Annotated in this window: 38 protein-coding genes and 3 pseudogenes (1 of these 41 running past the window's edge); 23 read left to right on the forward strand and 18 right to left on the reverse strand. The window is 71.3% G+C overall.

Annotated features, from left to right (window positions below; translation table 11 throughout):
* From LCH29_RS31730 to LCH29_RS31740, 3 genes and pseudogenes are all read right to left on the reverse strand, one after another.
* Positions 1-178, reverse strand: a pseudogene (locus tag LCH29_RS31730) (B/F/G family RNA polymerase sigma-70 factor); the annotation flags it as partial.
* 201 nt (positions 179-379) lie between these two features.
* A pseudogene (locus LCH29_RS31735) lies at positions 380-1206 on the reverse strand (cytochrome c oxidase assembly protein).
* Entirely contained in the window at positions 1206-1769 is a 564-nt protein-coding gene (locus LCH29_RS31740; RefSeq protein WP_446465138.1) for a DUF2243 domain-containing protein, read from the reverse strand. Before LCH29_RS31740 ends, LCH29_RS31735 begins: the two are co-directional and overlap by 1 nt.
* 772 nt (positions 1770-2541) lie before the next feature.
* On the opposite strand from LCH29_RS31740, the gene LCH29_RS31745 reads away from it, so the two are divergent.
* Together LCH29_RS31745 and LCH29_RS31750 are read left to right on the forward strand one after the other, a co-directional pair.
* Positions 2542-3420, forward strand: a complete 879-nt coding sequence (locus tag LCH29_RS31745; protein WP_446465139.1) for a SigB/SigF/SigG family RNA polymerase sigma factor — start codon at positions 2542-2544, stop codon at positions 3418-3420.
* Between the two features lie 43 nt (positions 3421-3463).
* A complete protein-coding gene (locus tag LCH29_RS31750; protein WP_446465140.1) occupies positions 3464-3697 on the forward strand; it encodes a DUF5133 domain-containing protein in 234 nt (77 codons plus the stop codon).
* A gap of 58 nt (positions 3698-3755) precedes the next feature.
* On the opposite strand, the pseudogene LCH29_RS31755 reads toward LCH29_RS31750, so the two are convergent.
* Positions 3756-3902, reverse strand: a pseudogene (locus tag LCH29_RS31755) (plasmid stabilization protein); the annotation flags it as partial.
* 88 nt (positions 3903-3990) lie between these two features.
* On the opposite strand from LCH29_RS31755, the gene LCH29_RS31760 reads away from it, so the two are divergent.
* Positions 3991-4113: a hypothetical protein gene (locus tag LCH29_RS31760; protein WP_446465141.1), complete on the forward strand. Its 123-nt coding sequence runs from the start codon at positions 3991-3993 to the stop codon at positions 4111-4113.
* Positions 4114-4125: 12 nt separating this feature from the next.
* Here the strand turns inward: LCH29_RS31760 and LCH29_RS31765 are convergent, their stop codons facing one another.
* Complete coding sequence (locus LCH29_RS31765; protein WP_446465142.1) at positions 4126-4299, reverse strand: hypothetical protein; 174 nt, start codon at positions 4297-4299, stop codon at positions 4126-4128.
* 329 nt (positions 4300-4628) lie between these two features.
* On the opposite strand from LCH29_RS31765, the gene LCH29_RS31770 reads away from it, so the two are divergent.
* Together LCH29_RS31770 and LCH29_RS31775 are read left to right on the forward strand one after the other, a co-directional pair.
* Positions 4629-4931: a hypothetical protein gene (locus tag LCH29_RS31770; RefSeq protein ID WP_446465143.1), complete on the forward strand. Its 303-nt coding sequence runs from the start codon at positions 4629-4631 to the stop codon at positions 4929-4931.
* A gap of 223 nt (positions 4932-5154) precedes the next feature.
* Positions 5155-5952 carry a tectonin domain-containing protein gene (locus LCH29_RS31775; protein ID WP_446465185.1) on the forward strand — a complete coding sequence of 266 codons (798 nt, stop codon included), beginning with the start codon at positions 5155-5157 and terminating at the stop codon, positions 5950-5952.
* A 701-nt stretch (positions 5953-6653) separates the two neighbouring features.
* Here LCH29_RS31775 and LCH29_RS31780 read toward each other — a convergent pair.
* Positions 6654-6824 carry a hypothetical protein gene (locus tag LCH29_RS31780; RefSeq protein WP_446465144.1) on the reverse strand — a complete coding sequence of 57 codons (171 nt, stop codon included), beginning with the start codon at positions 6822-6824 and terminating at the stop codon, positions 6654-6656.
* Positions 6821-7270 (reverse strand): hypothetical protein, encoded by a 450-nt coding sequence (locus LCH29_RS31785; RefSeq protein ID WP_446465145.1) that lies wholly within the window; start codon positions 7268-7270, stop codon positions 6821-6823. Before LCH29_RS31785 ends, LCH29_RS31780 begins: the two co-directional genes overlap by 4 nt.
* Before the next feature lie 845 nt (positions 7271-8115).
* Between LCH29_RS31785 and LCH29_RS31790 the strand changes: the two genes are divergently transcribed.
* The 3 genes from LCH29_RS31790 to LCH29_RS31800 all read left to right on the forward strand — a co-directional run bounded on the left by LCH29_RS31790 (position 8116) and on the right by LCH29_RS31800 (position 12350).
* On the forward strand, positions 8116-9774 hold the full coding sequence (locus LCH29_RS31790) for a ricin-type beta-trefoil lectin domain protein (protein WP_446465146.1): 1659 nt from the start codon (positions 8116-8118) through the stop codon (positions 9772-9774).
* A gap of 87 nt (positions 9775-9861) precedes the next feature.
* Positions 9862-11259, forward strand: a complete 1398-nt coding sequence (locus LCH29_RS31795; protein WP_446465147.1) for an FMN-binding glutamate synthase family protein — start codon at positions 9862-9864, stop codon at positions 11257-11259.
* 218 nt (positions 11260-11477) lie between these two features.
* Positions 11478-12350: a poly(ethylene terephthalate) hydrolase family protein gene (locus LCH29_RS31800; RefSeq protein WP_446465186.1), complete on the forward strand. Its 873-nt coding sequence runs from the start codon at positions 11478-11480 to the stop codon at positions 12348-12350.
* A gap of 647 nt (positions 12351-12997) precedes the next feature.
* On the opposite strand, the gene vioC is transcribed toward LCH29_RS31800, so the two are convergent.
* The 4 genes from vioC to LCH29_RS31820 form a co-directional block, all read right to left on the reverse strand.
* Positions 12998-14035 (reverse strand): arginine beta-hydroxylase, Fe(II)/alpha-ketoglutarate-dependent, encoded by a 1038-nt coding sequence (vioC, locus tag LCH29_RS31805; RefSeq protein ID WP_446465148.1) that lies wholly within the window; start codon positions 14033-14035, stop codon positions 12998-13000.
* Complete coding sequence (locus tag LCH29_RS31810) at positions 14032-14790, reverse strand: thioesterase II family protein (protein ID WP_446465149.1); 759 nt, start codon at positions 14788-14790, stop codon at positions 14032-14034. The genes vioC and LCH29_RS31810 overlap by 4 nt, the downstream gene beginning before the upstream one ends.
* Positions 14787-16388, reverse strand: a complete 1602-nt coding sequence (locus LCH29_RS31815) for an MBL fold metallo-hydrolase (RefSeq protein ID WP_446465150.1) — start codon at positions 16386-16388, stop codon at positions 14787-14789. The genes LCH29_RS31810 and LCH29_RS31815 overlap by 4 nt, the downstream gene beginning before the upstream one ends.
* Before the next feature lie 73 nt (positions 16389-16461).
* Positions 16462-17784: an MFS transporter gene (locus tag LCH29_RS31820; protein WP_446465151.1), complete on the reverse strand. Its 1323-nt coding sequence runs from the start codon at positions 17782-17784 to the stop codon at positions 16462-16464.
* A gap of 805 nt (positions 17785-18589) precedes the next feature.
* Between LCH29_RS31820 and LCH29_RS31825 the strand changes: the two genes are divergently transcribed.
* The 8 genes from LCH29_RS31825 to gndA all read left to right on the forward strand — a co-directional run bounded on the left by LCH29_RS31825 (position 18590) and on the right by gndA (position 37133).
* Complete coding sequence (locus LCH29_RS31825; protein WP_446465152.1) at positions 18590-24280, forward strand: amino acid adenylation domain-containing protein; 5691 nt, start codon at positions 18590-18592, stop codon at positions 24278-24280.
* On the forward strand, positions 24270-26798 hold the full coding sequence (locus LCH29_RS31830; protein WP_446465153.1) for a non-ribosomal peptide synthetase: 2529 nt from the start codon (positions 24270-24272) through the stop codon (positions 26796-26798). Before LCH29_RS31825 ends, LCH29_RS31830 begins: the two co-directional genes overlap by 11 nt.
* Entirely contained in the window at positions 26795-30451 is a 3657-nt protein-coding gene (locus LCH29_RS31835) for an amino acid adenylation domain-containing protein (protein WP_446465154.1), read from the forward strand. Before LCH29_RS31830 ends, LCH29_RS31835 begins: the two co-directional genes overlap by 4 nt.
* Positions 30452-30489: 38 nt before the next feature.
* Entirely contained in the window at positions 30490-31728 is a 1239-nt protein-coding gene (locus tag LCH29_RS31840; protein WP_446465155.1) for a hypothetical protein, read from the forward strand.
* Positions 31729-31823: 95 nt separating this feature from the next.
* Complete coding sequence (locus LCH29_RS31845; protein WP_446465156.1) at positions 31824-32597, forward strand: SDR family NAD(P)-dependent oxidoreductase; 774 nt, start codon at positions 31824-31826, stop codon at positions 32595-32597.
* A complete protein-coding gene (locus tag LCH29_RS31850) occupies positions 32594-34300 on the forward strand; it encodes a carbamoyltransferase N-terminal domain-containing protein (protein ID WP_446465157.1) in 1707 nt (568 codons plus the stop codon). Before LCH29_RS31845 ends, LCH29_RS31850 begins: the two co-directional genes overlap by 4 nt.
* A 24-nt stretch (positions 34301-34324) precedes the next feature.
* The gene (gene argB / locus LCH29_RS31855; protein ID WP_446465187.1) at positions 34325-35284 is read left to right on the forward strand and encodes an acetylglutamate kinase; all 960 of its coding nucleotides are present in this window, start codon (positions 34325-34327) and stop codon (positions 35282-35284) included.
* Between the two features lie 394 nt (positions 35285-35678).
* Entirely contained in the window at positions 35679-37133 is a 1455-nt protein-coding gene (gndA, locus tag LCH29_RS31860) for an NADP-dependent phosphogluconate dehydrogenase (RefSeq protein ID WP_446465158.1), read from the forward strand.
* Between the two features lie 52 nt (positions 37134-37185).
* Here gndA and LCH29_RS31865 read toward each other — a convergent pair whose 3' ends face one another.
* Both LCH29_RS31865 and LCH29_RS31870 read right to left on the reverse strand, forming a co-directional pair.
* Positions 37186-38535: an MFS transporter gene (locus tag LCH29_RS31865; RefSeq protein ID WP_446465159.1), complete on the reverse strand. Its 1350-nt coding sequence runs from the start codon at positions 38533-38535 to the stop codon at positions 37186-37188.
* A gap of 79 nt (positions 38536-38614) precedes the next feature.
* Positions 38615-39766, reverse strand: coding sequence for an XdhC family protein (locus tag LCH29_RS31870; RefSeq protein ID WP_446465160.1), 1152 nt, complete (start codon positions 39764-39766; stop codon positions 38615-38617).
* Positions 39767-39827: 61 nt separating this feature from the next.
* Here LCH29_RS31870 and LCH29_RS31875 point away from each other — a divergent pair, with 61 nt between their 5' ends.
* From LCH29_RS31875 to LCH29_RS31895, 5 genes are all read left to right on the forward strand, one after another.
* Entirely contained in the window at positions 39828-40424 is a 597-nt protein-coding gene (locus LCH29_RS31875; RefSeq protein ID WP_123099522.1) for a (2Fe-2S)-binding protein, read from the forward strand.
* The gene (locus tag LCH29_RS31880) at positions 40421-41422 is read left to right on the forward strand and encodes an FAD binding domain-containing protein (protein ID WP_446465161.1); all 1002 of its coding nucleotides are present in this window, start codon (positions 40421-40423) and stop codon (positions 41420-41422) included. The genes LCH29_RS31875 and LCH29_RS31880 overlap by 4 nt, the downstream gene beginning before the upstream one ends.
* The gene (locus tag LCH29_RS31885; protein WP_446465162.1) at positions 41419-43593 is read left to right on the forward strand and encodes a xanthine dehydrogenase family protein molybdopterin-binding subunit; all 2175 of its coding nucleotides are present in this window, start codon (positions 41419-41421) and stop codon (positions 43591-43593) included. The genes LCH29_RS31880 and LCH29_RS31885 overlap by 4 nt, the downstream gene beginning before the upstream one ends.
* 10 nt (positions 43594-43603) lie before the next feature.
* Complete coding sequence (locus LCH29_RS31890) at positions 43604-44224, forward strand: TetR/AcrR family transcriptional regulator (protein WP_446465163.1); 621 nt, start codon at positions 43604-43606, stop codon at positions 44222-44224.
* A 195-nt stretch (positions 44225-44419) separates the two neighbouring features.
* Entirely contained in the window at positions 44420-45319 is a 900-nt protein-coding gene (locus tag LCH29_RS31895) for a lysozyme (RefSeq protein WP_446465164.1), read from the forward strand.
* A 44-nt stretch (positions 45320-45363) separates the two neighbouring features.
* On the opposite strand, the gene LCH29_RS31900 is transcribed toward LCH29_RS31895, so the two are convergent.
* The 3 genes from LCH29_RS31900 to LCH29_RS31910 form a co-directional block, all read right to left on the reverse strand.
* Positions 45364-45975, reverse strand: coding sequence for an extensin (locus LCH29_RS31900; RefSeq protein WP_446465165.1), 612 nt, complete (start codon positions 45973-45975; stop codon positions 45364-45366).
* A 124-nt stretch (positions 45976-46099) separates the two neighbouring features.
* Positions 46100-47350: an acyltransferase family protein gene (locus LCH29_RS31905; protein ID WP_446465166.1), complete on the reverse strand. Its 1251-nt coding sequence runs from the start codon at positions 47348-47350 to the stop codon at positions 46100-46102.
* Positions 47347-49341 (reverse strand): glycosyltransferase, encoded by a 1995-nt coding sequence (locus LCH29_RS31910; protein WP_446465188.1) that lies wholly within the window; start codon positions 49339-49341, stop codon positions 47347-47349. Before LCH29_RS31910 ends, LCH29_RS31905 begins: the two co-directional genes overlap by 4 nt.
* A 1011-nt stretch (positions 49342-50352) precedes the next feature.
* On the opposite strand from LCH29_RS31910, the gene LCH29_RS31915 reads away from it, so the two are divergent.
* Complete coding sequence (locus tag LCH29_RS31915; protein ID WP_446465167.1) at positions 50353-51519, forward strand: FAD-dependent monooxygenase; 1167 nt, start codon at positions 50353-50355, stop codon at positions 51517-51519.
* Positions 51520-51530: 11 nt separating this feature from the next.
* Here LCH29_RS31915 and LCH29_RS31920 read toward each other — a convergent pair whose 3' ends face one another.
* Positions 51531-52406, reverse strand: a complete 876-nt coding sequence (locus LCH29_RS31920) for an ABC transporter permease (protein WP_446465168.1) — start codon at positions 52404-52406, stop codon at positions 51531-51533.
* Positions 52403-55195: an alpha/beta fold hydrolase gene (locus tag LCH29_RS31925; protein ID WP_446465169.1), complete on the reverse strand. Its 2793-nt coding sequence runs from the start codon at positions 55193-55195 to the stop codon at positions 52403-52405. Before LCH29_RS31925 ends, LCH29_RS31920 begins: the two co-directional genes overlap by 4 nt.
* Positions 55196-55359: 164 nt before the next feature.
* Here LCH29_RS31925 and LCH29_RS31930 point away from each other — a divergent pair, with 164 nt between their 5' ends.
* On the forward strand, positions 55360-57671 hold the 5' portion of the coding sequence (locus LCH29_RS31930; RefSeq protein ID WP_446465170.1) for a CHAT domain-containing protein. The gene runs 772 nt beyond the window's last position; the window shows 2312 of its 3084 coding nt (coding positions 1-2312); the start codon lies at positions 55360-55362; its stop codon lies beyond the right edge, outside the window.

The raw sequence follows: 57671 nt of genomic DNA on the forward strand, positions 1-57671 counted from the left end.
CGCGGTTGCGGAACTGCCGGGCCAGCCGCTCCGCCATCGGCATCCAGGCCCGCACGACATCCTGCCGCAGCGCCTCCTTCTCGGGACCCTCGGGCAAAGCGGCCATACGCCGGAACTCGGCGGAGGTGTCGGGAGCGTCGTCATGCGAGTGCTTGCTTCGTGTGCGTACGACAGTCATGCGCAGATCTCTCCCTCTGAACGCAGGAATGAGCATCCGGGAGAAATCTGCCTGCCGGGGGCGCTGAACAGAGCACACCCCGAGCAGCCGAACCGCTCCCGTGGGCGTGCCTCTGTTCCGAAGCACATTGATGCGCCTGCCCGGCGCGAGCACCCGCAAACAATCCCGTCGTGTGGCCCGCGGGTTGACCGGGCGGTCCGATCACACGCTGACGCGGTGGCGGATCGCTGTCGTGCAGCGACCTGTTCGGCGCTCGGGGCGCCACCCGGCGACGAGCGCGCCGGCGAGCAGGAGCTCGGCGAAGTCACCGCCGTAGTACATGATTTCCGCCGCTCCCCGGACTTCGACGGCAGGGGCCGGGATGTCGATCCAGAACCCGCCGTACATCAGCTGCGACAGCCCTGCGTGGAGGGCGATGGCGCAGCCGAGCCACACCAGGCGGGCCGGTACGCCGGGGCGCCCGGCGGCAGGGTCGGGGCCCGGATGACATGGGCGAAGAGGCAGCCGGACAGTAGGAAGTGAACGTGCATCAGCCAGTGCCCGGGCGGCCAGTGCGTGGCGGCGCGGTAGAGCGGGGTGAAGTAGAGCACCAGCAGGCTGCCGGAGGCCAGCAGCAGCCCGGTGGCCGGGTGTGTCAGGAGCCGGGCGGGTCGGCTGTGCAGGGCCGTGGCCAGCCGTCGGCCGTGGGCGGCGGGCAGGTTCCGCAGGAGCAGGGTGACGGGGGCGCCGAGAACGAGGGCGAGCGGGGCGTACATGCCGATGAGAAGGTGCTGGGCCATGTGGCCCCGGAAGTCGGTGTGCGCGAGAGTAGCCAACGGCGGCAGCAGCGCCACGGCCAGCAGGAGGGACCCGGTCGCGAAGGAGGTCGACCGCCACCGGCTCCAGCCCCGCCCCGGGTTGCGGAGCCTGGCCCGATGGGCCAGCCGAAGATAGCCGCAGACGCACAGGAGCATGACGATGGCGGGCAGCGCGGCCTCCAGGACGCCGCCGCCCGCACCGTGACCGGTGTGCGGGTGGCCGCCGCCCATCAGGCGGGCCGCCCGGGCCGCCGGACGTCCGGGGCCTCGGGATCGAAGGGGCGCCCGCCCCGCTGGAGCCCGTAGCCACCGGCGAACAGCAGGGCTCCCAGCACGAGGAAGCCGATGTCCCACCACATCTGGTGCGGCCCGCCGTGCACATGATGGATTCCGAGAAGCTGGTGGTCCAGCACGCCTTCGACGAGGTTGAACAGGCCCCACCCGGCCAGGATCCATCCCCACAACACCCGGGAGGACCACACGCGGCGGCGGTGAAGGGTGACGCGGGAGTAGAGGATCGCCAGGCCCGTCAGGACGGCGAGCCAGCACACGGTGTGGAAGATGCCGTCCCAGACCGTGTTCATCTCCAGGCCGGACACGGAGTGCGGGCTGTAGTACTTCACCCCGATGCGGTCGTGGTTCGTACTGGTGAGCATGTGGTGCCACTGGAGCAGCTGGTGCAGCAGGATGCCGTCGACGAACCCTCCGAGCCCGACCCCCAGGATGATTCCCGGCAGTTGAAGACCGCGGGCCGCCTTCCTCTCCGGCAAGGCCCCGTCAGCAGTGGTCGCCATCAGCTGTCTCCATCCCTCCAGGGGTGAGCGGATCGTCCGTCACCGTGCGTTTCCCCCCGTGGTGGCTGGTGTCACGCCGGGGGCGGAAGTTCCCCCTTCCGTGTACGTGCGGAATCGCGAGGGCGCCCGCTCCCGGCATGACTCGTGTGCCCGTCTTCGAATCGGGCAATCGCCGGGGCGAAACCCACCTGAGCGACGCGGACAAGGAGCGCGATGAAGGCCCTGACGTGGCACGGCACGGCGGACGTGCGGATCGACACCGTCCCCGATCCAGTGTCCTGGACCCTCGTGGCGGCCGCGCACAGCTCTTCGGCCTGGCGCGGCAACACAGGGCCTGGAGCATCGATCGGTAGACGGTCACCTGCGTGATCAGCACGGCCGAGAACGGCGCGAACGCGGGGGTCTGCGCGGCCACCAGGTCATGTGCCACGTACCACGACGCGCCTGCCGCCAAGGGGCTCTTGCCGATCAACTCCAGGGCTTGCGGCCCACGTCCCACCACGGACTTGGCCCGCCCCAGCCACTGCCACGCCCGCGCCCACCCACCGTGCGGCACCGTCGTCCCCTCCCGCGTTGCCCTCCGCCGTGCTCGCCGACCGGTGGACGCCGAAATGCGCGGGCCCTCCCGGTCCCCGTGCCCCAGTGCCCCTTTTCGCGGTGGTTGCACCGAACGAGGACCGGTGGTTTGACGTGAGTGCGCTGGGCCAGGAGAGTCAGAGACCGAGGTGCTTCGGAAAGCAGGCACACCTGGCGGGAGCCGCGCGCACGCGCTGTGTGGCCTCCCGCCCTGCTGAACAGCAACGAGCGCAGGAGCAGAGCGGATGACACCGATCAGCACCACACCAGCGCACGCCCGCGACCGTCACGACGACGCCCCGACACCACGGCCGACTTCGAACGGCTGGCTGCGGCCTCCGAGGGGCCCGAGCGCGAGCTGCTCGCCGAGCAACTGGTCGCCGCCTGGCTCCCGATGGCCCACCGCCTCGCCGGCCGCTACCGCAACCGCGGAGAGAGCCTGGATGACCTGAAACAGGTCGCGGCAGTGGGCCTGGTCAAGGCCGTCGACCGCTACGACCCCCAGCGCGGCGGCCCGTTCGAGCCGTACGCGATCCCCACGATCGTGGGGGAGATCAGGCGCTACTTCCGCGACTACAGCTGGGACCTGCACGTACCCCGGCGCGTACAGGAGCTGCGCAACAAGGTCCGCGCCACCCTCCAGGAGCTGGCCGCCGCGCAAGGCGCCGACAGCTCCCCCACCGTGGCCCGGATCGCCGAAGCCGCCGGTATGGACGAGGAGGACGTGCGCACCGGAATGGAAGCCATCGACAGCTACCGCTCCCTGTCCCTGGACGCCGAGCTGACCGGCGCGGACGACGGCTACTCGCTAGCCGACACCCTCGGCCGACCCGAGGCCCGCTACGAGACGGTCATCGCCCGGGAAGCGGTCAAGCCCTGCCTGCACCGGCTTCCCGAGCGGGAGCAGCACATCCTGTACCTGCGGTTCTTCCGCGACATGACCCAAGCCCACATCGGCGAGGAACTGGGGATCTCCCAGATGCACGTGTCCCGCCTCATCTCCCGCAGCTGCCGCACCATCCGCGAAGAGGTCGAGGCCGACCCACAGCACCAAAGGATCCCGGCTGCCGCCTGACGTCCCGCGCCACCCGTCAACGACGACAGAGAAGGAACCCGCCATGCTCATGGCCCACCCCGCGGTTCTCGCCGACCTCGTCCAGCAGTACGAAACCCTCTACGCCCTGCATGCCGAGAACGGCGGTCCGGAGGCCCAGCAGCGCCTCGATGACATCGTCTACACGCTGTGCACCGCCACCGGCACCCGCGATGTCGACGCTGCCCTGATCGCCGCCCGCCACCAACTCCCCGGCGCCCGGACCGAAGACGACTCCGTCCTTGCTCCGGACGCCTGAGCACCCCTTCAGGCTGACGACTGCATCGCACCGCCCCCGAAGGGCGGTGCGATGCCGGTCAGCGGCCGAGCGCCCGGGCCAGCTGTTGTTTGGTCATGTTCGAGCGGCCCTCGATGCCACGCTGCTTGGCCTCGTTGTACAACTGGTCGCGAGTGGGGCCCTCGGGGCCACGGTGGGAACGCTCGCCGCCTCGCTGCGGCGCGGACAGCCCGCCGAGCGCGCCGCGCTCGACCAGGGGGCGGCCGTACGGTGCGGCCAGGGCCACACCCTGCGCGTGACCGCCGCCCCCCGCCGTGCACCGCCAGCTCCTCGCCCGCTGCCAGCCGCTCGACGGCACCCAGGACCTCCCCGCCGTCCCGGCCCAGCGCAAGGCCCGCCGCGAGTACGAGAACCGGCTCCGCGCCCTCACGCCCTGATCAAGATCGTTCTCAGCACCAACCGCTGTACCGATGTTCCCCGAGGCCGTAGCCGATGCGGATGTCCGCGCTCGGCAGATCCAGGTCGATCGGTGCCGGCGGCGAGGTGCCCGGCCGCCACGGCCGGCCCGGCCAGCGGTCGGCTGGGGTGGGCACCCGCAGCGCCTTCTTCAGCCGGGGCACCATGGTGAAGTGGCGGGTGCGGTAGGCGGAGGCGACCGCACCGCCGCGCGAGCGGCACGGCGAGCCGGGCTGGGCGTCACCCTTCGGACAGGTGTGCTGTTCGACATCCGGCGGGGGTTTTGCCGGGCCTGAGCGGTTGAGACTCAGGGCAGGTGCTGTTGTGTGGTCCGCACTCTTGAGGCATCCGGCCGGGGTGATTGACCGGATCCCGCCCACTCCGTGATCTTCAGCCCTCGAAAGAGGGCGTCCCTGACAGACTCGCTCTCATGCCAGCAGGCATCCGGCCCTGCGTGCCCCTGTGGCCCGCGCCCTGGTGCGAGTGAAGGAGCGACATGGAGATCCGTGATGTCACGCCCGCCGAGCCCAGCTCGGCAGGCGTGATCAAAGTGCGGGAGGTTCCCGCCGCCGGCGAGGCACGTGAGGCGCTGCTCACCGCCATCGCGCAGGAAGCAAAGACAGTCGTGGACAAGTACCCGGGTGGGGCCGCTGCTGCTCTTGTTCAGCTCGCCCAGGCGTACGCCGCCCTGTCCACCACCAGCGTGCCGGTCGCCTCTGACGGAAGCAGCGTCCTGACGCCTGTGCAGGGCCGAGCCGGCGGTCACCAGGTCGGGCTCTGCCTGGAATTGGAACCCTGAGTCTGACTACTGCTCCTCTACCGGATCCGCGCGTCGGTCCCGTCCGCCTCCCTTGGGCAGGGCCGACCCGGCGGGAGGCATAAACCGGCCCTCGTGTCGATCCCCCCTGGGTGGGACAAGGCTTCGCGTCAAGATGCTGCCGGCCGAGGCGCTTCTGGCCTCCGCTCCCGTAAGGAGGCCGGGGGTTGAAACGCCTATTTCGCGGCTTATTCGATACAAGACCATGTGTTCACCCACTTCATCAGCCCATACCGTCGCCGAGCACGGCGGTTGCTACCGGTTCGAGAAGGGGTGTGCTCGCATGGCGGATTGGGTGAAGGTCGGAGGCGCTCTCAGTGCGATCTCGGCGGGGTCCAGGACGACGGTGTGGGGCGTGAACAGCGGGAGCGCGATCTACCACTACACCAACTACGACATCAGCCCCTGGGTCCTCATCCCTGGGGGGCTGAGTGACATCGGCGCCGCGGCGGACGGCACCGTATGGGGTGTCAACGGCAACAACCAGATCTACCGGTACACCGGAGACCAGGGGTCCACGAACTGGGTGGGCGTCAACGGGAGCCTCAAGCGCATCGATGCGGGCTCGCGGACGAACGTGTGGGGCGTGGATCCGGGCGGCAGCATCTACCGGTACACCAACAACGACGCCGCCGGCGGCAACCCGTGGATCAAGATCGACGGCGCTGGCGTCGACATCGGCGCGGCCGCCGACGGCACCGTGTGGCACGTCAACAGCGGCAACGAGATCTACCGCTACACCGGGGACCAGAACAGCTCGGCCGTGTGGCAGAAGGTCTCCGGCAGCCTCAAGCGCATCGCGGCCGGTTCCCGGACGAACGTGTGGGGCGTGGATCCGGGCGGCAGCATCTACCGGTACACCAACAACGACGCCGCCGGCGGCAACCCGTGGATCAAGATTCCCGGAACCGCCGTCGATATCGCCGCCGGGGCTGACGGCACCGTGTGGCACGTCAACGCCGCCGGCGAGATCTACCGGTACACCGGAGACCAGCCGAGCTGACGTCGCCCTGCACGTCTACGACGGCGGCCAGCACCTGCGCACCCGCAGCTGCCCGGCCTGCCGTGGGTGAGGCCCTGACGGCCAGGGAGGGCTCCAGGCGCCCGGGCGGGGAACGAGACGGCCCCTTGCCCGGGCAGCAGCCGTGTTCACCGCACCCACTCGTACTCGTCGCCCGCGTCCCATCCGGCGTCGCGGTCGCCGTCGAGCGCGTCCTCGATGAGTACGTGTTTGATGGGTCCGTGTCCGCCCTACCCGCCGGGCTCGGACCGTTGGTGCTGACCGCGTTCAGGACGGCTACAGGTATTCCAGGAGCCAGCCGACCGGGTTGTCGTCCACGACGTCGCTACTGCTCTTCTTCACCCGCCCGACCTGGATTTTCTGGATCCCCTGAGAAAGCTTCTTGGTGTAGCGGCCGATGCCCTGGTCGACGTCCCCTCAGCGGGCAGCCACTTCGTGCCGTCATGAACTCCACCCTCACGCGCACGTCCGCCCAGCCGGACCCCAGGCTGAAGTAGGCATCGCCCCACACGTTCGGTGCCTGGTTGGGCTGGGGTACGGCCGGCAAGAGCCCGTACCTGTAGTGGATCAGCCCGCCACTGTCGTTGAACACGAAGCCGGTGGGAACCTCACCAAGCTGGGCCAGTAGTACTCGCCGAGAAAACAACGGAGTGGCCCCTGGTCTGCGGTGACTCCCCGCCCCCTCAGATGCCGCCCCTCAGGGTGCTGACGCGGTTCGCGTACTCGCGGCGGGCCTTGCGCTGGGCCGGGACCGCCGCGGTGCCGTCGAGGGTCTGGCAGAGGTCGAGGAGTTGGCGGTGGACCGCCACGGCCGTGACGCGAAGGGTGTAGCCCTGGCCTCGGCGTACGGTCACGCCCTGGTCGAGCGTGGCGCGCTCGGCGGGCTCCAGCTCGGCGGCGCGGAGGAAGCCGGCCACCTTGCCCGGCATGTCGAGGACAGCTCCGGTGCCGGAGTGACCGGGTCGGCGGCCGTGTGCTCGGGCAGGAGGTCGGCGACGGCGGTGCGGATGGCGCCGCGGCTGACGCCGTGGTCGCGGGCGAGGGCCGCGATGGACCTGCCTTCCAGGTACGAGGTACGGACGCTTTCGGTCTTCGCGGCCGGGACGGCGGGGCGGCGTCCGCCCTTGCGGCCCTTGGCTTCTGCGGCTCGCAGTCCGTCGTAGATCAGCTCGCGCTGGAGTTCGCGCTGGAATTCGCCGGCGGCGAGGGTCTGCACCATGAACTTCACGGTGGACAGCAGTTCGCCGGGGGTGAGGCGGACGCCGCCGCTCTGGTACAGGAACCGACGGGCGTACTGCATCGGTGCCCCGAGCGCCCGCCCGATCAAGCCGAACGACTGCCCGTCGCGCCAGCGTCTCCAGATCTCATCCTGCTGAGCTGGCGATAACCCGTAGTCACGCACCCGTGCCTCCACGATCACATGATCATCCGTGGGTGGTGCGTTGATCACTTGAGGGTGCCGTCGTTTGCCGACAGCGCGGGCGGCAGGGGGTCCCCGGTGGGATCCAGAGCGTGAGTCCAGAACCCGCCATCACCCGGCAGTGTCGTTCTGCGAAAGCAGTGCGATCTACGACGAAGTCCAGGTCGATGTCCCGCACCAGTTGGGCATCCTGCCCGCCCGAGACCAGCGGACCGGGGCCGAGTCCCCGTGACGGTCCGAGCAGCGCACGCGGCAGCGTGGCAAGGACGGGTATTCGGCCTGGGCGCGCGCGGATCTTGGCTGAAGGAGCCCTATCGGTGCACCGTGCAGAACACGGAACCTGAACGGGAACCGGGGAAGGGCGAGGTAAACCGTACCAGCACGGGGGCGTGTGTCCCGGCTGTGTCCGGGTGGTCCATGGAGCGCCTTCAGGGGCTGATGTGCCGGGTGAGGACTGTGCCCGGGCGTGCCCCGCCGAGCCGCACGATCCGATCCGTTCGCTCCAAGGGAGAGGCATGAGGAGAGTGAGGAAAACCCTATGGCGGGGTGCCGTCCCGCGACGGTGCCCCGGGCAGTCTGGTGCTGCCACCAGGCCACGCCGGCGCGGCATCACCGCCGGATTCATTGCGCTGGCCACGCTTGCGGCCTCCGTGCTGCTCGTGGCGGTCCCGGCAGGCCCGGCCCAGGCCGCGCCGCTGCGGAGCACGCCGCTGATCACGTACAACATGTTGGGCGCCGACAGCGGGTCGGACACCAAGTGGACCACCACGGTGGGTCGTTACGCCAGGTCCGCTGAGATCGTGGCGATACAGGAGGCGGGACCGACGCCGCCCGGAGAGTTCGTCGACAACAGCGCCAACATCGCGGGACTGCCGGCGATCGGGCGGGGCAACTTCATCCAGCACCACCGCTGGAGGTTCGGTCACGAGAGCTACGAGGTCTACTTCCTGCAGACCGACCCGAACCGCGGCACCTACGTGGGCAACCGCAACAACGTCGCGCTGCTCACCCAGCGGGAGGCCGACGAAGTCACGGCGATCCCCAACCCCCACCGCAACGGGCGCGCGATGGTCGGTGTCCGCTTCGATGACGACTGGTACTTCAGCTATCACGCTCTGAGCGGCAACGAGACCACCGGCGGCCGTGACGCGCGGGACATGCTCGCCCGCGTCGACGCCTTCGTGAGCCAGCAGCCGGGGCGGCAGTGGACCGTGATGGGCGACTTCAACAGGGAGCCGACCGACCTCGTCATTCCGGCCGGCTCGCGCGTGTACAGCACGGGCCAGCCCACGCAGGTGGGAGGGCGGGAGCTGGACTTCGCCGTGTCTTCTGCCGACATCCCCAACCATCCGAGAGAGCGGCAGCCCGGGGCCACCGCCGACCACTTCGCTGCCGCTGTCGGCCCCCTGCGTACCCCGACCGAGCCCCGCCGTCTGTTCAGCAGCTCCCGCTACATCGAGAGCATGCAGACCGGCACGGTGCTGGCCCCCACGGCTGCACCGTGGAGCGGCGAATGGCTCGAAACGCAGAGGCGAGATCCCGAGGACGCTTCCCAGCGGTTCGACATCGAATTCGACGACAACGCCGGCCTCCGGATCCGAGAGCCCGGCGGCGAATGCGCCACGGTGTCCACCCTTGAGCCGCACACCCTGTCCCTGCGTGACTGTTCCAACTCCCTCTCTCACCAGCGGTTCGAATTTGTCTCGCTGGGCAATGACCAGTACCAGATCCGTAGCGTGCGCACCGGGCAATGCGTGGAGCAGGGGAGTAGCGAGACCTCCTTTGTGAGGATGCGGCGGTGCGCGGACGTCGACGGACAGCACTGGACCCTTCCGCAGCAGCACCAAGACCTCAACGAGCCCAATTTCGAGACGGGGGATCTGCCGGTCGCCTACACGGGATCGGAGGGCCTGCAGAACCTCTACACCGGTCAGATGCTGACCGGTGAACCCCGCGGCCTGCCGACCACGACCGTGCGCGCCGAACAGCGCCACACGGCCCCCACCCCCACCGGGGCGGAATGGAGCATGGAATGGCGGGGCGAGTATCTGCGGCTGCGCGACCCCGTCACCCGCGAGTGCGTCGAGCTCGGCGATCCGCCTCCCTTCAGTGACTCGCCGGCCGGCGTCGATCTGAATCCCTGCACGGACTCCTCCGCGCAGCTGTGGAAGGTGGACCCGTACGCGGGGAAAGCCTTCCGGCTGCAGAGCAGGCAGGCCGAGGACACGCCAGGCGGAGTCTGCCTGTCCCTGTCCGGGGACAACGAGCTGGGAGATCGCCTGGACATCGTGCAGGCCACGCGGTGCGATTCCCCGCTCGGCAGCCAGATCTGGTCCTTCGCTCCGTACTCCACCGCGACCGACCAGCCTCCCCCAACACCGTGACGCCGTAGGAGCGTTCGGGAGCTCGACCTGGTCGGGCCGACCGCAGTCGGCCCAACCAGCCTCCGGGAAGTCGCCCTTGTCCCGTCCATGAACTGCTCAACGAGCAGCGTCGCCGCTTGGGTTCGGCCGTACTTCATCGAGCGGAACTACGACGGCCGCCCGTACGACCGCGATGTGCGCAGCATCGTGTACGAGCGGGCGAAGGGCGTGGATGCCGAGGAGCCGTTCGGAACGGAGCGGGACGTCGGTGCCGCAGGGTACGAGTTCCTGGTGCCGTCGCTGGCCCCCAGGGCCACGCCGGACCAGCCGCCCACCGTGCGGGTCGGCGGGCCGGACTGTAGCAAGCCCTACGACATGGCGCTGTTGAACATCTCGGCGATGAGCTTCGGTTCGCTGTCGACCAACGCGATCCTCGCTCTCAATCGCGGTGCGGCCCAGGGCGGCTTCGCGCAGGACACGGGTGAGGGCGGGCTGTCGGAATACCATCTGCGCCACGGCGGCGATCTGATCTGGGAGATCGGCACCGGGTATTTCGGGTGCCGGACGGACGAAGGCGACTTCGAGGCGACCACGTTCGCCGAGAAGGCGGCCCATGACCAGGTGAAGTGTGTCTCCCTCAAGCTGTCGCAGGGCGCGAAGCCGGGCATGGGCGGGGTGCTGCCGGGCAGCAAGGTCAACGCGGAGATCGGATCGGTGCGCGGCGTGCCCCAGGGGCGGACCGTGGTGTCGCCTCCGTACCACCGGGTGTTCTCCACACCCCGCGAGCTGGTGTTGTTCATCGGCCGGATGCGGGAGCTGGCGGGCGGCAAGCCCACCGGCTTCAAGCTCTGCCTCACGTCCCGTCAGCAGTTTCTGGCCGTCTGCAAGGCGATGCTGAGCGAGGGCGTCACCCCGGACTTCATCGTGGTGGACGGGGCGGAAGGGGGCACCGGCGCGGCTCCGCTGGAGTTCGCCGACCATGTGGGCACGCCGCTGACCGAGGGCCTGATCACCGTGCACAACGCACTGGTCGGCACGGGGCTGCGGGCCCGGATCAGGATCGGCGCCAGCGGCAAGGTCGCCACCGGGAGCGACATGGTCAAGCGGATGGTGCAGGGGGCCGATTACACCAACGCGGCGCGGGCGATGATGTTCGCCACCGGGTGCATCCAGGCCCAGCGCTGCCACACCAACACCTGCCCCGTCGGGGTGGCCACGCAGGACCCGAAGCGGGCCCGCGCCCTGGATGTGGGTGACAAGTCGGCGCGCGTGGAGCGGTTCCAGCGAGCCACGGTCCGCGGCGCCCTCCAGATCATGGCGTCCATGGGCGTCCATGAACCCGCCGAACTGCGTCCGCACATGCTGCGGACGCGGGTCGACCCCTTCACCGTCCGCTCCCACGCGGAGCTGTACGAATGGCTGGGCCCCGGGCAACTGCTCGCCGATCCCCCGGCGACGTGGGCCGAGGACTGGGCCGCCGCCGACCCCGACCGCTTCACGGTCTGACCCGCGGGCTCCTCGCCGGGGCGGTCGAGCAGAGCCCGAGCCGGTCGCTCCAGACTCCGCCCTGCGTGCACCTTCCATGTGTCCGTAGCGCAATTTACGCTGCGGTCGCGCTGCGCTTCCGACAGCGCGCCCCCGCGCCGCATCCTGGAGGTCCATCGATGCGTCCAACCCGTCTTTCGTCCGTGAGGACTTCGCCGTTACGGTCCCGGGCCGTGGCCATGCTGCTCGTGCTGGCGGCCACCCTCGTCTCCGCGCTGTTGACCGTCTCCGCCACACCGACCGCTGCCGCCGAGCGGCAGTCCCTCCCACGGATCCCGAATCCGACCACCGCCTCGCTCGAGGCCACGAACGGGCCGCTGGCCACTGCCGGCTACACCGTCCCCCGTCCGAGCGGGTACGGGTCCGGCACGATCACCTACCCGACGGCCGACGGCTCGTACCCGGGCGTCGTGCTGATGCCGGGCTATCAAGGCACCCAGCAGAACCTTCAGTGGCTCGCGCCCCGCCTCGCTTCCTGGGGCTTCGTCGTCATCAACGTCGGCACCCGCACGCTGAGCGACGACCCCGCGTCGCGCGGGCGCCAGATCAGCGCCGCCGGCGCCCAGCTGCTCTCGTTCAGCTCTACCGCCGGCAACCCGATCCACGGGAAGGTGAACGGCACGCTCGGTGCGGCCGGTCACTCGATGGGCGGCGGCGGGGTGATGGCGGCCCTCCGGGACGACTCCCGCTTCAAGGCGGGCGTGCCCCTGGCCCCGTACAACCCGAACCAGAACTTCTCCGGCGTCACCGACCCCACCTTCTTCATGACCTGTCAGAGCGACCCCGTCGCCCACGGCAACACCTACGCTCTGCCCTGGTACAACTCCATGTCCCAGGCCGAGAAGCTCTACATCGAGGTTCCCGGCGACCACCTCTGCCCGATGACCGGCTACGGCAACAAGGCCAAGCAGGGCAAGTGGATCGTGTCGTTCTTCAGCCGCTGGCTGTACGGCGACACCCGCTTCGGCCCGTTCCTGTGCGGCGCCGCGCGGGAGTCGGACAAGAACAACTCCTCCCTGGTCACGCGCTGGCAGGACACCTGTCCGTTCTGAGCGGGTCCGCGCAGGGCTCCTGCGGTCCACCGCAGGAGCCCTCCTCACGTACGCGTTCGGCCTGCGGAAACTCCCCAACCTGAAGACGACTTCAGGGTTTCAGGCTGCGTTCAGGTTCGGTTCGGCAACGTAGTGGGTGTCGGAAGGGCGCGACAGGGCCCGCCGAAGGAAGCACAACACGCCGCACGAACGGGCGACAAGGTCACCTACGACCGGGCCGGTCCTGGACCAGCACGTCGACCACGACGACAACGTCGACGACTGACCAGCCCGCACCTGACGCCTCATGAGCCCGAAGGGGTCGCCCCCGCCGCTCTCCGGCGGGCGCGGCCCCTTCGCCCGTTCCGGATCAAGCGCCCATCTTGTGGATATCCCACAACCCGGCACACATCCCGGCGTCGAGCACTGCCCTTGCTGGAAACCTCACCCGTCGACGTATGTTGAGGCGGGCTGATGTGTCCGGGTCGTCGATCGGCGGGGGCAAGGGCTGTAGCGGTCCGGTCCGCGTACGTGGTGACGCGAGTCGTCCCGGTCCCGGGATCGGCGAGCGCCTCCAGCGACGAGGGGCTGTAACCATTGCTGGCCACCAGCCCGGTCGTCGTCGGCGACCGGTCCGGCCGCTGGAACAGCTCCTTCTCGTACGGCGGCTATCCGATCAGCCGCGATCCCGTGGTCCGTCGCAGGCTGCGCGACCTCCGCAGATCGTGGGTGACGTTGATCCGCTTGAGCCAGCGGTCGAAGCCGTCGTAGCGCGCGACGAACGAGCTTCTCCCGTGAACCACACGGTGGTTGTTCAGGAAGGCGAATTCGCCCGCTTCGAGCCCGACCGGGTGCAGGTTCCGGCTGAGCAGATCATGCACGGCGGCGAACGCCCTGGCGGCCTCCTCGTCCCCCTCGACGGCCGCCATGTGGGACGCGTCGAAGCGGAGCAGCGGTGCGGTCCGCGATCCGAACAGGACCGACACGGGCCTGCGTTCGTTGATGATCTTCTCGATGCTCTCGAAGTGGAGCCGGTCGGCCTCACTGCGAACGGTGTTGTTCCTGGGGAGGTGCGAGCTGTCCGGAATGATGGTGAAGCGCTCCTCGAAGAGGATGGCGACGTCGTCCCGGTCCAGCGCCGTGAAGTCCGCCTCCGCCACGATGACGGGGACCCGGCCCGAATTCCGCAGCGAGGCGAGGATGATGTAGTCGGCACGGTAGGGGTGGAAGGCGTCCTCGGTGTGCAGGGTGAGCGCCTTCTTGCTGCCGGTGCCCAGGAGCTGGTGCTCGTACTCCTTGATGGGGAACACGTCGTTGACCAGGTGGCCGTCCTGCTGCGTGGCCCAGCCGAACGGCTCCCCGAGGAGAGCGGCGTAGAGCAGGAGCAGGATCTCCTCGGGGAACTCGCCGTGCGGCCGGGTGTCGTCCTTCCAGTGCACCGGAGTGGGGCCGATGCGGTCCTCGTCCACCGTGTGCCCGGCGATCGTGCAGAACCCGTTCAGCTGGTCCAGCGAGAACGCGCGCAGGAACCGTTGGACGCGCGGTGGGAGCCCGGAGGCCAGGAGCGGCAGTTCCTGAAGGAGCGCGGCATCGTCCGCGGCCGTAAACCGCCGCGAGACCTCCAGCGCCAGCGCGGCGGTCTCCTCCGCTTCCCCGGCGGTCAGCCGGAGCCCCGTCCGGGAGGCAGTATCCGTGGTCGTGGTCATTTCTCCTCCTCCATACAAGTCACCAGTCGGCGCAGCCCATCGGTGACTTCCTGCGAGTTCGCCAGGTGGTAGAGGTGGCCCCCGTCGAAGGTGCGCACCGTCGTGCCGGCGGCCGAGTAGCCGCCCCACTCCTGGATGTGCTGCCGGGTCACCCCCGTGTCGTCCCTGCCGCGCCAGGCGCTGAGGGGACAGGGGAGGAGTTCGCCCGCAGTGTGGACGTAGGTGTCGCAGATGGCCAGGTCGCCCCGCAGCGGCCGGACGACGAGCCGCACCAGCCGGTCGTCCCGGGCGACGTACTCGGGCACGACACCGCGCCGGATCAGCTCGGCCACGAGCTGCCCGTCGCTGAGTTCCGCTGACCCGGCGTCCTCGCCCTGCCGGTGCGGCGCACGGCAGGCGGACGCGACGAACCGCGCTGGCCACTGCCCGTGCCGGGATCCGAGCGTGCGGGCGAGCTCGTACCCGAGCAGCGCCCCCATGCTGTGGCCGAACACGACGTACGGCAGGTCGAGGCGGGCGGACAGCGCGGGGGCCAGCTGCCCGACGACCTCCTCCGCGTCTGTCGCCGGAGGTTGCCGCCAGCGGTTCTCACGCCCGGGAAGCTGCACCGCGAGTACGGCGACCTCCGGCCCCATCAGCTCCTGCCACTTCCGGAACTGATGGGCGCCCGAGCCCGCGTGCGGCAGACAGACGAGAAGCACCTTGGCCGTCTTCGGCGGCGCCCATTCGACGAACCAGGAACCGTCTGCGGTCACCGGCCCTGCCATACCCGCTCGGCCTGGCGGTAGAGGAGTTCCGAGCCGACCCCGCGCCGGGCGCACCGCTCCTTCAACAGGGCGCTCTGCTGCACCTGTTCGGATTCCGGGTCGAAGTCCGAACCGGTCAGGTGCTTCAGCCACGGCTCCAGGCCCATGGCGTACGCGTACACATGGCCGGCGCCCACCTGCTGGGCCAGGCCGTCCGCCAGCGCCGCGTCGGAACCCTTCAGCCGTCGGCTCTGGTTGTGCTCGCGCGACAGCTTCTCCTCCATGAGGGGGCCGTACAACCAGCTGAGCGGTGCTCCGACGCATTCGAGGCCGACGAAGAGCGCGTCCACCTGTCCGACCACGTCGCTCACCATGTCGTACAGCTTCGGCTCGATCGGGGTGATGTCGGTCGCGAACATGAACGACCGGCCCAGCGCCCGCACCAGCGGCACCATCTTGGTCCGGATGTCGAGGTCGGCGTGCTCACCGATGAACGGCAGCGCCACGATGTCCATGCGGTCGGCGACATGGACCGTCTCCAGCTCGCCCGCCTCCCGGACCCGGTCGAAGCCCAGCGCCTCCAGCATCGTTTTCAGGCTGGGGTCCTGAAGCGACCCGCCCGAGGCACGCGGGACCACGATCGTCCCCACCCTGGTCCGTAACTGGAGCAAGGTCTCGAGCGAGAAGTGGTCGGAGTGGAAGTGGCTGATGACCACGGCGTCGATGTGGGGCGGCAGATCGGCCATCGTGAAGTGCTCGTGCCCGTCGTCGGTGTAGCCGATGAGCGGGTCGAGCAGGACCGAGCCGTCGGAGGTCTCGATCAGCACGGTGGCGTGACCGAAGTAGCGCGTGCGCACGGTGCCGGGTTCGGCACCGGCGTACGGCGCGGGCGCGTCGTCGGTGAAGAGGGCCGGGAAGTAGTCACGGTCAGCCGCGTCCAGGCCCAGCCGCTCCGCCAGAGCCCGCACATCCGTGGCGTTCAGCCGGGCGGCGAACAGCGCGTCCCAGTCGGCGGAGGAGAAGGGCACGGTGACGGTGAGCCGGTCCGCCCGGGGCAGCACCGGGCTCCCGTAGACGAAGGGCTGCTGCCGGGTGGGCACCGGGCCGAGGGAGACGCTCTGGCTGTGCGGCTCGGCCGCGGGCGTGCGGTACAGCAGCGGCTCGAAGAACCGGAACGAGGGGCGATGGGCGGTGTCGTAGACCAGCTCGACGCAGCCGCGCAGCGACGCGGGAACGTCCGGGTACAGCGGTTCCAGCGAGCCGCCCGTCGCCTTCTCCCGGAGCAGGCGCCGGAGCTGGTCGATGTCGTCGGCCAGCGTCAGCCGGGCTTCTCCCGCGGACAGCGTCCGGTTCAGCAGCGCCTCCACCTCAGCGTCGGAGGCCCCCTGCGGGTCGAGGAAGGGACCGCCGTAGCGTGCCGGGTCGGCCAGGGCCTTGGCATGCAGATGCGCGCCCTGGAGGTAGCTCCGCAGGATCGGCAGCAGCCGGTCCCGCAGATTGAGCGCGCCGGTGTGCGGTGCGATCAGATAGGGCCACGCGTACCAGCGGTGCAGCAGAGGCTGCGCCGCCACGGAGGAGTGCAGATAGCGCTTCTGGTTGACGCTCATGGCGTGCCCTTCTGTCTCGGTCTGGCGGCTGTGCGCCGTTGTGGTGGTGCGGCGCGAGCCCGGCTCACGGCGTTCACGCCCGCGAGGTCGGCGCGGCGTCGTCCTGTGCGGCGTCGTCCTGTGCCGCGTCGCTCTGTGCGGCATCGTCCTTCGCCAGGGGCTTCGTTCCGGGTTCGTCGTCATCCGTGGTGGCCCCGCGGCCTTGCCGACCGGCGACGCGAAGTGCGGGTACGCAGGCCGCGGTGACGGCCATCAGACCGGTGCCGGCGATGATCAGCACGGTCCGCGGGGACAGGACCGAGGCCAGATAGCCGCCGGCCGCGTAAGCGAGTGCGCTGCCGGCGAAGGCGGCGGACGAGACGGCCCCGCCGACCCTGCCGAGCATGGCGGCCGGGACGCTCTTCTGGAGCAGCGTCTCCTCGCCGACCATGGCGAGGCTGTTGCCCATGCCCGCCACCCCTTGCGCGGCGACGGCGACAGCCAGGACCGGCGAGAGACCGGTCGCCGCGAGCCCGGCTCCGGTGATGATCCAGCCGCCGGCCATGATCGTCGCGGGCGAGAACGTCGTCGCCGAGCGGGTGAGCCACAGGGACGCGGCGACCATGGCGACGCCCGAGGCGGTACCGAGCAGCCCGAAACCGAGCGGCCCGGCGTCCAGGACGTCACTGGCCAGCAGGACGAGGGCCACATTGTCCAGCGATCCGAACAGGACGCCGAAGAGCAGCAGCAGCACGATCACCCGGGCCGCCCGGTGGCGCCAAGTGAACACCAGGCCGGCGCCGATGTCCGCGAGGAAGTTCCCGCGCTTGCCCGTGGCGTCCCGTACGGGCTCCAGCCGGGGCAGGCGCAGCAGGAAGAAGGCGCCGACAAAGAAGGTCAGCGCGTTGACCAGCAGCGCGCCCCGGGGCTCGAAGGCGGCGGTGAGGGCACCGCCGATCACCGGGCCGGCGGCCGCCTGGAGGTTGAACGCGGTGCCCATCCACGCGTTTGCCGACATGAGTTGGGGCTCCTCGACCAGCCGGGGCATGACGGTGCGGCCGGCCGCGACGAAGACGGTGGCCAGACAGGAGGAGAGGGCCACCAGCGGCACCAGCGCCGCGGTGGTGGACGGCACGGCGGCGATGGCGACGAAGACGGCTCCCTGGCCGAGTTCGGCCACCAGCAGGATGCGCCGCACCTCGAACCGGTCCGGCAAGGCGCCCGCGACCGGGCCGAAGAAGCGGGGCACCGACTGGGCGAGGAGGACGGCGGCGACTCCAGCGGCTCCCGCGTCACTGTTCCCGGCCAACAGCAGCAGGGCGACCATGGCCACGCCGTCCCCGATGAGGGAGATCGACCGGGCCGTCCAGTAGCGCCTGAAGTCCGGATTCACACGGAAGAGCTGGAGTGAATTCATGCAGGTCACCGTTCGCAGAATGAGGGATTCCGATTGGCCCACTCGACCGGTCGGGCGGCAGGAGCAAATCTACCCGCAAGCTCCGTCGATCACGACTGCCTGAGGACTTTTCTCATCCCGTCCCCCACCCCGGTTCTCAGCCCGACAAATCCACAGCTTGTCAGAAAACACCCGGACGGGGACACCCGCGTAACCCGACAAAAAGATCGCCGATGTCAAGATCAAGTAATGGAAGACGCGATCCACGACCGGACCGGCCGGCTTCCCGATCATCCGCCAGGACCGTACGGCACCCCGTCCCGGCAGTGGCAACCAGGGAGAAAACCAGCCGTGATTGCCTCCCGAGCACTTAACGGACTTCCACATTCCATTAGTACGCATGACCACGGACTATGGCCTGGTCAGACCAATTACGCGCCCGGCCGAAAGGAGCCTCATCACTGGCCGAAAAGGCGCTCTACATCCTGATCAAAAACCCGACTATCGGTTGTTGACACACGCTCTTCCGCCATGCAATCTGATGTCGCCGAGGAAATATTCCCGGTAGCCCGATTCATCGACCGAAGGAGATCTCATGGCCGAGAAGACCGCTCCGAAGCCCGTGAAGAAGGCCCCGATCAGCGGCAAGGTGAAGCGCTACGGCTCGTACGACAAGCTGCAGGGCTGAGCTCGGGCCTGGGGCGAATTTCTTCTACCCCAGGCCATTTTTTTCAGATCCACTGCCTGGGTCGGGCAGCTGAATCTTTCGGCGGAACCACCATTGCTGTTGCCAGTGCCTCGGTGCCGAATTTCCAAGGAGCCACTGTTGTCGAAGCACCGGCCCGATGGGGATCACGCCGCCACCCGGGCCCACTGGCTCACGGCCCTGCGCGGCATGACCCGGGATCAGCTCCTGCCACCGGGCGGGGCCACGGTGCCCGCACCCCCTCCGGAACGGGTCCCGCCACCGGTCGCCGCGGCGCTGCGCCGCATCGGAGGTGACGACCCGGTCGGCCTCCACCTGCTGCTGCTCGCGGCCACCCGACTCGCCATGGCCTCCTTCGGCGCCGGCGAGGACTTGGCGGTGGTGTGCCCCGCGCCGGGCTCGTCCGGGCCCGGCGAACTGATTCTCCGTACCCGGCTGGAGCCGGAGACACGGGTGAGCGACTTTCTGGGCCGGCTGCACAGCGACCTGGTGGCAGCGGCGGGCTTCCCGCTGCGTGACCGGGCGGCGCTCATCACTCGGCTCGACGCGGTCGGCCATGCCGAGAGCTCCGCGGTCCGCCAGCTCGCCGTCAGCTGGCAGGGCGCCCACCCCTCCCCCGGCCCCGCGTGCCCCGCCGACGTCTCGGTGCGCGGCCGGTCCGAGGCCGGAGGCGGTCTGGAGGTACGGGTCACCGGGCCGGACGGCCGGGTGCCCGCATCCGTGGCGGCGCTGGCCCGCTGCACCGTGGCGGCTCTCGCCGCGATCGTGGCCGACCCCCACCAGCGGGCCGGCGAAGTGGATGCGCTCGGCCCGGACCAGCGTGCGGAGTTGGAGCGCTGGAGCGGACTGCCGCTGCTCGACGCGTTCGCCCCGCGCACGCTCGTCGACCTCGTGGACGCCTCAGCCGTACGGCACCCGGAACGCGTCGCGGTGGTGGACGAAGGGACGCGCTGGACCCACGGCGACCTTATGCACCGGTCGCGGCACGCGGCCGCCTTCCTCGCCGAGGAGCACGGTGTCGGCCGGGGCGACCGGATCGCGCTGCTCCTGCCGCGCGGCGCGGAACTGGTCCTCGCCGTGCTGGCCGTGCTGCGCGCGGGCGCCGCGTACGTCCCCATCGACCCGAAGCACCCGGAAGAACGTATCCGCAGGCTCCTGCGGCGCAGCGGTGCCAGAATCGTCATCGGCGCCGCCCCGGCTGACCAGGGCCTGCCGACCGTGACGGCCCATGAGCTGCGTACCGTGTCGCGGAACCCGGCGCCGGAGGGCCCCCGGCCCGACCCCGTACGGCCGGACCCCGTACGGCCGGAGGACGAAGCCGTGGTGTTCTTCACCTCCGGCTCCACCGGACTGCCGCGCCCGATCGCCCTGCGGCACGACCAGATCCGCCACAAGGCCGTCAGCTCGGCCGCCCTGGTCGGCATCGACGAGGACACCCGGTGTGCCCTGCTCTCCGCGATCTCCTCGGACGCCACCACGTACCAGATCTTCGTCACCCTCGGTGCCGGGGGCACGCTGGTGGCCGTCGGGGCACCCGACGAGCTGGACCCGGTCACGTTCTGGGAGCGCATCCGCTCGCGGCGCGTCACGATGGTGAACTGCGTGCCCAGCCTGCTGTCGGCGATGCTCGATGTCCTCCCGGAGAACGCCGGGCTGCCGCTGCGGCATGTGTTCCTTGGCGGCGACACCGTCCCGCGCGGGCTGCTGCCGCGTACCCGTGGGCGGTTGCGCGTGGACACGTTCGCCAACCTCTACGGGCCGAGCGAAGCCACCATCGAATGCACGACGTTCCTGTCCGGCGGGGACCGGGCCGCCGCACTGGACGCGGTGCCGATCGGCCGCCCGTCCCCGGGGTTCGGCGTGCTGGTCCTCACGCCGTGGAACACGATGGCGCCGGTCGGGGTCCCCGGCGAGATGTACGTGGCCGGCCCCGGAGTGGCCGACGGCTACCTGGACGAACCCGAGGCCACAGCGGCGCGGTTCGTGCGGTGCCCGCTGCCCGGCATCGGACGGGTCTTCCGCACCGGTGACCTCGCCCGCTGGAACAGCGACGGAACGCTGGACTTCCTGGGCCGCGCCGACGACCAGATCCAGGTGCACGGCAACCGAGTGGAGCCCGGCGAGGTCGAACAGGCGCTGGTGGAGGTGGACGGGGTCCGCGAGGCCGTCGTACTCGCCCGCCCCGGCCCGCGGGGAGACCTCACCCTGGCCGCCTGGTACACGGCCGACTCGGCCGTCGCCCCCGAGGCCGTACGCGCGCACATGGCGGCCGTGCTCCCGCCGCACATGGTGCCCCGGGCGTACCGGCAGACGGCACGGCTTCCCAGGACCCCGCACGGCAAGATCGACCGGGCCGCGCTGCTCGCCGCCCCCGAGCCGGAGGCGGCGGCCTCGTGGGTACCGGCGGACGAGGCTTCCCACGCCGTGACCGCAGCCTGGGAGAAGGTGTTCGGCCGTCCGCCGCGCTCCGCCGGCGAGGACTTCTTCGAAATCGGCGGCCACAGCCTGACCGCCGCCCAGCTGGTCGGCGCGCTGTGCGCCGGCTCCCCCGCGCACGAGCTGGCGGTGCGCCAGGTCTTCGCCGCGCGCACCCCGGGCGCGCTCACCACGGCGCTGCGGCAGAGCCTGGAGCGCGACCGCGACGAGCCGACGGACGAGCCGACGGACGAACTGACGGACCAACCGGTTGACGAACCGGCCGGGCCACGGAAACGGTGGCACGCCGCGACCAACGCCCAGCGGCGCATGTGGCTGCTGGAATCGCTCGACGAGGGCGAGGTCCGCACCTACAACATGGTGGAGACCTACGCGCTGAACCGCCCCCTGGAGCAGGACGCGCTGGAGGCCGCCGTCCAGTACCTGGTCGCCCGGCACGAGGCGCTGCGCACGGTCTTCGTGCTGCCCGAGGGCGACGGCGAGAGCGACGGTGAACTGCGGCAGGTGGTGCTGGAGCCCTCCGAGCTGCTCGTGCAGCCGTTCGTCGAGTCCGTCGAGCCCCATGCCTACGACGCCACGCTGCTCCGCTGCCGTGCAGAGGAGGCCCGGTGGAGGTTCGACCTGGCCTCCGGACCCCTGTTCCGGATGCGCTATCTGTCGTGCGCGGGCCGCCCGCCCGTACTGCTGTTCAACATCCATCACGCCGTGAACGACGGGTGGTCGTACACCGTGCTGGTGCGGGACCTGATGACGGCAGCCGCGGCGTTCGAGCGCGGGGAGAAGCCCCGGCTGCCCCGGTCCACCGGATATCTCGCCCACTCCCGCGCACTGGAGCGGCGGCTGACCGGCGCCCGGGGCGAGAAGCACGCGCGCTTCTGGCGCGACGCCCTCGCCGGACTCCCCCCGACGGCGGCGCTGCCCGTGGATCACCCGCCCGGCAGGCACCGCAGCAACGCGGGCGGGCTCGCGCGGATCGGCCTCGGCGAGCGGCTGACCGGTGACGTCCGGGCGCTGTCCGTACGGAGCGGCGCCACCGCGTTCATGGTGTACGTGGCGGCGGTACGGGTCCTGCTGCACCGCCTCGGGGGAGCCGCCGACCTACCGCTGGGCACGGTCGTGGCCGGACGCGGTGCTGCCAGGACCGCCGACGAGGTGGGCCTCTTCGTCAACACCGTCGTGCTGCGCACCCCCTTGGCCCCGGACGGCTCCTTCGCCGATCTGCTGGAGGCGGTGCGCCGTACCGCGCTCGATGTGCAGGAGCACGAGGAGTACCCCTTCGACCGGGTGGTGGACGACCTCGGCATCCGCCGCGAGCACGGCCGCAACCCGCTCTTCGACGTCCTGGTCGAGACCGTCCTGTCCGGGACGATCTCGGCCGACGCGGGCGGCACCGGGCTGACGGCCCGGCATCTGCGGGCGGCCCCCGAAGTCTGCGACTTCGACCTCACCTTCGGCTTCCTGATACCGGAGGGAGACTCCGGCGATCCGGCCGAGGTCTGGGTCGGCTACCGGGACGACCTGTTCACGGCACGCAGCGCGGCCCGGTTCGGCGAGCAGCTGCGCGAGCTGCTCCAGGAGCTGGTGCGGGACCCGCACGCCCCGCTCGCACAGGCGGCCACGGCGGCCCGCCCGATTCCGGCTCCGGCGCCCCCGTCCGTCGTACCGGAACACCTCCCCCGGCCCGCGGGCGACATCGCGCCGACCGGGGACACACCCCTGCTCGGCCCGGTCGCCGAGCTCTGGTCCGAGGTGTTCGGACACCCGGTGACCGACCCGGACGCCGGCCTGTTCGAGCTCGGGGGACACAGCCTCACCGCGGCCCGGATCGTGGCGTTGGCCCGGTCGGTCTTCGGGGTCGAGGTGCCGTTGCGCGCCGCCTTCGAGCACCAGACGGTACGTGAGTTCGCCGCGTTCGTCGCACGTCAGCCCGCGATCGACGGCCACGGCGAACCGCGCGCGGCGGTGGCCCGTCCGAAGGACGCGGTCCCGGCCATGCGGAGCCCCGCGACGAGCGCCCAGCGGCGGATCTGGCTCGCCACCCGTTCGGGACCGCCCACGGCGTTCAACGTCTCGGCGGCGCTTCTGCTGCCGTACGTCCTCGAACCCGGGCCGCTGGGCGAGGCAGTCCGCGCAGTGATCGAGCGGCATGAGTCGCTGCGCACGCGGTTCCGCCATGCGGACGGCGAGCTGTTCCAGGAGGTCGTACCGGCCGGATCCGGTCCCCTTCCGCTGGTGTCCGTGGAACTGCCCGCGGACACCGGCCCGGACGACCCGGCGGTGACCACGGTCGCCATGGACGCCCGCGAGGTCGTGTTCGACCCCGAGCACGGCCCGCTGTTCCAGATCCGGCACCTGCGGGGCGTACGCGGCGGGGACGTCCTCGTGGTCACCGCCCACCACTTGATCTGGGACGGGGCGAGCCTGGACGTCTTCGCCCGCGACCTGCTGGAAGCCTGCGCACAGACCGGTACGGGACCGCCCCGGCTGCCGACGGCGTCGGCGGGCCTGCGCGAGTGGGCCGCGGCGGAGGACGCGTGGCTGGACTCCGTCTCCGCCGAGCCGTCCCTCGCCTACTGGCGTGCGCGGCTGGCCCCACCGCTGCCGCTGCTCGACCTGTCCGGCACGCCCGACCGCCCGGCGAAGCGCTCGCCGGTTGCCGGTGTCGTCCGGCGGCGGCTGGACCCCGAGGTGAGCGCCGCCGTGCGGTCGTGCGCCGCGGCCTGCGACGCGAGCACCTTCATGGCCGTGGTGGCCGCCTTCACCGCCGTGCTGCGGCGGAGTTCCGGGGCGCGGGACCTGCTGCTGGGCTTCCCGATCAGCCCGGTGGAACGGCCGCCGGTCGTCGGATGCTTCGTCGACGAGCTGCCGCTGCGTCTGGAGCCGGCCCCGGACCTGACCCGGCGCGGCCTGCTCTCCCAGGTCCGGGACCGGGCCCTGGAGGCGTACGAACACGGGCGAGTGCCGTTGGACCGCCTGGTCCGGGAGCTGCGACCGCCACGGCACCCGGGACGGCAGCTCTTCTTCGACGCCGGGGTGAGCTGGGAGGGAACGCGGCCGGGACCGGGCGGCGAGGCGGACGGCCGGCCGTTCCGCACCCGCGAGTACCCGCCGCTCACCCCGCCGGTCACCGCGGACCTGCGCCTGTTCGCCCGGGAGGAGGACGGCCGGCTGCTGCTGGAACTCTCCTACGACCCGGCGCTCTTCGGCCAGGACCGGGCCGGAGCGCTCGCCGACGAGGTGGCCGCCGAACTGGTCGCCCTGCACACCACGCCCGAGCGGCCGCTGTCGCAGCCTCCGGCCCCGGCCGGGGGCACGCCCGAGCCGCACGCGGCCACCGACACCACCACCTGGGGGACCACCAGCTATGAGTTCTGAGACAGCCGCGGCCCCGGACACCTCCCCGGTTCCACGCGCGGGCGGGCTGCGGCCGCGGCTGACCGGAACACCGGTGCTGGGCCGGGTCGTGGCCGAAGCCGCGTTGTCGCCGTCCGCCCGCGGGGGCCTGGAACGGATCAGCGGCGGCCGGGCTCCGGAGGAGCTCGTGGTGCTCGCCGCGGCGCTGTCGCTGGTGGCGGCCGGTGCCGACGCCGGCGAACAGGCCGTGCTGCACGTGCAGCGGCCGGACGGCGGAGTGGCCTGCCCGGTGGACGTGACCGCGGCGGCGACGCCCGCCGATCTGGTGCTGGCGGTGGACGGCCTGGTCAAGGCGGGTGCACCTCAACCCCACGGGGCCGAGGTTCTCGTCGCGTCGGCGGCCGTGGCCGAACCGGAGATCCTGGCGCCGCTCACGGTGACGCTGCTCGCGAAGGACGCGGACGGCGGTCGCGCGCTGCGGGTGGACATGGACCGGAGTCGCTACGAGCTGTGGTTCGCCGAGGTCCTGGTGCGTGTCCTCGATCACGCGCTGAGCGCGTTCGAGCGGCCCCGGGATCCCCTGGCGGACTGGGATCCGATGCCGAACCGGGCCCCGATACCGGAGGGCGGCGGCTGGGCCGGGGACGTGGCCGCCTGGGAGACCGGCGACGACCCGGCGCCGGAGCCGGGGACGCTGCTCTCCGGCGTCGAGGCCCACGCGGCGGCTCACTCGGACGACATCGCCGTGGTCGACGTCGGCGGAGCCGAGCTGACCTACGGCCAACTGCTGGCCGCCGCCACGAGGGTCGCGCGGCAGCTGCGCCTGAGCGGTGTACGAAACGGCAGCCCGGTGGTCGTGATCGGCCCGAAGTCCTGGCGCACCCTGGCCGTCGTCCTGGGCACGCTGCGGGCGGGAGCGGCGTACGTACCGCTCGACCCGGGCGCGCCGGGAGCGCGGCTGGACGCCATGCTGCGGGATCTGGCCCCGGCCGCCGTGGTGCTCGACCCCGGCGTGACGCTGCCGCCCGGCGCCACGCCGCCGGACTGCCCCGTGCTGTCCTCGGCCGCCGTGGCGGGGGAAGTGGGCGACGCCGCGGTGGACGTGGACGTACCGCCGCCCGGCCCGGAGGACACCGCCTATGTGATCTACACATCGGGCAGTACCGGACGGCCCAAGGGCGTGGTGGTCCGGCACGGTGCCGTTCACCCGTTCCTGCGATGGCGGCACCGCTACCAGGGGCTGGGCCGCGACACCCGGATGCTGCTGGTGCCGTCGTTGTTCTTCGACAGCTCGGTGGCCGATGTCTTCGCCGTTCTCGCCTCCGGCGGACGGCTGGTGCTACTGGAGGAGCGCCACCGGCTGGACGTACAGAAGGTGTGCGCGCTGGTGGCCGGGCAAGGCGTCACACACGCCACCTTCGTGCCCAGCCTGTACCAGCTCGTCCTGGACGGGCTCGCCGCACACCGCGACACGCTGCGCACCGTCGTGGTGGCCGGGGAGGCGGTGCCGCCGGAACTCGTCGCCCGCCACCTGCGGCTGATGCCCGGCGTCCGGCTCGTGAACGAGTACGGGCCGACCGAGAACTCGGTCGGCTCGACGGCGCTGGACCACGGCTCGGAACCGCCGTTCGGCCACCCGATCGGACGCCCGGTGGCCGGGACCGTCGTCCAGGTGCTGGACTCGCGGGGCCGCCGGGTTCCACCGGGATTCGCCGGGGAGATCTGTCTGTCCGGGCCCCGACTGGCCGACGGCTACTGGCGGAGTCCGGCGGCCACCGCCAAGGCGTTCCGGGCCGCCCCGCGGCAGCCGGGCGGGCGCCGCTATCACACCGGTGACCGGGGCTGGTGGCGCCCGGACGGCGTTCTGGAGTTCCTCGGCCGCGCTGACGCGCAGGTCAAGGTGCGCGGCAACCGGATCGAGATCGGTGATGTGGAGGCCGCCCTCGCGGCCCTGCCCGGGGTGGAGGCGGTGGCCGTGGTCCCGGTCGGGAACGGCGTCGTCACCGAAGCCCTGGTGGCCTATGTGAGCGGACCGGCGACCGAGGATGTGCGCGCCGTGCGCGAGCGGGTCCGTGACACGCTCCCGGCCCCGATGATCCCCGCGACGATCGTCGGCCTGGCTGCCATGCCGCTGACAGTGAACGGCAAGGCGGACCGCGGGGAGCTGGGCGTCCGGGCAGCGGCGGACCTGCGCCGCGGTCCCTTCCTGCCGGTGCCGGGCGCGGCACCGGCGGACCCGGCGGAGGCCCCCGGCACGGGCACCGGCACCGACGGGTCCATGCCGGATCTGCCGGAGCTGCCGGAGCTGCCGGAGCTGGTGGACGACGTACGTGCGGTCTTCGCGGGCGTGCTCAACGTCGACTCGGTCGGGCCGGACGAGGACTTCTTCGCGGCGGGCGGCGACAGTCTGCTCGCGCTGGGCCTGGTGATGGAACTGGCGGAGCGGCTCGATGTGTACGTGGAAGTGGACGATTTCTTCGCCACCCCCACGCCGGCCGACGTCTGCAAGATGGTCCGGACGTCCCGGGAGGGGGCATGATCCACGATCCGGCGGTATCCCTCGATCCGGCGGTGGCCCTCGCGGCCGCGGGAGTGGTCCTGGGCCACCTCGACGGGGAGAGCCTGCCGTCCCTGACCGTATGGCAGGCGGCGAAGCCCCGGTCCGTCACCCTCCGGACGGCTCCCGGCGACGACGGGCGGACGGTGCTGGAGGCGGCGCGGTCCGCGCTGGCCGAAGCCACCGACGCCACCGCGCAAGACCGCACCCGGGTGCTCGACCTGGACGGTGACTTCGTGGCGGGCCCGCGTACCGAGGCGGTCATCAGCTGGCCTTCCGGGGCCGCTCACCCCACCGTCACCCTCGGCGCGGGCACGGGACGGCGCGACTCGCTCACCGCGGACCGGATCGTCTCGATGCTGACGGCCGTGGCCGGCTTCCTGGCCGACCCGCGGAGCGCGGCCACCCCGCTGTCCCGGCTGCCGCTGCTGACCCCGGACGAGCGGAAGTGGTCGGTGACGGACCTGAACCGCACCGAAACCGCCCTGCCCACGACCTCGGTGGCCCGGGTGCTGGCCGGGCTGGCCGTCGACCGGCCGGGGCTGCCGGCCGTCGTCACCACCGGCCGCACCCTCGACCGCGGTGAACTCCAGTCCCTGGCGGCAGCCCTCGCCGCGGACCTGCGCCGCAGCGGTGTGGGCCCCGGCGACCCGGTCCATCTGTGCCTGCCGCGCGGCGCGGACTTGGTGGTCGCCTGGGTGGCCGTCCTCGGCATGGGCGCGGTCTGCGTACCGGTGGACCCCGGATATCCGCCGGACCGGATCCGCCGTATCGCCGCAGACGTGCCCACCCTGGTGTCGGTGCCGTCCACCACGCACCTGGTCCCGCACACCACGAACGTGACCGTGGACCTGGACGACCTCGCGGCGCGCCCGTCCCCGGGGGACGGCGAATGGCCGGTGGAGCGGTCGCCCTCGTCCGTCGCCTACGTGATGCACACCTCCGGCTCGACCGGAACGCCCAAGGGCGCCGTGATCCTCGAACAGGGCCTGCGCAACCTGCTGTCCACCACCGCGCGGCAGTTCGGCCTGGGTGAGGGGAGGCGCTGCCTGCAACTGGCGAGCCCCGGGTTCGACGTCTGCGTCTGGGAGATCTTCGCGGCGCTGTACGCCGGGGCCGCTGTCGTCCCCTTCGAAGAGGCCGAGATCTCACCGGGAGCGCTCGCCGAGTGCGTCGCACGCCACGAGGCCGACACCGTCTTCGCGCTCTCCTCGCTGCTGTCCCATCTCGACCCGAACAGGTTCCCCGGGGTGCGCACCGTCGTCACCGGCGGCGAGCTGTTCAGCCAGGACCTGGTGGACCGCTGGCAGCCCGGCCGTGACCTCATCTACGTCTACGGACCCACCGAGGCCACCGTCTTCCAGTCCTGGCACCGCTGCGCCGCGGGCGCCGCCGAGCCACCGCCCACCGTGGGCCGTCCCATGGACAACCTGCGTTACTACGTCCTCGACCCGTGGGGCGGGCACACCGTCCCCGGCGCGATCGGAGAGCTGTTCATCGGGGGCGCGGGCCCGGGGGCGGGCTATGCGGGGCTGCCGGAGGCGACCGCCGAGAAGTTCGTCGTCATGCCGTCCGTGGACCCCGGCCGCCTCTACCGCACGGGCGACCTGGTCAGCTTCCGGCCGGACGGGAACCTCGACTTCCGGGGCCGGGCCGACAACCAGGTGAAGGTGCGCGGCTTCCGGATCGAACTGGGCGAGATCGAGACCGTCCTGACCTCGCTGCCGGGCATCGACTCGGCCGTGGCCGTGGTGCACGAGGCGCCCACCGAACGGCTGCTGGTCGCCTACGTGGTGGGAAGCGCCGCCACTCCCGCACCGGACCCGGCGCGGCTGCGGGAACGGCTCGCCGAGGAGCTGCCCTCCTACATGGTCCCCACCGCCGTGGTGGCGCTCACGGACGTCCCCTACACCCCCAACGGCAAGGTGGACCGAGGGCTGCTCGCCGCCCGGGAACTGCCCCGCGCCCAGGTGCGGGCCGAGCCCGGCACGGTCGGCGGCCCCGTGCTCGACGCGACGCGCGCGGCGTTCGCCGCCGTCCTGTCCGCACCGGCCGTCGGCGCCGACGACGACTTCTTCGTACTCGGCGGCCACAGCCTGGCCGCCGCCGAACTGGCTGCCGCGCTCGCGCAACGTCTCGGCGCGCGGATCCGAGCCATCGACGTCTTCGAGTGCCCGACCCCCTCGGCACTGGCCGGCCGCGCCCTCGAACGAGGCATCGCCGAACATCCCGAGGACGAGTTCCCGGCCGGATCCGACCCGGACACCGGAGAGTTCGGGCTGCTCCCCGTCCAGGAGTGGCAATGGTTGCTCCACCAGACCCGGCCGGAGGGCGACGCGGCGTACAACGTCCCCGCGCTCTTCGACTGCGGAGGCGCGCTCGACCCGCTCGCCCTCGACACCGCACTGGCCGGGCTACAGCAGCGCCATGCGCTCCTGCGAGCCGTGCTGACCGGGAAGAACGGCAGGCCGTACGTCCGGCTGGACGGGCCGCAGCTGCTGCCCGAGACGGTCGACCTGTCCCGCGCGGTGGACCCCGAGGCCGCCTTGACGGCGGCGGTGCGCGAGCGCGCCCACCGCCCCTTCGACCTGGAGAACGGGCCCCTGCTGCGGGTCACCCTCTTCATGCTCCCGGACGGGCGGCACCGGCTGCTGACCGTCGCCCACCACATCGTGTGCGACGGGCCCGGCCTGGAGATCCTCGCCCGTGACCTGTGTGCCCTCCATGACGAGGCAGCCCGGCAGGAGCCCGGCAAGCTGCCCGGACTCGTCCGCGACGCGTCGCGGACGGCTGCCGCACAGGCCGCGCTGCTCGAATCCGGGGCGCTCGACCACCAGCTGGAGTACTGGCGGGCCCTGCTGGTCCCCCACCCCGAGCCGCTCCCGCTCCCCATCGACCTCCCGCGGACCGGCCGGGCCGGACGGCACTGCGACGTGGTCCGTGCGGAACTGGACGAGGCCACGACCGAAGCCCTGCGCGCTCTCGCCCGCGAGGTGCGCAGCGGTCTGCTCACCCCCGTCGCCGCGGCCGTGGCCATGACACTGAACCGGGCCACATCGAGCACCGATCTGTGCCTGGGGACCCCGGTGAACCTCCGCGGTGAACTGGCCCTCACCGACCAGCTGACCTGCTGCGTCAACTCGGTGGCGCTGCGGCTGCCGCTGCGCGGCGGCAGTTGCGCCGGCCTGCTCGGCCTGGTCGCCGAGCGGGTCCACGAGGCGATCGATCACGCGCGTTACCCGTTCGACCGCCTGGTCCGGCAACTCGCCCCGCCCGTCGCTCCGTCGCGCAATCCGCTCTTCGACGTCTGGGTCACGTGCTATCCGCGGATCTCGGCCGGCAGCGGTCCCGGGCTGACCCTGACCGGCGGCCCCGTCCCGTTGGACACCGGGATGTTCGAGCTGTCCTTCCAGGGGTGCGAACGCCCCGACGGGCTGAGCCTGCTCCTCCAGTACGACCGCGACCTCTATCTGCCGGACACCGCGCAGCTGTTGCTGGATCAGGTGGTCCTCGCACTGACCGCCATCGCCGAGACCCCCTCGGCGCCCTGGACCGACCTCAACCTCCACCCCGACCAAGACTCCGCCTCCCCACCGCGGCCGGACTTCGGGGGGTTCCGGTTCGAGGCGAACTGATGCCGCGCCAACAGCACTTCCCGATCTGAAGGAGCGTCATGAGCAAGATCAAGGTGACCCGAGGCAACTGCCCGTGCCTCCGAGCCGACCCCAGGGAACTCGCGACCGGCCCCGACGGGCCCATGTGCACGGCGGATGAGGCGAGTTGCTCCACCGCCGACCTGCTGGAAGCCCTCCCGGAACCGGAGGCCGCCCAGCCCGGTGACATCGCCGTCGGTTCGGACGGCAAGGTCGAGCTGCGCCTTTCCCGGCTGCTGCCCCTGTACGACGGCGACTTCGGGGACGAGTTCCTGCTCATCACCTCCGAGCGGGTACGCCGTGGCATCCGGCTGGTGGCGGACATCCCGCAGCCCTTGCACGAGCTGGAGTGGAAGGGCCCGGACACCCGGTCCGCCTTCGTCGGTCAGCTTCGGGCCTGGCGCTCCGAGGGGCGCAGGGCCTCCGCCCTGTGGATCGCGGAGGACGAGTTCGAACATCTGCTGGACGATGACGCCGAGGGCGTGAAGCTCGGTGCCATCTCATACTTCTCCTCGGAGTTCACCCCGCTCTCCCTGAGCCACTACCTGCGGATCATCACCGGGACCGACTACGAGTCGGAGCTCGCGGTCGAGGGCCACCTGCTGTCCCTGCTGGAAGAGGCCGACGCCCTGGTCCTCACCACACCCGAGCTGGACACCCGGTGCGTGTTCCGGCACCAGGAGACCGAGCACTGGTTCTCGCTCCACGGCCCGCTGCGTTTCGCGGACCAGACCGTGCTGCCGACCGGGGAGATCTCCACGCTCGCCGACGGCTCCGGCGCGTACAGCCGCGACAGCCGGATGCCCATCGACGGCGAGATCGTGTTCAAGGGGTCCCCGATCATCCACCGCGGGGACCGGACCGTGACATCGGAGCACACCGCCGACACCTACCTGCGGCTCGCCCCGATGGAGGACCTGCCCGTCGTGGCCCATGTCCGGAACGGCTACATCCACGACTTCACGGCGCCGATCCCCGAAGCCAAGCGCCTGCGGGACACCTTCCGCGCCCTGGTGGACGCCGAACCGCAGTACCGCAAGATCCATGAATTCGGCTTCGGTACCCACCCCGGCTGCGCCAACCGGCTGCGCAGCAACTTCCACCCCAACGAGCGCTGGCCCGGCATTCACATCGGCCTGGGACTCGGCGGCTTCACCCCGTTCCACATCGACCTCGCGCTCACCGAGGTCGAGGTGCTGCTCGACTCCCCGACGGCGGGCAAGGTGCCGCTGTACCAGACGCTCGGGCTGCGTCGCTGAACCCGGTCGTGTGCGCCGCGGCCGTCCCGCAGCGCACGCGCCGGTTTCCCCTCGGGTTGCGGTGGCGGGACGTGGAGGGCTAGGGAGGCTGTGCAATGACGTACGAGGACCGCGGTGTGGCAGTGGTGTCGGGGGCTTCGTCAGGTTTCGGCGCCCGTACCGCCCAGGTACTGGCGCAGCAGGGGTACGGGGTGGTCGCGCTGGCCCGCCGGGGCGAACGGCTGGCCACGCTCGAGAAGGAACATCCGGAGCTCCGGATCCACGCCCTGTCCGTGGACGTCCGGGACCGGGCCGCGCTGCGAACAGCGTTCGAAGGATTGCCGGACGCGTACCGGGACATCTTCGCCGTGGTCAACAACGCCGGCCTGTCCAAAGGGTTCGGGCCCCTCCAGTCCGCGGACAGCCGTCACTGGCAGGAGATGGTCGACACGAATATCACCGGCGTACTGAACCTGACCGATCTCCTGCTCCCGGGCCTGGTCGCCCGGAAGTCCGGCCACATCGTCAACGTGGGCTCCATCGCGGCCAACTACCCCTACATGGGGGGCAATGTGTACGCCGCCACCAAGGCGTTCGTGCATCAGCTGACCCTCAGCATGCGGGTCGACCTGGAGGGCACCGGCGTCAGGGTCAGCTGTATCGCGCCCGGGATGGCCCGGACGGAATTCGCGCTCGTCCGCTTCGACGGCGACGAGGAACGCGCGGAGGAGCTGTATCGGGGCGTCACGCCGCTGACCGCGGACGATGTGGCGCAGGCCGTCTCGTGGTGCCTCTCCAGACCGCCCCACGTCAACATCAACATGATTGAGCTCATGCCCGCCGACCAGCCCTTCGGCCTGGGTTTCGGGCGCAAGGAGGGGAATTCGTGATCATCTGCGGGCTCAAGCTGACGCATGACGGCGCCGTGGCCCTGCTCGACGGGAACCGGCTGGTCTTCAGCATCGAGATGGAGAAGATCGCCAACGGCCCTCGCTACAGCACCGTCTCCGATTTCGGTGTCATCCCGGGGATACTCGCCGACTTCGGCTACAAGACCGAGCACGTGGACGAATGGGTCATCGACGGCTGGGACGGGGACGTGGACGGCCGGGTCGCCCTGCTGGACCACGGTGAACCGGTCGAGGTGGTCGTCGGCCCGTACCGCGAGTCCGCCGCCTGCCCCGACCTCGCGCGCCCCGGAGCGTCCGGCGAGTTCACCATGGGCGGCCAGGCATACCCGTACACCAGTTACGCGCACGCCGCCGGCCATGTGGCGAGCACCTACTGCTCCAGCCCGTTCGCGGAACGCCGGGAACCCTCCTTCGTCCTCATCTGGGACGGCGGCCTCTTCCCCCGCCTGTACTGGGTGGACCCGAAGAACGGCGTGGAGAACCTCGGTGAGCTGTTCCCGGTGCTTGGGCACGCCTACGCGATAGCGGGCCACCACTTCGGGCCGTTCCGCCGGCCGACCCAGTCGGCGACCGTGGACGATCTGACGGTCGCCGGGAAGCTGATGGCGTACATCGCGCTGGGACAGGTCCGGGAGGAGGCGATGACGATCCTCCGTGAGGAGTTCCACCGGACCTTCGAGGGCGACAGCGCACCGGCCGTCGAATACCGCCGGGCCGTGGGCGGGTTCGGGAGTCTCTTCGAACCGTCCGTGCCTCCGGTGCACGCGTTCTACGGCGCCGTGCGCGAGCGGGCGGAACGCGCCGGGATCGCGGACGAGGACGTGCTGGCGAGCGTGCACCACCTCTTCGAAGAGCTCCTGACGGAGCGCCTCTCCGCCAAGGTGCGGCAGCACCGGGGTGACGGTCCGTGGAATCTGAGTTTCGCCGGCGGCTGTGCGCTGAACATCAAGTGGAACAGCGCGCTGCGCTCCCTTCCGCTCGTCCGCGAGATGTGGGTACCGCCCTTCCCCAACGACTCGGGATCCGCCATCGGCGCCGCCGTATTGGGCATGATCCAGCACCGTGGGCTCCAGGCCATCGAGTGGAATCCCCGCCTCGGGCCGCGCCTGTTGCCCACCCCCGACATTCCCGACGGCTGGTCGGCCCGTGCGTGCGCGCCCGCCGAGCTGGCCCGGGTGCTGTACGACACCGATGAGCCGGTGGTGGTCCTCAACGGGCGGGCCGAGCTGGGTCCCCGCGCGCTCGGCGGCCGCAGCATCCTCGCCTCGCCGATCGGGACGGCGATGAAGGACACGCTCAACCGGATCAAGGGCCGTGAGTCCTACCGCCCCGTCGCCCCCATCTGTGCGGTCGACGAGGCCCGGAAGATCTTCGAACCCGGCACGCCGGATCCGCACATGCTCTTCGACCACGCGGTGCGCGACGCATGGGTGGCCCGGATCCCGGCCGTCATCCACCTCGACGGAACCGCACGGCTGCAAACGGTGGCACCAGGCGACGATCCGCTCTTGGCCGAAGTTCTCGCCGAGTTCCACCGGCTCAGTGGCGTACCGGTGTTGTGCAACACGAGCGCCAACCTCAACGGCCATGGGTTCTTCCCCGATGTCGCGTCCGCGATGGCGTGGGGAAAGGTGGACCGGATCTGGAGCGAGGGCACCCTCTACCAGCGGACCGGCGGCTGAGGAACCCGGGTCGTGGACGGCGGGATGGCCGTCGCGGACGACGGAGTCCGGCGGGCGACGGCGGCCAAGGCCCACGCGCTCATCGAAGCCCTGCCGTGGCTGCAGCGGCTCCACGGCAGCACCATCGTCATCCGGGCCGGCGGCAGCACCATGACCGACGAGACGCTGAAGCGCGCCTTCGCCCAGGACGTGGCGTTCCTGCGCTGCGCGGGCCTCGGACCCGTCGTCGTGCACGGTGACGAGTCCGAGGTGAAGACCCATCTCACCGGACTCGGGCGGGATTCCGGTCTCACCGCCGAGCCCATGGACCTGGTCCGCATGGTCATCACCGGGCGAGCCCAGCGCGAACTCGTCGGACTGCTCAACCGGCACGGCCCGTTCGCCATCGGCCTGACCGGCGAGGACGCACACACCATCACCGCCGGCGCGCGCCGGGCGACAGCGGACGGCGAACCGCTCGGCCCCGGTGCGGTCCACGACGTCGGCGAGGTCAACGCCGACGTCGTCCGAGCTCTGCTCGACAACGGCCGGATCCCGGTCGTCTCCAGCATCGCCCGCAGCACGAACGGTGACATCTGCCGCGTGAGCCCCGACGCCGCAGCCGCGGCCCTCGCCGCCGCCCTCCGGGCCGAACGGCTCGTCCTGCTGTCCGACACCGAGGGCCTGCCCACGAACCGGCCCCATGGCCGATCGGTGATCGGTCTGCTCACCACCGGTGAGCTGGAGCACCTGCTACCCGAGTTGGGCAATACCTGGCGACCCCCGATGGAGGCGTGCCTGCGGGCGCTCCGGTCCGGCGTCGGACGCGCCCGGGTGCTCGACGGCCGGGTGCCGCACGTACTCCTGCACGAAGTGTTCGCCGGGGAAGCCTTGGGCACCACGGTCCGGCCCGGAACCACGGGATCCGACCCGCGCGGTCCAGGGACGGAACAACACCCCGGAGCACCCCTCAGTCACTCAGGGTTACACCCCGATCAGGGCTGAATCGATCGGCCCCACGTCCCCTCACGTGTCGTTTCCACGCCTCCTGATGCCTCGTCAGCAAAGTCGGCATTGGGTCAGCATCAGACCCGCTACCTACCGTCGAGCATCGCCACCACGCGCCAATATCTCCAGCCGCCAGAGCCCACCCCCGGACCCGACGAGCCCTCAGCGCACCCATCACCCACCTTGTAGAAATACCACAACCCGACACCCTCCCCGGGAAGTGGAAAAGTGACACACTCCGGCCGCATTCTTTGGACACACATCCCGGCGTCGAGCACATCGTGTAACTATGACCGGGCGAAACCCGGCTGACCGAGAGGGAAGATCATCGCCCCCTCGTCGTTGCTGCTCGCAAAAGTTTTCGATGCGCGTGACAGGAGTGGAACACCGTATGCCCAGCCCGTCCTCCACCCAGCCCACCGCCCAGATCGGCGTCACCGGGCTCGCCGTCATGGGCAGCAACCTCGCCCGTAACTTCGCCCGGCACGGGCACACCGTGGCCGTCCACAACCGCTCGTCCGCCAAGACCAAGGCGCTGATCGAGGAGCACGGCCACGAGGGGAGCTTCGTCCCGGCCGAGACCGCGGCGGAGTTCGTGGCCGCCCTCCAGCGGCCGCGGCGGCTGGTCATCATGGTCAAGGCAGGTGCGCCCACCGACGCCGTCATCGAGGAGTTCGCCCCCCTCCTCGAAGAGGGCGACGTGATCATCGACGGGGGCAACGCGCACTTCGATGACACCCGGCGCCGGGAGAAGGCCCTGCGTGAGCGCGGGCTGCACTTCGTGGGCACCGGCATCTCCGGTGGCGAGGAGGGCGCGCTCAACGGGCCCAGCATCATGCCCGGCGGTTCGGTGGAATCCTACAAGTCTCTCGGGCCGCTGCTGGAGAGCATCTCCGCCAAGGTGGACGGCACCCCGTGCTGCACCCACATCGGCCCGGACGGCGCCGGACACTTCGTGAAGATGGTGCACAACGGCATCGAGTACGCCGACATGCAGCTCATCGCGGAGTCGTACGACCTGCTGCGGCGCGCGCTGGGGCTCACGCCGGGCGAGATCGCGGAGGTGTTCCGCACCTGGAACGGCGGCCGTCTGGAGTCGTACCTGATCGAGATCACCGCCGAGGTGCTGGCGCACACCGACGCCGCGACCGGCAAGCCGTTCGTGGACGTGGTGCAGGACCAGGCCGAGCAGAAGGGCACCGGCCGCTGGACCGTTCAGACCGCGCTGGACCTGGGCGTTCCGGTGAGCGGCATCGCCGAGGCGGTGTTCGCCCGCTCGCTGTCCGGCCACGCCGACGTACGGGACGCCTCGCAGGGGCTGCCCGGGCCCGCAGCCACGCAGCTCACGGGCGAGGCGGCGGAGCGGTTCGCCGATGAGGTCGAGCAGGCGCTGTACGCGTCGAAGATCGTGGCGTACGCGCAGGGCATCCACCAGATCGAGGCCGGCAGCCAGGAGTACGGCTGGGACATCGACCCGGGTGCGGTGGCCCGGATCTGGCGGGGCGGCTGCATCATCCGGGCCCGCTTCCTGAACCGGATCACCGAGGCGTACGGCAAGAAGGACAAGCCGGTCACGCTGCTGGCCGACGGCTACTTCGCGGAGGCGCTGGGCGAGGCGCAGGACGCGTGGCGCCGGGTGGTGACCACCTCCGTCGAGCTGGGCGTGCCGGCACCCGGTTTCTCGGCGGCGCTGGCGTACTACGACGCGCTGCGCTCGGAGCGGCTGCCCGCGGCGCTGGTGCAGGGGCAGCGGGACTTCTTCGGCGCGCACACCTACCGGCGCACCGACCGCGACGGCTCGTTCCACACCCTCTGGGGCCAGGACCGCAGCGAGCGCGAGGCCTGAGAAGGCCGGGCTCGTGCGCGCGCCCGTCCATGGGCGCGCGCACGGGCGGCCGTCAGGCCGTGTAGCGCCGGAAGTCGGGCACCGCGACGGCCAGTCCGAGCATCGCCACGGCGACCAGCAGCCCGCCCGCGGCGACCGCGGCGCGGGGCCCGATGAGGGAGCCCGCCGTGCCGTGCAGCAGATCGGCGATGCGCGGGCCGCCCGCCACCACCACGGTGAACACGCCCTGCATCCGGCCGCGCATGTCGTCGGTGGCCGCGGACTGGAGGATCGCGCCGCGGAACACCATGGACACCATGTCGGCCACGCCCGCGACCGCGAGGAACACGGCCGCCCACCACAGGCTGGAACTGAGGCCGACGCCGCTGATGGCCACGCCCCAGGCCACCACGGCGACGATGACCATGAGGCCGTGGCGGCGGGCCCGGGAGAACGTGCCCGACAGCAGCCCGCCCGCCACAGCGCCGAGTGGGATCGCGGCGAAGAGCAGGCCGAGCGCGAAGCCCTCGCCCCAGGGCGCGTAGGTGTGCGAGGCGAGTTGGGGGAAGAGCGCCCGGGGCATGCCGAAGACCATGGCGATGATGTCCGCGAGGAAGGACAGCAGCAGCACGCGGTGGGCGGTGATGTAGCGGAAGCCGTCCACCACGTCCCGCCATCCGGCCCGTGACCTGCCACCACCGCTGTTCTTGAGGTACTTGAGGTCCTTGAGGGGCGGCATCGCGGGCAGCCGCCAGACGGCCCACAGGGCGACGCACAGCGCGATGGCGTCGGCCAGATAGAGGACGGGCAGCCCCAGGACGGGTATCAGCGCGCCCGCCAGCAGCGGGCCGACGATCATGCCGGTCTGGGCGACGGTGGACTGGAGGGCGCCCGCGGCGGGCAGCTCGTCGGCGGGGACGAGCCGGGCGATGGAGGCGTTGCGGGCAGGGGAGTTCATCCCGAAGAACCCCTGCTGGGCGGCGAGCAGCACGATCAGCAGCAGCACCGAGTCGAGACCGGCGAAGGACTGCGCCCAGAACAGCAGCGAGGTGACGGCGATCCCCGCGTTGGTGACCAGCATCAGGGTGCGCCGGTCCATGCGGTCGGCCACCACACCGCCCCACAGCGCGAACACCACGAGCGGCAGGAGACCGGCGAAGCTCGCGTAGCCGACCCAGGCCGAGGAGCCGGTGATGTCGTAGATCTGCTTGGGTACGGCGACGGCGGTCAGCTGACTGCCGACGGCGGTGACCGTGGTGGACGTCCACAGTCGGCGGAAGGGGCGGTGGCGCAGCGGCCGGGTGTCCATGACCCAGCGGCGCCAACCGGTCTTCGGCGGGGCGTCCGGGGCGGTTGCCCGGTCGGCGGGGGTGTCGTCGGGAAGCGGTTCTCCGGCGTCGTCGGTGTCTCGCGTGGTCTCCACGGCGGTTTTTGTTTCCTCCTGCATCCACTTCGGTCGCGGACCATTGTGACGGTCCACGGCCAAGGGGCGTGCCCCCCTCTCAGCCCTCGGCCGCCGGGCGGACCGTGTGGGGCCGGTGGATGCGGCCGGTGAGCGAGGTCAGCCGCGCGCCGCTGCCGTCCCAGCGGTCGGCGATGATCTCCGCGGCGATGCTGACCGCGGTCTCCTCGGGGGTCCGGGCGCCGAGGTCCAGGCCGATCGGGGAGGCGAGCCGGGCCAGCAGGTCCTCGTTGATCCCGGTGTCGCGCAGCCGGCGCAGCCGGTCCTCGTGAGTGCGGCGGGAGCCCATGGCGCCGACGTACGCCAGCGGCAGCCGGAGCGCCTCCTCCAGCAGCGGCACGTCGAACTTGGGGTCGTGGGTGAGGACGCAGACCACGGTCCGCTCGTCCACCCGGCCCGCCTCGGCCTCGGTGCGCAGATAGCGGTGCGGCCAGTCGGCCACCACCTCGTGGGCCTCGGGGAAGCGGCGCTCCGTGGCGAAGACGGGCCGCGCGTCGCAGACGGTGACGTGGTAGCCGAGGTAGGTGCCGATACGGGCCATGGCGGCCGCGAAGTCCACGGCGCCGAAGACCAGCATCCGGGGCGGTGCGGCGTGCACCGACACGAAGAGGGTCAGCTCCTCGTCGGTGCGGGTGCCGTCGTAGCCGTAGCGCAGGGTGCCGGTGCGCCCGCCGGCCAGGAGTCCGCGCGCGTCCTCGGTGACCGCCGCGTCCAGCCGGTCCGAGCCCAGGGAGCCGGTGGCGGTGTCCGGCCGGACCACCAGCCGTCGGCCGAGCCGCCCGGCCGGGTCGGGGCCGTCGACCGCCACGCAGACGACCTCGGCCACCGGCTCGCCCTCGCGCACCGCCGCGGCCACGTCGTCGTATTCGGGGAAGGCGGCGGGGTCGATGCGCTCCACGAAGACATCGATGACTCCCCCGCAGGTCAGGCCGACCGCGAAGGCGTCGTCATCGCTGACGCCATAGCGCTCCAGGACCGGGGTGCCGCTTTCGGTGACCTCCTGGGCCAGTTCGTAGACCGCGCCCTCCACGCACCCTCCGGAGACGCTGCCGACGGCCGAGCCGTCCGGGCCGACCAGCATGCTCGTCCCCGGTGGCAGCGGTGAGGAGTGCCAGGTGGCGACCACCGTGGCCCGGGCGAAGGGCTCGCCGGCGCGCCACCATCGGTGCATCTCCGCTTCGACGTCTCGCATGGAACTCCATTCCCCTCGCCACGGCCTCGCCACGCATGTAAGAGGTTGATACATTCAATGTATGAGCCTCTCACATCGCTCTCCGAGTAGCGACATCAGCTTGCGGATCAATGGGACGACCCACGCCTTGACCATCGACAACCGGACGACGCTGCTCGATGTGCTGCGCGAGCGGGTCGGTCTCACGGGCACCAAGAAGGGCTGTGACCACGGGCAATGCGGCGCGTGCACGGTGCTGATGGACGGCGAGCGGGTGAACAGCTGCCTGATGTTCGCGGTGGCCGCCGAGGGACGCGAGATCGTCTCGATCGAGGGGGTCGCGGATCTGGCGGACGGTCAGGGGCTGCACCCGGTGCAGCAGGCGTTCCTCGACCATGACGGCCTCCAGTGCGGCTACTGCACCCCGGGCCAGATCTGCTCGGCGATCGGGGCGCTGGGCGAGGCGCGGCGCGGCTGGCCCAGCCATGTCACCGAGGACACCGCCGCCGGTGTGCCGGACGTGGCGGGGCTGGACGAGGCGGAGGTGCGCGAGCGCATGAGCGGCAACCTGTGCCGCTGCGGCGCGTACGGGGGCATCGTGGACGCCGTCATGGAGGCGGCCGGTGCCGAGGGCGTCGAGGGCGCCCGGTCCGCGAGCGCTGCCGGAGGCGTGCGGTGAGGGAGTTCGCCTACGCCCGTGCGGGCGATGCCGCCGAGGCGGCCGCGCTGATGGCCGAGCGCCCCGACGCCACGTATCTGGGCGGCGGGACCAACCTCGTGGACCTGATGAAGCTCGGAGTGGCGGGCCCGGGGCTGCTCGTCGACGTGTCCCGGCTGCCGTACGACCGGATCGAGCACCGCGACGACGGTTCGGTGCTGATCGGCGCCACCGTGCGCAACGGCGATCTGGCGGGCGACCCCGGCGTACGGGAGCGCTTCCCGCTGCTGGCCCAGGCGCTGCTGGCGGGCGCGTCCGGTCAGCTGCGCACGGTGGCCACGGTGGGGGGCAACCTGCTCCAGCGCACCCGCTGCGTGTACTTCCAGGACGTGTCCAAACCGTGCAACAAGCGCGAGCCGGGGTCGGGGTGTCCGGCCATCGGCGGTGCGCACCGCGACCTGGCCGTGCTGGGCACCTCCGACCACTGTGTGGCGTCCCATCCGTCCGACATGGCGGTGGCGCTCGTCGCGCTGGACGCGGTGGCGCATCTGCGGTCGGTGGACGGCGCGATGCGCACGGTGCCGGTGGCGGAGCTGTACCGGCTGCCCGGCGACACTCCGCACCGGGAGACCGTGCTGGGCCACGGCGACCTCGTCACCGCCGTCGAGCTGCCCCCGCCGCCGGGCGGCGCGGCCATGCGGTACCGCAAGGTGCGCGACCGTTGGTCGTATGCGTTCGCGCTGGTGAGCGTGGCGGCGTCGGTGTCGGTGGCGGACGACGGCACGCTGGCGGACGTGCGGATCGCGCTCGGCGGGGTGGCGCCTCTCCCCTGGCGCGCCCGGATCGCCGAGGAGCGGCTGCGCGGCGGGATGCCGGACGAGAAGACGCTGCGCGAGGCGGCCCGGGCCGAACTGGCGCAGGCGCGCCCGCTGCCGGACAACGCATTCAAGGTCGACCTGGCCACCGATCTCATCGTCGCGGTCATCCGCGATCTCGTCGCGAGGAAGGACCGCGCATGACCACCGCGACCACCACCCGGCAGACCGTCGGCGCGCCGATGACCCGGGTCGACGGACTCGACAAGGTCACCGGCGCGGCGCGCTACGCCTATGAGTTCCCGACGCCGGACGTCGGCTATGTGTGGCCGGTGCAGGCCACCATCGCCCGCGGCCGGGTGACGGAGGTCGACGGCGCCCCGGCGCTGGCGCGGCCCGGTGTGCTGGCGGTGCTGGACTCCGGCAACGCCCCGCGGCTGAACACGAAGGCCCCGGCGAGCCCCGATCTGTTCGTGCTCCAGTCCCCCGAGGTGGCGTACCACGGGCAGATCGTGGCCGCGGTGGTGGCCACGTCGCTGGAGGCGGCGCGCGAGGGCGCGGCGGCGGTGCGGGTGAGCTACGAGCAGGGGCCGCACGATGTGGTGCTGCGCTTCGACGACGAACGGGCTCAGGTCGCCGACCAGGTGACCGACGGCAGCCCCGGGTTCGCCGAACGCGGCGACACCGAGGGCGCGCTGGCGGCCGCGCCCGTGCGGACCGAGGCCATGTACACCACGCCGGTCGAGCACACCAGCCCGATGGAGCCGCATGCCACCCTCGCCGCCTGGGACGAGGACCGGCTGACGCTGCACAACTCCGACCAGGGCCCGTTCATGTCGTCGCAGCTGCTGGCGGCGGTGTTCGGGCTCGAAGAGGGCGCGGTGGAGGTCATCGCGCAGTACGTCGGCGGTGGTTTCGGCTCCAAGGGCATTCCGCGCTCCCCCGCCGTGCTGGCGGCGCTCGCCGCGCAGCACCTCGGCCGTCCGGTGAAGATCGCGCTGACCCGGCAGCAGATGTTCCAGCTGATCCCCTACCGGGCGCCCACCATCCAGCGGATCCGGCTCGGTGCCGAGCGCGACGGGCGGCTGACCGCGATCGACCACGAGGTGGTGCAGCAGCGCTCCGCGATGGTGGAGTTCGCGGACCAGACGGGGGCATCGACGCGGCTGATGTACGGGGCGCCCCACGTCCGTACGACGGTGAAGACGGCGCCGCTCGACGTGCTGACCCCGGCGTGGTTCCGCGCGCCCGGCCACACGCCGGGCATGTTCGCGCTGGAGTCGGCCATGGACGAGCTGGCCACCGAGCTGGAGATCGACCCCGTCGAGCTGCGGATCCGCAATGACACCGGTGTCGACCCCGACAGCGGCAAGCCCTTCAGCAGCCGCGGTCTGGTGGAGTGTCTGCGGGAGGGCGCCGCGCGCTTCGACTGGGCGCTGCGCGATCCGAAGCCCGGCATCCGGCGTGAGGGGCGCTGGCTGGTGGGCACCGGCGTCGCGTCCGCACACCACCCGGACTATGTGTTCCCCTCGTCGGCGACGGCGCGTGCCGAGGTGGATGGGACGTTCACGGTGCGGGTCGGCGCCGTCGACATCGGGACCGGCGGGCGCACCGCGCTGACCCAGCTGGCGGCGGACGCCCTCGGCATCCCGGTCGAGCGGCTGCGGCTGGAGATCGGGCGCGCCTCGCTCGGCCCGGCGCCGTTCGCGGGCGGCTCGCTGGGCACGGCGTCCTGGGGCTGGGCGGTGGACAAGGCGTGCCGCGCGCTGCTGGCGGAGCTGGACACGTACGGCGGCGCCATCCCGGACGGGGGCCTGGAGGTCCGGGCCGACACCACCGACGACATGGAGCTGCGGGCGTCGCTCTCCCGCCACTCTTTCGGCGCCCACTTCGCGCAGGTGCGGGTGGACACCGACACCGGCGAGATCCGTGTCGACCGGATGCTGGGCGTGTTCGCCGCGGGGCGGATCGTCAACCCGAAGACGGCCCGTTCGCAGTTCCTGGGCGCCATGACGATGGGTCTGTCGATGGCACTGCTGGAGATCGGCGAGGTCGACCCGGTCTTCGGCGACTTCGCCAACCACGACTTCGCGGGCTACCACGTCGCGGCCAACGCCGATGTCCCGAAGCTGGAGGCGGTCTGGCTGGACGAGCAGGACGACACCCCCAATCCGGTGCGCGGCAAGGGCATCGGCGAGCTGGGCATCGTGGGCGCCGCGGCGGCGATCACCAACGCCTTCCACCACGCGACCGGGCAGCGGGTGCGCGATCTGCCGATCCGTGTCGAACGCTCGCGTGAGGCTCTGCGGGCGGCGCGCGCCGAGGCCCAAAAGCGCGGGCCGGGGGCGGCGGAGCAGGGAAAACCGGTCGGGTAGGGTCGCCCGGATGGCACCCAGCTGCAAGGGGCGCGCCACGTACCACCACGGCGATCTCGCCGCCGCGCTGGTGCGGGTGACGCTGGAGATCGTGGACGAGGTCGGGGTGCGTGGTTTCTCCGTCGCGGAGGCCGCGCGCCGCACCCGCGTCAGCCCCGGCGCGCCCTATCGCCACTTCGCCGACCGCGACGCGCTGTTGGCGGCCGCCGCGCTGGAGGTATCGCGGCGGCTGCGGGCCATCTATCTGGAGGCGGTGGCCACGGCCGAGTCGCCACAGGAGCGGCTGGCCACCATGGCGGGCAGCGTGGTGCGGGCGGCCGCCCGCTTCCGGGGCGGGTACGAACTCCTCTACGCACCCGGTGTGCGCACCGCCCACCCCGATGTGGTGACAGCCAAGCGGGAGTTCGTGGACCTGCTGCTGCCGAGCGCCTTCGAGGTGGTATCGGAGGAACACGGGGCGGCGGTGGCGCTGCTGGAGGCGTTGCAGGCGCTGGCCCGTGGGTACGCCACCCTGCTGCTCGACGGCGTGTTCGGCGATCCGGACGAGGTGGTGGAGGATGTCGCCGCCCGGGCGACGCGCTCGGCGCGGGCCCTGGTGGCGGGGTATTCCGCCACGTCGGTGGACGACTGATTTTCTCCGAAATTCCCTGCCCGGGACGGAAATTCAAGGTATCCCGCTTTATGGTCGACCATATCGTCTGCGGTGACGGCGGCAACCGCAGCGTGGACCCATGGAATTTCCAAAATCTCTTCCATATGTTTCATCTACGCGCGTACCTTCGGTGCGGACTGCTCTCCCCACGGAGCACCAATTCCGGAGGAACAGATGTCCTTAAAGGCCGGAAAGGGGCGGCACCGGGCCCCCTCGCGCTGGCGTTCGCCGTATGCCATCGGCGGTTTGGGGGCCGCGGTCGGCGCAGCCGCCCTCACCACTCTCGTGCCCGCGGTGGCGTCGACGACCGAACCTGACACCGACTCCGCCCCGAACCGCACCCTGTCCGCGTCCGTCCCGCACCCCGAGCGGGACTGGATGGGCTCGACCCTCTCCGCACACGAGAAGGCCGCCCCGAAGGCGGCCCCGGCGGCCACTCCCGACGCCGCGACGGTGGAGGGCGTCGACGTCAGCAACCATCAGGGCTCGGTCAACTGGACATCCCTTTGGAACAAGAACGTCCGGTTCGCCTACGTCAAGGCCACCGAGAGCACGACGTACAAGAACCCCGCGTTCTCCTCGCAATACAACGGCGCCTTCAAGAAAGGCATGATCCGCGGCGCCTACCACTTCGCCCTGCCGAACAAGTCGAGCGGCAGCAGGCAGGCGGACTTCTTCGTGCGCAACGGCGGCGACTGGTCCAACGACGGCAAGACGCTGCCGCCCGTACTGGACATGGAGTACAACCCGTACGGCGGGACCTGCTACGGCAAGACGAAGGCTCAGATGGTGGGCTGGATCGAGGACTTCAGCAGCCGGGTGAAATCCCTCACCGGCCGCGATCCGGTGATCTACACGACCACCAGCTGGTGGAAGTCCTGCACCGGCAACAGCGGCGCCTTCGCCTCGAAGAACCCGCTCTGGGTGGCGCGCTATACCGCCTCGCCGGGGGCGCTGCCCGCAGGGTGGAAGACCCACACCTTCTGGCAGTACACCTCCACGGGCCCGGTAGTGGGTGACCACAACCGCTTCAACGGAAGCCTGACCGCGCTGAAGGCGCTGGCCAAGGGGTAACCGCCCACCCCGCCCCGCTCCAGGGCGGGCGGGGTGGCGAGCGGTCAGCCGTCGAGTGCGCCGGTCAGGCCGCCGACCACCCCGTCGACGGTGTCGCCGAGGCCGTCGACCACATCGCCGACCACACCGGTCCCCTGGCCGCCGCCGTTCCCCGGCCGCGACGTCTCGCCGGGCTGCCCGCTCGGGGTGCCGGGAGTGGACGGGGACGGGTCGCCGCCGGGTGTCCGGGAGGGCGACGACGCGTCGGTCGGGGTCCGGTCGGAACGCTGCGTCGGCGTGGTGGCCACGTCGGTGTGCGCGGGCGTGGAGGGGGCCGCACTCGGCGTGTGCGACGGGGTGGGCTCCGTAGCGCCGCCACCCGAACCGCCGCTGCCGGTGCCGTCCGTGCGGTCCGTCCCGTCCGGGATGGGCCGGGGCTTCGCGGACTCGGAGGGCGAAATATGGCTGCCCGAGGGCTTGTCATCGACCGTGGGATCGATGTCCGGTTTCTGCTCCTGGGACGCGTGGACATCGGAGCGTGCCTGGGTGGACTTGTCGCCCCCGACCGAGGAGTGAAGGCCGAAGGCTATGGTCCCGGCCACCCCGAGGGCGGCGGCTGCCTTGAGGGATGTGGCCCGGGCCTGCTGGGCAGGAGTGGCGCGGCTGTGTCGGCCCATATCGCTGATGTCTCCCCGTTATCACGTCAAGAACAAGCCAGATCATAGTCACGTGTCCCCGGTGTGCGAAGAGCCGCACACCGGGGACAATCCATGACACACCAGCACTTACCGTGGCACGCTGCTAGCGCGCCACTTCCGGATAGAAGTCCCGCGACTGCCCCTTGGCGTCCTTCAGCCGACCGAGCAGGCTCGCCGGGTACTCGATGACCCAGTAGCTCACCAACGCCGCGGCCACCGCCACCACCAGCACGATCAGCACGGCGAGCGGGAAGCCCTCCTGGCCCGCGGGCGGCAGCAGTCCGGCCTTGTAGAGGCCGAGCATGATGGGCTCGTGCCAGACGAAGAGGCTGTAGCTGGCCAGTCCGACCGCGGTGAGCCACCGGGCCGACAGCCACGCTTCCCACCGCCCCGATTTCCGCACATGGAGGGTGGCGAACAGCAGCACGGTCCACAGCACGGCGGAGAGCGGATGGTAGAAGGTGGTGGCGAAGTCCTCGGGGTCCGCACTGAGCAGCGACAGCACGTACAGGGCCACGAGCGGCGCCACGCGCAGCGGGATCGTCGCCTTCGGGCCCAGCCGTCCGCGGTCGCCGAGGGCGACGGTCAGCACCGCGAGACCCATGCCCGCCGCGAACCCGCCGAAGCGGGCCTGCGGCCCGAAGTACACCGGCCATTCGGTGTACGGCACCTCGAACCCGTAGCGCGCGACGGCGATCCAGACCATCGGCCCCACGTACAGCAGCGCGCATCCGGCGGCGCACACCGCCACCCGCGCGGCCCTGCTCCGCAGCCGCCGGCAGGCGCGGGCGGCCAGCGGGCCGAGCGCGACGAGCGCCAGATAGAACATGATCTCCAGCGACAACGACCAGGTGGGGCCGATGGTGTAGAAGATCTGCTCCTTGTCGAACACCTGGGTGAAGGTGAGATGCCGGAGCAGGTCCGCCCAGTCCCCGGGGAGGGACGGATTGCGGGTGGCCCAGATGAACAGGATCGCGAGGAAGTACAGCGGCACGATGCGGATGGCGCGCCGGAAGAGGAACACCCGGGCGGGTTTGGTCGAGCCCCCGTCGATCGCGGCGCGCGCGTACGACAGGGTCAGCAGATACGCGGACAGGACGAAGAAGAAGTCGATGACCTCGAGCGAGACGAGCGCGTTCGCGTAGGGGTTGGCCACCGGGGCGTGGGAGCCGTCCTGGTCGTACGTGAAGTACTGCTGCCACACGTGGAAGACGACCGTGGCCATCGCGGCCAGTCCGCGGTAGCCCTGGATCTCGCCGTTGCGGCGGCGGGCGGTCGCGGACCGCGCCGGTTTCGCGACGGTGGCCGCGGCGGGGTGGTGGGTGTTGTTGTTGACCGTGGACAGGGTGCTCATGCGCGGGGCACCGCCTTGCCGCCGCCGGCCCGCGGGGTGACCCGCCACTGCTGGTCCCGCAGCACCTCCTTGAGGAGCGCCTGGCGGGCCACGATGTTCTTGAAGTGGCTGTAGAAGAAGGTCGCCACGAAGAGATACCGCCAGAACCACGCCCTGCGGCGGCGCAGTTCGGGTATGGCCAGCCGCCACGCGAACAGCGCCTGCACCACTCCGGCGGAGAGCGTGAACAGTGTGGCCAGCAGGCCGATCGGCACCGCCCAGTCGAGTTCGCCGGGGCCGCCCGCGCGCCAGGCCGCGTACAGCAGGACGGGCAGGATCTGGAGGGTCAGCCACGGCTGCACCTCACGCCAGCCGAGGAGGACGAACAGCCCCGCCTTCTGACGGAAGGTGAAGGCCGGGGAACGCATCGCGCGCCACAGGTACTTGAGCGACACCTGGAGCCAGCCCTGGGCCCAGCGCGACCGCTGGTTCCACAGCGCCTTGACGGTGGTGGGCGCCAGCTCGCGGGAGACGAGGGTGCGGTCGGTGGCGATTTTGGCGCCCTCGTGGAGGGCGCGCATGGTGGCGTCGATGTCCTCGGTGAGCATCGAACCGTGCATCCGGGTGCGGGCGAGCAGATCGGTGCGCCAGAAGCCGTTGGAGCCGCCGAAGACGCCGAACGTGTAGAGCCGGGTGCGGCCCGGGTGGCTGACGGCGTAGATGGCCTCGAACTCCACGCCCACCAGCTTGGCGACCCAGGAGCTGTCGCCGTTGCGGATCACGCAGTGGCCCTGGACCACGTCGTACCCGTGGGACAGCCAGTGCCAGGCGTTCTTGAAGGCGTCGGGGGCCGGGTGGTGGTCGGCGTCGAAGATGCCGACCATGTCGCCGCGCACCCGGGTGACGGCGGCGTTGATGTTCTGCGCCTTGGAGGTGGATCCCGCCACCGGCAGCAGCACCAGGCGCGGATCGCGGCGGGCCATCTCCCGGAGGGTGTCCTCGACGGGCATCGGGTGCGGGGTGTTGTAGGCGAGCACGATTTCGAGCTCGTTGGGGTAATCCAGCCGCAGGAACGATTCGACAGTGTCGACGATGGTCGCGGCCTCATTGGGGAGATACGCGGCGATGACGGCGCTGGCCGGTGGATACGGCTGCGCGGGCCGCTCGGGGCGGGACGCGGCGTCGAGCGAGAAGAGGCACTCCAGCACGATGAGCACCGCGGAGACGATGAGACCGCCGACCACCACCCAGTAGGCCGCCGATCCGATGTCCCAGCCCAGTTCGTACGTCTGCTGGTAGAACACGAAGGGAATGGCCACGCCGAGCACGAGCACGAATAAGGGCGAGAGGGCCGAGAGCAGGGCCTGCACCGCCACGGTGACACGGCGTCGTCCGCGGGGCGCGCCCCGCATCCAGGCCGCGTACTTGACCGGGCGCAGGTCCCGGTGGCGGATGGACTCGGCCACCGCGTCCCGGGCCTGGTCCACGGCCTGGTGGCGGTCGGGGCAGTCGGTGAGCGGGGTCCAGCCGATGGCCGGGGTGAGCCGCACGTTCTCGTCGGCGACGACGAAGCGGGTGCCGGCCACGGTGTTGGCGAACTTCTGGAGGGCGTCGCGCGCGGTGTCCTCGTCGACGCCGGGCATCAGCATCAGCAGCCGCCCGTCGTCGTCCCAGCCGAGCCGGTCGCACACCCCGCCCAGCTTCTCCGCCACCCCGGCCAGCCGCTCGGCGACCTCGCGGCGCACCCGCGGCCCCAGCCGGGCCTCCAGCGCGGCCATCTCGGCGACGCCGACCATGGCCACGACACCGCCGCTGCGGCTGTCGTCGGCGCGCTTGAGTTCCCGGTCGAGTTCGCCCAGGAAGTGCGGCTGGGAGTACAGGCCGGTACGCGGGTCCAGCAGCAGGTTCTCGACCGGCACCGGGACCCGGCGCAACTTGGCCTCGATGCGGGCGGCCAGTTCGACGGGGTCGGAGGTGTCCGGTACGCAGTCGTCGGCGCCGCCGCGCAGCATGTCGGCGACGCCGGTGGGGCCGGGGGCCGTGGTGACCATGAGCAGGGGCAGGGCCCGGCCCGCGGGGGCGGCACGGACCTCGCGGATCACCTCCAGTCCGTCGTCGCTGCCGTCGAGGGCGACGATGGCGTCGGGCGGGGTCTGCCGGAGCTGCCGGTCCACGTCGCCGGGCCGGGCGTGGCTCACCTCGTGGCCCGCGGACACCAGGGTCCGGGTCAGCCGGTCGATGGCCAGGCCGGGCGCACCGACCGCCAGCACATGTCCGCTCGGGCCGTCGGCGATGGCCTGGGGCGTCCCGGACGCGCCGGGTTCGGCCGATTCTCCGGACGGGGTTCCTTCGGACGGTGTTTCCGATGATTCGAGTGACCGTGCATGGTGCGAAATCAGCACCTGAGGAGTTCCTTCCTTGCCAGGTCGTGCGTCACCGAACGGGATATGCCGGGGCGCTATGCCGGGGCATGCAAAATGCCGTCCGCGCGGGGGCATATGCCGAGCGTGGCCGTATAGCTGCCCGAGGGCTTATGGGGTGGCGAATCGCCGTTGGTGAGGCTTCGCGTGAGGGTTTTTCGGCGTTGCTACGCGGAGGCCGTGGCCGGTCCGCTGCCACGAAGGCAGGGTCTCCGGCGCTGCCCGGGACAGGCGCGTACCGCTCTTGCCGGGCCGCGGGACACGCGCGCGTGTTCCAGCGAAGTGTGCATGGGTCCCATCCTTGTTCGGATCGTGGGGGGAGGACCGAACGTCACCAGTGCGACCAACCGGCTTTTTGTACGGGCCAGTCGGAAGCCCCAGTCTCTTCGATGACAACAGAACGGCACAACACCATCAGGTAACACTCTCATTAATCGATCACTGCGCGCCGGTGACTCCCGCGGTGTTCGGCCTTGTCGGCGCCCCGTCGGCGGCGCGTCGGTGTCCTGTCGGTGCCGCATAGGCGGTGCGTCGGTGTGGTGTCGGTGGCATCGCTCACTCTTGCGAGCAGAAGGGATTCGGGGGACGGAAAAGGAGTGCACGATGCGGAATATGCGAGTCCTGATTTCCGGCGCCAGTGTCGCCGGGCCGGCTCTGGCGTATTGGCTGGACCGCTACGGATACGAGGTCACCGTGGTGGAGCGGTACGCCCGGCTGCGGCCCGGCGGGCAGGCCATCGATGTCCGGGGCACGGCGCTGGAGGTGTGTGAGCGCATGGGGGTCCTGGAGGAGATCCGCGCTCACAGCACCGGTCTGCGCGGCATGTCGACGGTCGACGACGACGGAAAGGAACTGTCCAGCACCACCGAATGGACCGCGAGCGGCGGTCGGCTCGACACCCCCGACGTCGAGATTCTCCGCGACGATCTGGCGACGATTCTCGTGGGCGCGGGAGGAAAGGGCATCGAATATCTCTTCGACGACTCGATCGCCGCACTCGCCCAGGGCCCCGACGAAGTGGCCGTCACCTTCCGCAGCGGGTTGTCGCGCACCTTCGATCTCGTGGTGGCCGCCGACGGAGTGCACTCCAGCACCCGTCGGCTCGTCTTCGGACCCGAGGAGAACTTCATCCGCCCCCTGGGCAGTTATCTGGCGGTGTGGACCGTACCGAACTACCTCGGCCTCGACCGCTGGCAGGTGGCCTACCTGATGAACGACGCCGACGCGTGGGGCGCAATGGTGATGAGCGTCCGCGACAACACCGAGGCCCGGGTCTACGTAGGCTTCGGCTCGGACGAGCCGCCCGCGCGGGTGCTCGGCGACCGGACCCCCTCGGAGCACAAGCAGCTGGTGGCCGAGCGGTACGCGAACGCACGCTGGGAGACGCCACGGCTGCTGGAGTACATGTGGGGCGCCCCCGATTTCCACTTCGACGCGGTCGCCCAGATCCACATGGACTCCTGGTCCCGTGGCCGGGTGGCGCTGCTCGGCGACGCGGGCTACTGCGGCTCGCCCGCCTCCGGCCAGGGCACCTCCATGGCCCTGGTCGGGGCGTACGTCCTGGCGGGCGAGCTGAAGGCCGCGGGCGGTGACCACACCACGGCCTTCGCCGCCTATGAGCGCGAACTGCGCGACTTCGTGACCGCCAACCAAGGGCTGGCCCTGCTCAACAAGGAGCGGATGGACGCCGAGCTCAACGGGGACGCCCAGGACGCGTACACCGACGACTTCTACCAGGTGGTCAACTCGCTGACCCTCAAGAACTACTGAGGGGGCCTGCTCTAGGACACCACGTCCTTCCGGCCGAAGCCGCGGAAGGCGAGGGCGAAGAGCACCAGCGCGTACGCCACCGACACCGCCGTGCCCTTCAGCATTCCGCCCCACTCCATGTGGGGCTGGAGTGCGTCGGCCCAGGCGAACTGCCAGTGCGCGGGCAGGAACTCGCGCCAGGAGCCCAGCGCCGTGACGGCGTCCAGCACATTGCCCACGATGGTCAGCCCGACCGCGCCGCCCACCGCACCCAGCGGTGCGTCGGTGACGGTCGACAGCCAGAACGCGAGGGCCGCGGTGATGAGTTGGGACAGGAAGATGTACGTGACCACCAGGGCGAGCCGGACGAGGGCGTCGCCCGTGCCCAGCTCGCCGCCGGTGGGCAGGCGCAGCGGCCCCCAGCCGTACGCAACCGTCCCCACCAGCAGCGCGACGAGCGGCAGCAGCACCATCGCGGCCGCGCTGAACGCCAGCGCCACGGCCAGCTTTCCGGCCAGCAGCCGCGCCCGGGGCACGGGCGCGGCCAGCAGATAGCGCAGCGAGGACCAGTTGGCCTCCGAGGCGACCGTGTCACCGCAGAACAGCGCGACGGGCACGACCAGCAGGAAGGCCGCCGAGACGAAGAGCGCGGTGGCCGCGAGGTTGGCGCCCGAGGAGGTGGCGGTCTCCATCAGGGTGACCCGGTCGTCCCGCCCGTCGGGCGTGCCGCCGATCGCGAACGCGGCGACGAGGACGAACGGCAGCGCGGCCAGCACCACGCCCATCACCAGGGTGCGGCGCCGGCGAAGCTGCCGTACCGCCTCGACCCGCAGGGGCAGGGTGTGGCGCGCCCGGTAGCCGGGTGCCGCCTCCGTAGCGGAGCTCACGGAGCTCACGGGGCTGCTCATGCGGATCCTCCTTCGATCAGCGTCAGGAACGCGTCCTCCAGGCGCCGGTTGGGCCCGAAGCTGGTCACCGGGACTTCCAGCCGCACCAGCTCGGCGAGCAGCCGCGCCGGGGCGGCGCCGTCGACCAGGACGAGCAGCCCGGCGTCGGTGCGCACCGCGGAGGTGATGCCGGGCAGCGCGCTCACCTTGTCGACCAGGGCGTCGCTCAGCTCGCCCTCGTGGCCGACCAGCAGGCTCTCCCCGGTGCCGGTGATCTCCCCGACCGGGCCTGCCTGCACCAGCCGCCCGCGGTCCATGACGACCAGATGGGTGCAGGACTGTTCGACCTCGGCCAGGAGATGGCTGGAGACGATCACCGTGCGTCCGGCGGCCGCATACCGGATCATCACCTCGCGCATCTCGCGGATCTGGGGCGGGTCGAGGCCGTTGGTCGGCTCGTCCAGGATGAGCAGATCGGGCAGGCCCAGCATGGCCTGGGCGATGGCGAGCCGCTGCCGCATGCCCTGGGAGTACGTGCGCACCGCGCGCTCCAGTGCGTCGCCGAGACCGGCGATCTCCAGCGCCTCGTCGAGGTGCGAGTCCTCGGCGGGCCGTCCGGTGGCTCGCCAGTACAGCTCCAGGTTGGCGCGTCCGGTCAGATGCGGAAGGAAGCCCGCTCCCTCGACGAAGGCACCCACCCGGGACAGGACGGGCGCGCCGGGCCTGATGGCCTGACCGAAGACGCGGATCTCCCCGCCGTCCGGGCTGATGAGACCCATCAGCATGCGCAGCGTGGTGGTCTTTCCGGCGCCGTTCGGCCCGAGGAGTCCGAGCACCTGCCCCTTCTCGACGCGGAAGGAGAGGTCGCGCACGGCGTACCGGTCGGCGGACTTGGCGTAGCGCTTGCTGAGGTCGGTGATCTGGAGCGGTACGTCGGTCAGCGCGGGGTCCGGCGGCGGCGCGGACGTCGGCCGCCTGCCGGTCAGCAGCAGGGCGAGCGCCACCACGGCGCCGCCCAGCGGCAGCCCCCACACCCACCACGGCAGCGAGGCGGGCTCGGTGTGCACCCCGGGGGCGGTCGGCACGCTCAGGCCGTCGCCCGCGAGCGCGACGCGGTACGTGGCGGGCTGGGCCGGGGAGGCGTAGCCGAGGTCGGTGGAGGCGAGCACGAGCCGCAGCGAGTGGCCCGCGATGATCTCGTGGTCGACGGCGGGCAACCGGAGCGTGACGGTCTTCCCCTGCTTCGCGCCGGTGACGCGAACGGGGGTGACGAGCTGGGAGGGCAGGGTCTGCTGTCCGTCCGGCCCGACGTCGTACACCTTGGCGAACAGCACGGCGTCGTCGGTGTCCGCCCGCACGCGGACCTTCACCTCGGGCGTCCCGGTGATCCGCATCGACTCCTTCAGCGGCGCGGAGTCGAATCGGGCGAACTGGCCGGGGACGTCGAGGGAGACGCCGATCCCGAACGAGGACGCCTGGGACAGCGCGGCGATGCCCGGCACCGTGGAGACCGACGGCGGCCCGCCGCCGGGCGGGTTCGCGAACGACTGCTCGCGGCCGCGCAGCACCACGTTCCGGCGGCCGTCCTCCAGGCCCGGGTAGCGTTCGCCGGTGGCGCCGCGCAGCTGGACGGCGCCGTTGGTGGAGTCGACGCCGCCGGAGCGGGTGACCCGGAAGGCGGGCCCGGTGTCGGTGCCCCGGTCGCCCTTGAGATAGCGGTCGAACCAGTCCTGGGTGCGGGCTTGGACGCGCCCGGTCTCACGGTCGCCGCCGTCGTGTCCCCCGTCGGTCCAGTCGACGTCGACCGGCGCTCCGTTGGCCTTGATCGCCTTCGCCATGGCATCGGCCTGGCCGAGCGGGAAGAGGGAGTCGGACTGGCCCTGGAAGATCAGCGTCGGGACCTTGATCCGGTCGGACACGGCGGACGGGCTGCGGGCCTCCAGCATGCGCCGGGCGGCGTCGTCCGGCTTCCCGGCGACCGCGACGCGTTCGTACATCGCGCACAGCTGCTTCTCGAACCGTCCGCAGCCCTGGTTCCGGCCGTCCGCGGCGGGCGGGGCGCTCGGGGCGGCCTGGCCGCCCTGGCCTTCCTGACCACCGCCCTGAGCACCGCCCTGGGCGCCTCCTCCGCCGCCCTGCGGACCGGACTCGTCCCGGGAGCCCTGGGAGTCCTGGCCCTGTTGACCTCCGGAGAGATCGGCCGAGCCGGTGGTGAAGAAGAGCCCGGCCCACAGCTTCTTGAAGACGCCGTTCGGGAACAGCGCGTCGGCCAGGTTCCAGTAGGTGATCTCGGGCGCGATGGCGTCGACCCGCCGGTCGTACCCCGCGGCGAGCAGCGACACGGCCCCGCCGTACGAGGCACCGGCGACGCCGACGCGCGGATCGCCCTGGGCGTCGAGCCGCACCTCGGGCCGATTCGCCAGCCAGTCGATCAGCCGCCGGGCGTCGGCCACCTCATGGTCCGGGTCGTTGAGCCCGATCTTGCCGGTCGATCTGCCGAAGCCACGCGCCGACCAGGTCAGCACGGCGTAGCCGTCCCGGGCCAGCTCCTCGGCCTGCTCCCGGACGTCCTCCTTGCTGCCCCCGAAACCGTGGGCGAGCAGCACCGCGGGGCGGCGGCCCTGGCCCGCGGTGAAGTAGGAGGTGTCCAGACGCGTCCCGGGCATGTCCAGCACCCGGTCCTCACGGTGCACGGCCGGCCGGTCGTCGGCGGCTACGACGGTGGCCCAGGTGCCCGTGCCCGCGAGGACGGCGACGGCGGCCACCGTCGCGAGCAGCCGCCGACCGCGCAGGGTCTTTCGGAGATCCATGACAGAACCCTAGGCATGGGATGCCGACGTCGGCGCTGACATCAGACGGATTCCGTCCTGCTTCTCAAGGAGTATCCGGCAACGCGCCGTACACCGGATGCGGTACGCCGCGGATCACTCCGTTCCGCCCTCGCGGAGGTGCGGCACGCGTCACAATGTCACTCATGGGGGACTATCTGGACGAAAATCTGCGCCGCTCGATCCGCGAGGCGATGGCCGACCCCGACCGCTACCGCCCGTTCTCGGGCGACAGCCGGGAGTCGGTGCTGTCCCCGGCGACGCTGCACAACATGGCCGGGATCGTCGACCGCGCCCGGGGCCGTCTGACGCCCGCGCAGGTCAGCCCGGCCGAGGTGGACATCGAGGCGGTCTATCTGGCGGCCTGCTTCCATCTGGCGCGAGGCCCCCATGCCCCCGAGGACGAGGCCGCGGAGGACCGCCTCGCCGCGGGCTTCCTCTTCTCGGTCGTGCACGCGCTGCGGCCCGCCGCCCTCCCCCGGTCGCTCAGGGAGGTACTGGCCGGCACGACCGCGCAGGTGGCACCGGCGTGGAAGATCCTGCACGCGGTCTCCGTCGTGCTGTTCTCCGCCAGCGCGTCCGCCCGGGACAAGGCCGGGCTGTGGCGGGCCGCCGAGATGTTCCGTCACACCCGGGAGATGGCGCCCGAGGAGGACATTCCCCGGATTTTCTTCAACGAGGGCTCCGCGCTGGCCACGCTCTTCGATCTCACCGGGGATCAGAGGCTGATCACCCTGGCGGTCGCGCTGATGCGGCAGGCCGTGGCGGCGTTCCCCGACGACGAGGAGCCGCCCGCCGCGATGCTGGCCGCGCTGGCCCGGGCGCAAGCCAACGTGGCTGCGCCCGGCCCCGAGGCTCACGACGCCACGCCGGGCGGGCATATGGTCCGGTACAGCCGGGCGGGAGCGCCGGGCGATCTGGACACCTCCATCGCCGGGGTACGCCGCGCTCTGGACGACACGGCCGCCGACGATCAGGCCCGCGAAGGCCACCTGTTCAACTTGGGCAATCTGTTGCGCATGCGCTTCGAGGCCACCGGCCACCTCGGCGACCTCACCGAGGCGATCGGCCATCTGCGCGCCGTCGTTCAGAAGGTGACCAACGCCGCGTTGCGGTGCCTGGCGTACTCCTTTCTCGGCCTCGCTCTCCTCGACCGCTTCGTCATCACCGGCAAACCGGCCGACCTCGACGCCGCGACCGCGGCCGTCCGGAACTCGATGGCGGGCAACATCCCCCTGTCGCCCTATTACGGCCAGGTGCTCACCAACCTGGCCGCCGTACTGCACGCACGCTTCCAGACACACGGCGACATGGCGGAACTTGCCGAGTCCATCCGCCACCTGGAGTATGCGGTCGCCGCCACCCCGCCCCGTCAGCATGACCACCCCGTGATGCGGCTCAAACTGGCAGTGGCCCTCGGAAAGCGCGGAACGCACACCGGTCGGATCACCGAGGTCGACCGTGGCGTCGAGATGCTGCGCGGGGTGCTCGACACGACGTTGGCCACCAGCCCGCACTGGCAAGCGGCGAGCATGGAGCTGGGGCAGCTCCTGACGGCACGTTCGGAAATGACAAACGCCCCGAGCGATCTCCTCGCCGCCATGTTGCAGTTCCGCGCCACCGCGCTCGCACCGGGCGAGGACATGCGGATCCGGCTGTCGGCGGCCTACCTGTGGGGGCTGAACAGCGCGTACTTCGGCGACCTGCCCGAGGCCACGAAGGCGTTCGGGGTCGCGCTGGACGATCTGCTCCCCAAGCTCACCGGCCGGGCGCTGGACCGGCGGTCGAGGGAGGTGCGGCTGCGCGCGTTACCATCGCTGGCCTGTAGCGCCGCCGCCGTCGAGATCAGCGCGGGCCGCCCCGAAGAGGCGCTGGTACGGCTCGAACAAGGCCGTGGCGTGCTATTGGCCCAGGCGCTGCGGCTGCGCGGCCGCCACCCCGAACTGGACACGACGGCGCCCGAGCTGGCCGGGCGGTTCGGGCGGGTGTGCGCCGCGCTGATCGAGGAGCGTGGCACCGCTGAGCAACGCGCCGCCCTGACCGCGGAGTTCGACTCCCTCCTGACCGAGATCCGGGGGCTCGGGGGCTTCGAGCGGTTCCACCGGCCGCTCGACTGGGAACGGCTGCGTACGGTGGCCGCGCGGGGGCCGGTCGTGGTGCTCAACATCGCGGAGCTGCGCTGTGACGCCCTGCTGCTGCGCACCGGCGCCGACGGCGGGACCGGCGTCGAGGTGCTTCCGCTCGCCGGGATCACCCGGGCCGAGGTCAGCCGCCGCTCCGAGGGTTTCCACGCCGCGGTCACGGCGCTGTCCTCCGCCGCGGGCCTGGCCGACGCGGACACCCACCAGCGGAGCATGGACGACACGCTCGAGTGGCTGTGGGAGCACATCGCGGGCCCCGTGCTCACCCGGCTCGGGCTGGACCGGCCGGTGGGGCCCGGGGTCGAGGGCGGGGAGTG

Source organism: Streptomyces sp. BRA346, assembly GCF_052851135.1.

Bases quoted from the DNA above. Each gene is read 5' to 3' on its own strand.
- LCH29_RS31740 (WP_446465138.1), bottom strand. From the start codon at position 1,769: ATGGCGACCACTGCTGACGGGGCCTTGCCGGAGAGGAAGGCGGCCCGC.
- LCH29_RS31750 (WP_446465140.1), top strand. From the start codon at position 3,464: ATGCTCATGGCCCACCCCGCGGTTCTCGCCGACCTCGTCCAGCAGTAC.
- LCH29_RS31765 (WP_446465142.1), bottom strand. From the start codon at position 4,299: ATGGTGCCCCGGCTGAAGAAGGCGCTGCGGGTGCCCACCCCAGCCGAC.
- LCH29_RS31770 (WP_446465143.1), top strand. From the start codon at position 4,629: ATGGAGATCCGTGATGTCACGCCCGCCGAGCCCAGCTCGGCAGGCGTG.
- LCH29_RS31775 (WP_446465185.1), top strand. From the start codon at position 5,155: ATGTGTTCACCCACTTCATCAGCCCATACCGTCGCCGAGCACGGCGGT.
- LCH29_RS31785 (WP_446465145.1), bottom strand. From the start codon at position 7,270: ATGCAGTACGCCCGTCGGTTCCTGTACCAGAGCGGCGGCGTCCGCCTC.
- LCH29_RS31790 (WP_446465146.1), top strand. From the start codon at position 8,116: ATGTTGGGCGCCGACAGCGGGTCGGACACCAAGTGGACCACCACGGTG.
- LCH29_RS31795 (WP_446465147.1), top strand. From the start codon at position 9,862: ATGAACTGCTCAACGAGCAGCGTCGCCGCTTGGGTTCGGCCGTACTTC.
- LCH29_RS31800 (WP_446465186.1), top strand. From the start codon at position 11,478: ATGCTGCTCGTGCTGGCGGCCACCCTCGTCTCCGCGCTGTTGACCGTC.
- vioC (WP_446465148.1), bottom strand. From the start codon at position 14,035: ATGACCACGACCACGGATACTGCCTCCCGGACGGGGCTCCGGCTGACC.
- LCH29_RS31815 (WP_446465150.1), bottom strand. From the start codon at position 16,388: ATGAGCGTCAACCAGAAGCGCTATCTGCACTCCTCCGTGGCGGCGCAG.
- LCH29_RS31820 (WP_446465151.1), bottom strand. From the start codon at position 17,784: ATGAATTCACTCCAGCTCTTCCGTGTGAATCCGGACTTCAGGCGCTAC.
- LCH29_RS31830 (WP_446465153.1), top strand. From the start codon at position 24,270: ATGAGTTCTGAGACAGCCGCGGCCCCGGACACCTCCCCGGTTCCACGC.
- LCH29_RS31835 (WP_446465154.1), top strand. From the start codon at position 26,795: ATGATCCACGATCCGGCGGTATCCCTCGATCCGGCGGTGGCCCTCGCG.
- LCH29_RS31840 (WP_446465155.1), top strand. From the start codon at position 30,490: ATGAGCAAGATCAAGGTGACCCGAGGCAACTGCCCGTGCCTCCGAGCC.
- LCH29_RS31845 (WP_446465156.1), top strand. From the start codon at position 31,824: ATGACGTACGAGGACCGCGGTGTGGCAGTGGTGTCGGGGGCTTCGTCA.
- argB (WP_446465187.1), top strand. From the start codon at position 34,325: ATGGCCGTCGCGGACGACGGAGTCCGGCGGGCGACGGCGGCCAAGGCC.
- gndA (WP_446465158.1), top strand. From the start codon at position 35,679: ATGCCCAGCCCGTCCTCCACCCAGCCCACCGCCCAGATCGGCGTCACC.
- LCH29_RS31870 (WP_446465160.1), bottom strand. From the start codon at position 39,766: ATGCGAGACGTCGAAGCGGAGATGCACCGATGGTGGCGCGCCGGCGAG.
- LCH29_RS31875 (WP_123099522.1), top strand. From the start codon at position 39,828: ATGAGCCTCTCACATCGCTCTCCGAGTAGCGACATCAGCTTGCGGATC.
- LCH29_RS31885 (WP_446465162.1), top strand. From the start codon at position 41,419: ATGACCACCGCGACCACCACCCGGCAGACCGTCGGCGCGCCGATGACC.
- LCH29_RS31890 (WP_446465163.1), top strand. From the start codon at position 43,604: ATGGCACCCAGCTGCAAGGGGCGCGCCACGTACCACCACGGCGATCTC.
- LCH29_RS31895 (WP_446465164.1), top strand. From the start codon at position 44,420: ATGTCCTTAAAGGCCGGAAAGGGGCGGCACCGGGCCCCCTCGCGCTGG.
- LCH29_RS31900 (WP_446465165.1), bottom strand. From the start codon at position 45,975: ATGGGCCGACACAGCCGCGCCACTCCTGCCCAGCAGGCCCGGGCCACA.
- LCH29_RS31905 (WP_446465166.1), bottom strand. From the start codon at position 47,350: ATGAGCACCCTGTCCACGGTCAACAACAACACCCACCACCCCGCCGCG.
- LCH29_RS31910 (WP_446465188.1), bottom strand. From the start codon at position 49,341: ATGCTGCGCGGCGGCGCCGACGACTGCGTACCGGACACCTCCGACCCC.
- LCH29_RS31915 (WP_446465167.1), top strand. From the start codon at position 50,353: ATGCGGAATATGCGAGTCCTGATTTCCGGCGCCAGTGTCGCCGGGCCG.
- LCH29_RS31920 (WP_446465168.1), bottom strand. From the start codon at position 52,406: ATGAGCAGCCCCGTGAGCTCCGTGAGCTCCGCTACGGAGGCGGCACCC.
- LCH29_RS31925 (WP_446465169.1), bottom strand. From the start codon at position 55,195: ATGGATCTCCGAAAGACCCTGCGCGGTCGGCGGCTGCTCGCGACGGTG.